Origin of the sequence: Mycolicibacter icosiumassiliensis, from assembly GCF_900078685.2 — a bacterium.
Taxonomy (GTDB): domain Bacteria; phylum Actinomycetota; class Actinomycetes; order Mycobacteriales; family Mycobacteriaceae; genus Mycobacterium; species Mycobacterium icosiumassiliensis.
Map to the genome: position 1 here is coordinate 1 of NZ_LT546166.1, position 42,485 is coordinate 42,485.

General features: G+C 67.9%; 36 protein-coding genes, 5 pseudogenes and 1 riboswitch. Of the genes and pseudogenes, 20 read left to right on the forward strand and 21 right to left on the reverse strand.

Annotated features, from left to right (window positions below):
* Window positions 1–350 precede the first annotated feature (350 nt).
* Window positions 351–1,757: an MFS transporter gene (locus BN4346_RS03740; protein ID WP_067966537.1), complete on the forward strand. Its 1,407-nt coding sequence runs from the start codon at window positions 351–353 to the stop codon at window positions 1,755–1,757.
* A 9-nt stretch (window positions 1,758–1,766) separates the two neighbouring features.
* Here the strand turns inward: BN4346_RS03740 and BN4346_RS03800 are convergent, their stop codons facing one another.
* A complete protein-coding gene (locus BN4346_RS03800) occupies window positions 1,767–2,525 on the reverse strand; it encodes an MBL fold metallo-hydrolase (protein WP_067966447.1) in 759 nt (252 codons plus the stop codon).
* Between the two features lie 43 nt (window positions 2,526–2,568).
* On the opposite strand from BN4346_RS03800, the gene fgd reads away from it, so the two are divergent.
* On the forward strand, window positions 2,569–3,603 hold the full coding sequence (gene fgd, locus BN4346_RS03820; RefSeq protein WP_067966451.1) for a glucose-6-phosphate dehydrogenase (coenzyme-F420): 1,035 nt from the start codon (window positions 2,569–2,571) through the stop codon (window positions 3,601–3,603).
* 73 nt (window positions 3,604–3,676) lie between these two features.
* Here fgd and BN4346_RS03825 read toward each other — a convergent pair.
* Window positions 3,677–4,939, reverse strand: a pseudogene (locus BN4346_RS03825) (tetratricopeptide repeat protein); the annotation flags it as partial.
* Window positions 4,940–4,993: 54 nt separating this feature from the next.
* On the opposite strand from BN4346_RS03825, the pseudogene BN4346_RS04305 reads away from it, so the two are divergent.
* The 4 genes and pseudogenes from BN4346_RS04305 to BN4346_RS05445 all read left to right on the forward strand — a co-directional run.
* Window positions 4,994–5,233, forward strand: a pseudogene (locus BN4346_RS04305) (SGNH/GDSL hydrolase family protein); the annotation flags it as partial.
* 78 nt (window positions 5,234–5,311) lie between these two features.
* Window positions 5,312–6,769, forward strand: coding sequence for a M28 family metallopeptidase (locus BN4346_RS04390; protein ID WP_067966540.1), 1,458 nt, complete (start codon window positions 5,312–5,314; stop codon window positions 6,767–6,769).
* On the forward strand, window positions 6,766–8,223 hold the full coding sequence (locus BN4346_RS05385; RefSeq protein ID WP_067966457.1) for a M28 family peptidase: 1,458 nt from the start codon (window positions 6,766–6,768) through the stop codon (window positions 8,221–8,223). The genes BN4346_RS04390 and BN4346_RS05385 overlap by 4 nt, the downstream gene beginning before the upstream one ends.
* A gap of 134 nt (window positions 8,224–8,357) precedes the next feature.
* Window positions 8,358–9,644: a TetR/AcrR family transcriptional regulator gene (locus BN4346_RS05445; RefSeq protein ID WP_167666187.1), complete on the forward strand. Its 1,287-nt coding sequence runs from the start codon at window positions 8,358–8,360 to the stop codon at window positions 9,642–9,644.
* A gap of 33 nt (window positions 9,645–9,677) precedes the next feature.
* On the opposite strand, the gene BN4346_RS05720 is transcribed toward BN4346_RS05445, so the two are convergent.
* A complete protein-coding gene (locus BN4346_RS05720; RefSeq protein WP_067966461.1) occupies window positions 9,678–11,162 on the reverse strand; it encodes a flavin-containing monooxygenase in 1,485 nt (494 codons plus the stop codon).
* A 106-nt stretch (window positions 11,163–11,268) separates the two neighbouring features.
* On the opposite strand from BN4346_RS05720, the gene BN4346_RS05735 reads away from it, so the two are divergent.
* Window positions 11,269–11,448, forward strand: coding sequence for a hypothetical protein (locus tag BN4346_RS05735; RefSeq protein WP_067966463.1), 180 nt, complete (start codon window positions 11,269–11,271; stop codon window positions 11,446–11,448).
* Between the two features lie 130 nt (window positions 11,449–11,578).
* Here BN4346_RS05735 and BN4346_RS05835 read toward each other — a convergent pair whose 3' ends face one another.
* The 3 genes from BN4346_RS05835 to thiC are packed head-to-tail and all read right to left on the reverse strand — an operon-like array spanning window position 11,579 to window position 14,684.
* Entirely contained in the window at window positions 11,579–12,205 is a 627-nt protein-coding gene (locus tag BN4346_RS05835; protein ID WP_067966466.1) for an alpha/beta hydrolase family protein, read from the reverse strand.
* On the reverse strand, window positions 12,202–13,041 hold the full coding sequence (gene thiD / locus BN4346_RS06035; RefSeq protein WP_067966469.1) for a bifunctional hydroxymethylpyrimidine kinase/phosphomethylpyrimidine kinase: 840 nt from the start codon (window positions 13,039–13,041) through the stop codon (window positions 12,202–12,204). The genes BN4346_RS05835 and thiD overlap by 4 nt, the downstream gene beginning before the upstream one ends.
* Complete coding sequence (thiC, locus tag BN4346_RS06230; RefSeq protein ID WP_067966473.1) at window positions 13,041–14,684, reverse strand: phosphomethylpyrimidine synthase ThiC; 1,644 nt, start codon at window positions 14,682–14,684, stop codon at window positions 13,041–13,043. The genes thiD and thiC overlap by 1 nt, the downstream gene beginning before the upstream one ends.
* A 246-nt stretch (window positions 14,685–14,930) precedes the next feature.
* Here thiC and BN4346_RS06245 point away from each other — a divergent pair, with 246 nt between their 5' ends.
* From BN4346_RS06245 to BN4346_RS06850, 3 genes are all read left to right on the forward strand, one after another.
* Entirely contained in the window at window positions 14,931–16,688 is a 1,758-nt protein-coding gene (locus BN4346_RS06245; protein ID WP_067966477.1) for an MFS transporter, read from the forward strand.
* A gap of 219 nt (window positions 16,689–16,907) precedes the next feature.
* Window positions 16,908–17,333, forward strand: a complete 426-nt coding sequence (locus BN4346_RS06355) for a DoxX family protein (protein ID WP_067966480.1) — start codon at window positions 16,908–16,910, stop codon at window positions 17,331–17,333.
* Window positions 17,334–17,536: 203 nt separating this feature from the next.
* Window positions 17,537–17,705: riboswitch (M-box (ykoK) riboswitch) on the forward strand.
* A 224-nt stretch (window positions 17,706–17,929) separates the two neighbouring features.
* Window positions 17,930–18,124, forward strand: coding sequence for an Rv1535 family protein (locus BN4346_RS06850; RefSeq protein WP_067966483.1), 195 nt, complete (start codon window positions 17,930–17,932; stop codon window positions 18,122–18,124).
* 23 nt (window positions 18,125–18,147) lie between these two features.
* Here BN4346_RS06850 and BN4346_RS06865 read toward each other — a convergent pair whose 3' ends face one another.
* From BN4346_RS06865 to BN4346_RS07465, 6 genes are all read right to left on the reverse strand, one after another.
* Window positions 18,148–18,423 (reverse strand): hypothetical protein, encoded by a 276-nt coding sequence (locus BN4346_RS06865; protein ID WP_067966486.1) that lies wholly within the window; start codon window positions 18,421–18,423, stop codon window positions 18,148–18,150.
* Window positions 18,420–22,748, reverse strand: coding sequence for a cation-translocating P-type ATPase (locus tag BN4346_RS07030; protein ID WP_235653496.1), 4,329 nt, complete (start codon window positions 22,746–22,748; stop codon window positions 18,420–18,422). The genes BN4346_RS06865 and BN4346_RS07030 overlap by 4 nt, the downstream gene beginning before the upstream one ends.
* 10 nt (window positions 22,749–22,758) lie before the next feature.
* Window positions 22,759–23,250: a hypothetical protein gene (locus tag BN4346_RS07065; protein WP_067966489.1), complete on the reverse strand. Its 492-nt coding sequence runs from the start codon at window positions 23,248–23,250 to the stop codon at window positions 22,759–22,761.
* Between the two features lie 106 nt (window positions 23,251–23,356).
* Window positions 23,357–24,169 carry an exodeoxyribonuclease III gene (locus BN4346_RS07140; RefSeq protein ID WP_067966492.1) on the reverse strand — a complete coding sequence of 271 codons (813 nt, stop codon included), beginning with the start codon at window positions 24,167–24,169 and terminating at the stop codon, window positions 23,357–23,359.
* Between the two features lie 9 nt (window positions 24,170–24,178).
* On the reverse strand, window positions 24,179–25,072 hold the full coding sequence (locus BN4346_RS07170; protein ID WP_067966495.1) for an N-acetylglutamate synthase, CG3035 family: 894 nt from the start codon (window positions 25,070–25,072) through the stop codon (window positions 24,179–24,181).
* A gap of 9 nt (window positions 25,073–25,081) precedes the next feature.
* Window positions 25,082–25,675, reverse strand: a complete 594-nt coding sequence (locus tag BN4346_RS07465; protein ID WP_067966499.1) for a peptide deformylase — start codon at window positions 25,673–25,675, stop codon at window positions 25,082–25,084.
* A 342-nt stretch (window positions 25,676–26,017) separates the two neighbouring features.
* Between BN4346_RS07465 and BN4346_RS07630 the strand changes: the two genes are divergently transcribed.
* The 5 genes from BN4346_RS07630 (at window position 26,018) to BN4346_RS09100 (ending at window position 29,361) form a co-directional block, all read left to right on the forward strand.
* Entirely contained in the window at window positions 26,018–26,326 is a 309-nt protein-coding gene (locus BN4346_RS07630) for a DUF3263 domain-containing protein (RefSeq protein WP_024440118.1), read from the forward strand.
* A 65-nt stretch (window positions 26,327–26,391) separates the two neighbouring features.
* Window positions 26,392–26,862: a LytR C-terminal domain-containing protein gene (locus tag BN4346_RS07730; RefSeq protein ID WP_067966502.1), complete on the forward strand. Its 471-nt coding sequence runs from the start codon at window positions 26,392–26,394 to the stop codon at window positions 26,860–26,862.
* Window positions 26,863–26,871: 9 nt separating this feature from the next.
* Window positions 26,872–27,579, forward strand: a complete 708-nt coding sequence (gene sodC, locus BN4346_RS08165; protein ID WP_067966507.1) for a superoxide dismutase[Cu-Zn] — start codon at window positions 26,872–26,874, stop codon at window positions 27,577–27,579.
* The gene (locus BN4346_RS09065; protein WP_078058388.1) at window positions 27,536–28,723 is read left to right on the forward strand and encodes a glutamate--cysteine ligase; all 1,188 of its coding nucleotides are present in this window, start codon (window positions 27,536–27,538) and stop codon (window positions 28,721–28,723) included. The genes sodC and BN4346_RS09065 overlap by 44 nt, the downstream gene beginning before the upstream one ends.
* A complete protein-coding gene (locus BN4346_RS09100) occupies window positions 28,723–29,361 on the forward strand; it encodes an LON peptidase substrate-binding domain-containing protein (protein ID WP_067966514.1) in 639 nt (212 codons plus the stop codon). Before BN4346_RS09065 ends, BN4346_RS09100 begins: the two co-directional genes overlap by 1 nt.
* A 1-nt stretch (window position 29,362) precedes the next feature.
* Here the strand turns inward: BN4346_RS09100 and BN4346_RS09105 are convergent, their stop codons facing one another.
* From BN4346_RS09105 to BN4346_RS09510, 3 genes are all read right to left on the reverse strand, one after another.
* Complete coding sequence (locus BN4346_RS09105) at window positions 29,363–30,589, reverse strand: MFS transporter (RefSeq protein ID WP_067966518.1); 1,227 nt, start codon at window positions 30,587–30,589, stop codon at window positions 29,363–29,365.
* Window positions 30,590–30,697: 108 nt separating this feature from the next.
* Window positions 30,698–31,129, reverse strand: a complete 432-nt coding sequence (locus tag BN4346_RS09245; protein ID WP_096867428.1) for an ester cyclase — start codon at window positions 31,127–31,129, stop codon at window positions 30,698–30,700.
* A 9-nt stretch (window positions 31,130–31,138) separates the two neighbouring features.
* Window positions 31,139–31,897 carry a helix-turn-helix domain-containing protein gene (locus BN4346_RS09510; protein ID WP_067966521.1) on the reverse strand — a complete coding sequence of 253 codons (759 nt, stop codon included), beginning with the start codon at window positions 31,895–31,897 and terminating at the stop codon, window positions 31,139–31,141.
* A 34-nt stretch (window positions 31,898–31,931) separates the two neighbouring features.
* On the opposite strand from BN4346_RS09510, the pseudogene BN4346_RS49625 reads away from it, so the two are divergent.
* Window positions 31,932–32,288: pseudogene (locus BN4346_RS49625) on the forward strand (bleomycin resistance protein); the annotation flags it as partial.
* Window positions 32,289–32,732, forward strand: a complete 444-nt coding sequence (locus tag BN4346_RS10035) for an SRPBCC family protein (protein WP_067966553.1) — start codon at window positions 32,289–32,291, stop codon at window positions 32,730–32,732. It begins immediately after the preceding pseudogene.
* 17 nt (window positions 32,733–32,749) lie between these two features.
* Here the strand turns inward: BN4346_RS10035 and BN4346_RS10205 are convergent, their stop codons facing one another.
* Window positions 32,750–34,942: an AAA family ATPase gene (locus BN4346_RS10205; RefSeq protein ID WP_067966524.1), complete on the reverse strand. Its 2,193-nt coding sequence runs from the start codon at window positions 34,940–34,942 to the stop codon at window positions 32,750–32,752.
* 74 nt (window positions 34,943–35,016) lie between these two features.
* On the opposite strand from BN4346_RS10205, the pseudogene BN4346_RS10265 reads away from it, so the two are divergent.
* Window positions 35,017–35,527: pseudogene (locus BN4346_RS10265) on the forward strand (chorismate mutase).
* Window positions 35,528–35,535: 8 nt separating this feature from the next.
* On the opposite strand, the gene pssA reads toward BN4346_RS10265, so the two are convergent.
* From pssA to BN4346_RS10555, 4 genes and pseudogenes are all read right to left on the reverse strand, one after another.
* Window positions 35,536–36,435, reverse strand: coding sequence for a CDP-diacylglycerol--serine O-phosphatidyltransferase (gene pssA, locus BN4346_RS10270; RefSeq protein ID WP_067966528.1), 900 nt, complete (start codon window positions 36,433–36,435; stop codon window positions 35,536–35,538).
* Window positions 36,432–37,139: a phosphatidylserine decarboxylase gene (locus BN4346_RS10515; RefSeq protein ID WP_067966531.1), complete on the reverse strand. Its 708-nt coding sequence runs from the start codon at window positions 37,137–37,139 to the stop codon at window positions 36,432–36,434. The genes pssA and BN4346_RS10515 overlap by 4 nt, the downstream gene beginning before the upstream one ends.
* A 25-nt stretch (window positions 37,140–37,164) precedes the next feature.
* A pseudogene (gene moeA, locus BN4346_RS10520) lies at window positions 37,165–38,387 on the reverse strand (molybdopterin molybdotransferase MoeA).
* A gap of 14 nt (window positions 38,388–38,401) precedes the next feature.
* A complete protein-coding gene (locus BN4346_RS10555) occupies window positions 38,402–39,325 on the reverse strand; it encodes an SDR family NAD(P)-dependent oxidoreductase (protein WP_067966534.1) in 924 nt (307 codons plus the stop codon).
* Between the two features lie 101 nt (window positions 39,326–39,426).
* Here BN4346_RS10555 and BN4346_RS10595 point away from each other — a divergent pair, with 101 nt between their 5' ends.
* A complete protein-coding gene (locus BN4346_RS10595) occupies window positions 39,427–39,939 on the forward strand; it encodes a PH domain-containing protein (protein ID WP_096867591.1) in 513 nt (170 codons plus the stop codon).
* 32 nt (window positions 39,940–39,971) lie between these two features.
* Window positions 39,972–41,417 (forward strand): PH domain-containing protein, encoded by a 1,446-nt coding sequence (locus tag BN4346_RS10720; RefSeq protein WP_067966562.1) that lies wholly within the window; start codon window positions 39,972–39,974, stop codon window positions 41,415–41,417.
* A gap of 101 nt (window positions 41,418–41,518) precedes the next feature.
* Here BN4346_RS10720 and BN4346_RS10840 read toward each other — a convergent pair.
* A partial coding sequence (locus tag BN4346_RS10840) for a DEAD/DEAH box helicase (RefSeq protein WP_407695037.1) occupies window positions 41,519–42,485 on the reverse strand: 967 nt, incomplete at its 5' end.

The window sequence follows — 42,485 nt, forward strand, 5'->3', positions numbered from 1 at the left end:
GCGGGTCTACAACCGACGCCGGCGCCACTCAGCGATCGGAATGATCCCCCCGATCGAATACGAGAACCGGATCACTCAGACGGCACAAGCCGCCTGACCCTGTGTCCACCATCAGGGGTCAACCCCACTATGAAAAATCGAGGTTAGCGGTAGGTCGAATCGGACCGAGCGGTCACGACGGCAAGACTCCGCGTGATGTTCGCCACTTACCTTGCTTCGCAGGCTTATCCGACAAGGATCTTCCAGTCCGTACACAGTGAATTGCCGGAAAGAAACTCTAATTTGAGAGCCGCCGATCTCGTTGCGACGGCCGGCGTGAATGCCGTTTATTTCCAGGAGGTTACGTTGTGATCACACGCCGCATAACGCATTGGGATCCCGAAGCGGTCGCCACATGGGAGGCGCGTAACAAGCTGATCGCACGCCGCAACTTGATCTGCACCATCGTCGCCGATCATGTCGGCTTCTCGATCTTCGCCTTGTGGTCGGTGATGGCAATGTTCATGCCGCAGGCGGTGTATGGATTCACCGCCGGAGACAAATTCCTGCTGGGCGCTACCGCCACCTTCGTCGGCGGGTGTATGAGAGTGCCCTACACATTGGGTATCGCCAAGTTCGGCGGTCGCAACTGGACGATCTTCTCCGTTTTGGTCTTGATCATCCCAACGCTGGCCACCATCTTGCTGCTGGAGCATCCCGGCCAGCCGCTGTGGATGTTCCTGCTGTGCGCGGCGCTGACCGGCTTGGGCGGCGCCAATTTCGCCGCATCGATGGCCAACGTCAATGCGTTCTACCCGCAGCGCCTGCGGGGGTGGGCGTTGGCGACCAACGCCGGTCTGGGCAACCTCGGAGCAGCCGCTGTTCAGGTGGTCGGGCTGGTGGTGCTGGCCGTCGCCGGCAACCGGCAGCCGTACTGGGTGTGCGCGATCTACCTGGTGCTGTTGGTCGTTGCCGCGACCGCCGCGGCTCTGTTCATGGACAACCTCGACCACCACATCGAAATGGGCCACGTCGGCTCGATCCTGCGGGTACCGGACAGCTGGCTGATCATGCTGCTCTACATCTGCACATTCGGCTCGTGGATTGGTTTCACGTTCGCATTCGGCCAGGTGCTGCACATCGTTTTCGAGCGCAGCGGCCAAAGCTCGGCGGCGGCTTCCCTGCACGCACTGCAGATCGCCTTCGTCGGCCCGATGCTGGGTTCGCTGGCACGCGTCCCGGGGGGAAAACTATCCGACCGGGTGGGCGGCGGACGAGTCACCGTCGTTGTGTTGGCCGGCATGATGATCGCGGCCGGCGCGCTCGTGGTGCTGAGCGTTCGAGGTGACCAGGTGCCCGGCGCCACGAATGCTATGACGGTGACCGGTTACGTTATTGGGTTTATCTCGCTGTTCATCCTGGCCGGGGTGGGTAACGCCTCGGTGTTCAAACTGATTCCTTCCGTTTTCGACGCGCGCAGTCGGTCGCTGGACCTTGATGAAGTCGGCCGGCGGCGCTGGTCTGACGCCCGCTCCGGCGCCCTCATCGGGCTCACCGGATCGGTCGGAGCCCTCGGCGGCGTTGGAATCAACCTCGCGCTGCGCCAGTCCTACCAGTCAACCGGGTCGGCAACCTACGCCTTCGCGATATTCCTGGCGGTCTATGCCGTCGCCGCGATACTGACGTGGCAGCGATACGTTCGTCTCCCGATGATGCCGAGGCATCTCAAGTCTGTCGTGCAACCCGTTGCGGTTCTTTATGATTCGGAGCAGGTTTGACCAAAGTGGTCATCTGGCGCGGCGGGCTTGGTCTGCCGCGGCGTCGGCGGCTTCTTTGATCGGTCCGTGCCAGACATCGCCGTGACCCGGTGCCAGGATCTCGGTCTCCAGTAGTGCCAGCGCGCTGAGGCTGCGTAGACAGTCCTCCTGGCTGTGGCTGAACAGCTCTGGCAGTAGCTGCGGTCCGGTGTGCGCCAGCACCGGGTGACCGGTGATCAACGCGTCTCCACTGGCTAAAACGCCGTCGACCAGATACGAGCAGTGTCCGCGGGTGTGACCGGGGGTGGGGATGGCGACCGGCTGGCCGGGCAGTCCGGCGGCGATCTCGCCGGTCAGCGGTTGCGCCGACGGAATGCCCTCACGGTTCAAGCCGCCGCTGCGCACCACGTGCGCGCTCCACAGCGCCCAGCTCGGCCGCCACAGGCGCGGGGCCAGTGCCAGCGGTGAAACCTGCTCCAGGTACTCGCGTTTGGCGTGGCCGACCTCGTCGGCGTGGCAGTACACCGGCGTGCCGTGCGTCTTTGCGAGCCAGATCGCCGCACCGAAGTGGTCGACATGAGCATGGGTGAGCAACACCGCCCGCACATCGGCCGGGCGATAGCCCAGGGCGCCCAGCGACGCCAACACGTCGGTGCGGTCGCCGGGGTAGCCGGCGTCGATCAACATGACTCCGCTGTCATCGGTGACCAGCAGCCAGTTGACGGCTTCGCCGCGGGCCAAGTACACCCGCTCGGTCACCGGAACGAGCTCCACGAGCTTCTCACCCATGCCCGTGAGTTTAGAAAGGTGACGGGAGAGTAGAAAAGATGGAATGGCGGAACTCAAACTCGGTTACAAGGCATCGGCAGAGCAGTTCGGACCACGGGAGCTGGTGGAGCTCGGTGTAGCGGCCGAGGCGCACGGCATGGACAGTGCCACCGTCAGCGACCACTTCCAGCCCTGGCGCCACGAAGGTGGGCACGCCCCGTTCTCGCTGGCCTGGATGACCGCGGTCGGCGAGCGTACCAGCAAGATCGTGCTGGGCACCTCGGTGCTGACCCCGACGTTCCGGTACAACCCCGCCGTCATCGCGCAGGCCTTTGCGACCATGAGCTGCCTGTATCCGCAGCGGATCTTCCTGGGCGTCGGCACCGGTGAGGCCTTGAACGAGATCGCCACCGGTTTCACCGGCGAGTGGCCCGAGTTCAAGGAGCGGTTCGGGCGGTTGCGTGAGTCGGTGCGGCTGATGCGCGAACTGTGGCGCGGTGACCGGGTGGACTTTGACGGCGACTACTACAAGCTCAAGGGCGCCTCGATCTACGACGTCCCGGAGTCGGGAGTTCCGGTCTATATCGCGGCCGGTGGGCCGGCGGTGGCGAAGTACGCGGGGCGCGTGGGCGACGGCTTCATCTGTACCTCCGGCAAGGGCGAGGAGCTCTACACCGAAAAGCTGATGCCGGCGGTGTTAGAGGGCGCGGCCGCCGCGGAGCGAGACGCCGCCGCGATCGACAAGATGATCGAGATCAAGATCTCCTACGACCCCGACCCCGACCTGGCGCTGAACAACACCCGGTTCTGGGCGCCGCTGTCATTGACGGCTGAGCAGAAGCACTCCATCGACGACCCGATCGAGATGGAGAAGGCGGCCGACGCGCTGCCGATCGAGCAGATCGCCAAACGCTGGATCGTCGCCTCGGACCCGGACGAGGCCGTGGAACAGGTCGGCCAGTATGTGAAGTGGGGCCTGAACCACCTGGTGTTCCACGCTCCGGGGCACGACCAGCGCCGTTTCCTGGAGCTGTTCAAGACCGACTTGGAGCCGCGGCTGCGTCGGCTGGGCGCAGCCTCGGGGGCCGGTCAGGCGTAACCGCAGCCGGGGTCGGGCGCATCCTTGACCGTGGTCTGTGACAGGGTCACCCGGCTGCCCACGGTCATCGGATCTAGAACGTGCTCATCGGCCGCACCGCGTTGGCCGTGTCGACCAGCCGGTAGCGATGCTCCTGGGTGGGCGCCAACCGGGCCAGGGCGCGCAGCGCCATCTCTACGCCAAGGCGCAGCCCGTGCTCGGTGAACGGGAATCCGAGGATGTGGTTCGTACTGGCTTCGTGCTCGGTCAACCAGTCCATCGCCGCGCCCAGCACCAGCGCCCGGATCTGCAGCACTCGCGGTTCGGTGTCCGGCAGCGACTCCACCCGGCGTGCGGCATCACGAATCTGGGCCTCGGTGATCTCGCTGGACGAACGTCCCGACAGCAGCGTCACCGCACTGGTCAACCGCGCGGTGGTGAAATGCCTTGAGGTGGCGGGAACTTCGTCCAGGGTGCGAACCGCCGCGGTTCGGTCGCCTTCCACGGAGAGGGCGCGGGCCAGACCGAAGGCGGCCGAGATCACGCTGTCGTCGGTCCGCCACACCGACTCGTAGAAGCCGCGCTCGTCGTCGGTTCCGGCCAGCTCGGCGGTGGCAGCCAGGGCCATCTTGGGCGCCAGCTCGCCGGGGAACATGTCGAGCACCTCGGTGAAATCTTTGCGGGCGGCCTCGTAGTCGCCGGTGAGCAGTTCGGCCACCCCACGGAACCAGACCAGCCGCCATCGCCAACCGACCTGCTCGGCCAGGTCATCGAGCTTGCTGGTGGCCTTGGTGACATTGCCGAGGTCCAGCAGTGCACGCACCTCCATCAGCGGCAGCCCGATGGACTCCGACAGGTCGATGCCCTCCGACTCCAGCGAACTGTTCCGCACCGCGCGCAGCGAATCCAGGGTCTGCACCGGTTCGCTGAGTTCCATCGACGACAGCAGTGGGGCGGCGACGTCACCCGGGTCGATCAGCGGTACCTGCAAGGCGGTCACGATCTCACGCGCCGTCAGGTTCTGGGAGTGCACGTGCCCGTCCAGGTAGACGTCGGTGTGTGCGACGAGCAGGTGCTCACCGAAGGTAGACCGCGACCGGGTGAACACCGTCGACAGTCCGGGCCGTGGTGTCCCGGTGTCACGGGCGACCACTTCGCGCAGCACACCCATCAGCTGCGCGGACATCTCCTCGGCGGAGGTGAACCGCCGGCGCGGGTCGGGATCGATGGCCCGGCGCAGCAGCCGGCGGTAGGAGTCGTACTTCTTCAGGACTGGGTCGTCGTCGGGCAGTCCCTCGACGTAGCGGCCGTCACGGGTGCGCAGCTTCAGTGTCAGCGCGGCCAGGGTGCGGCCCACGGCGGACTGGGCTGGGTGTATCTGGCGGTCGACCACAACGTGGACGTGGTGACCTTGGCCCGTCACGTCGCCGACGAGCTGGAGCGCCATACCGCCGCGGCGGCCGCCGCCACCGGCTGTGAGCTGGTCCGCGCCGGACATGTCAGCCGGGAGCACCACCCGTGGTCAGCGCGGCCCTGGACGGTGGGAGCGGGCCTGCCGCTGCCCTGGCGGCCATGGCCGTTTCACCCCAATGCCGCCGGTATGGCCGCGGTTGCCGAGTTGGTCGCCGTGCAGTGGAGCGGGCGGGCCTGACTTCGGGCGGGCCGCCTACCCACTAACGTGGGGGCGGTGGACTACAAGTCGAAGTTGATCCCTGCCCTCGGTGTCGTGATGGTCGGTGCGCTGTTCAGCGCCGGCTGCAGCCGCACCCCGGAAAACACCGAGCAGGGAGCAGATCCCGCCGCGGCCGCTGAATTCGCCAGCAGCCTGCGCGGCAAGGTCACCATCGACGCCATGATGGCCCACTTGCAGAAGCTGCAGGACATCGCCGACGCCAACAACGGCACTCGTGCCATCGGCACCCCGGGCTACGACGCCAGCGTCGAGTACGTGGCCAGCACCTTGCGCGAGCATGGCTTCGACGTGGCGACCCCGGAGTTCACTGCCCGGGTGTTCAAGTCCGAGCCGGGCTCGGTGCATCTGGGTGACAAGACCGTCGAGGCCCGTGCGCTGATGTACAGCCTCGGCACCCCGCCCGACGGTGTCACCGGCCCGCTGGTCGCGGCGCCGGCCGACGACAGTCCAGGCTGCAGCGCCGAGGACTACCAGGGGCTCACGGTCAAAGACGCCGTCGTACTGGTAGACCGCGGTACCTGCCCGTTCAAGGAGAAGATGGCCGTCGCCGTCGAGCTGGGTGCGGTGGCGCTGGTGGTGGCCGACAGTGTCGATGAACCGAAGATGGGCGGCACCCTTGGTGAGCAGACCGAGGTCAAGGTGCCCGTGGTGAGCGTGACCAAGGCTGACGGCGCGATGCTGCGCGACGGGCACGGGGCGATGACGGTCAAGCTCGACGCGCACACCGACGACATCCCGTCACGCAACGTGATCGCGCAGACCAAGAGCGGATCGACCGAGAACATTGTCATGCTCGGAGCCCACCTGGACAGCGTTCCGGAGGGTCCGGGCATCAACGACAACGGCTCCGGTGTTGCCGCGGTGCTGGAAACCGCTTTGCAGTTGGGAGATTCGCCGCAGGTGCGCAACGCGGTGCGGTTCGGTTTCTGGGGCGCCGAGGAGCTCGGCCTGATCGGCTCGCGCAAGTACGTCGAGTCGCTCGACGAGGAGCAACTCAAGAACATCGCGCTGTATATGAACTTCGACATGCTGGGTTCGCCGAATCCGGGCTATTTCACCTACGACGGTGACCAGTCGCTGCCGGCGGACAAGCGAGGCCAGCCCGTGGTGCCGGAAGGTTCGGCCGGCATCGAGCGGACCATGGTCGCCTACCTCAAGTCGGCCGGCAAGGAGCCACGGGACACCTCGTTCGACGGCCGGTCCGACTACGACGGGTTCACCCAGGCCGGTATCCCGTCCGGCGGATTGTTCTCCGGCGCGGAGGTGAAGAAAACGCCCGAGGAGGCCAAGCTGTGGGGCGGCACCGCCGATGAGCCCTTCGACCCGAACTATCACCAAAAGGGTGACACCATAGCGAACATCGACCGCGATGAACTGGCCATCAACGGCGGAGGGGTGCCGTACGCCGTCGGGTTGTATGCCCAGGATCTCAGTGGCCGCAACGGGGTCCCGGTGCGCGACGACCGCACCCGTCACCTCCTCACCCAGCCATGATCCGTCCGGCGGGAGCCCTGCTGGTCGCTGTTGGCGTACTGACGGGCTGCTCGCCGGAGCCCACGGGCCCGCCGCTGTCGAATCGGCTGGCGAGCCAGGTCACCGTCGCGGCGATGCTTACGCATCTGCAGCGACTGCAGGAGATCGCCGACGAACACCAACGGAATCGGGCTGACGGCACGCCGGGGTTCGACGCCAGCGCCGACTACGTGGCCAACGCCCTGCGCGACAAGGGCTTCGAGGTGACGACACCCGAGCTCATCAGGTTGGACACCGTCTCAGCCGGCAAGCCGACACTGACCGTCGCCGGGGTTGGCTACCCGGTCGATCAGGCCTCGCTGCTGGTGCGCACACCGGCCGGCGGCGTCAGCGGTCCGGTGGTGCGCCCGACGCGGTCTTCGGGTTGCGCAGCCGCCGACTACCCGCCGAAAGTGCCCCGTGGCGGGATCGCCGTGGTCAGTGACGCCGGCTGCTCGGTGGTGGTCAAACAGAACGTGGCCGCCGCGCGTGGAGCCGCCGCACTGGTCGTGGTGAGCCTGCCGAGCCGTAACGGCGCGCCCGCCGGATTGTTCCCTGCCGAGTACTACGACCAACTCACGATGCCGGTAGCGGTGGCCGGGCGTGACGGTGACAGCGCGCTGCGCCGCGCGACCGGGACGGTGCGGCTGGTGCTGGATGCCCACACCATGAAGATCACCTCTCGGAATATCTTGGCGCAGACGAAAACCGGTTCGGAGCGTGACGTGGTGATGGTCGGAGCGCACCTCGACAGTGCGCTCGGCAGCCCGGGGATCAACAACAACGGCTCCGGGGTGGCCGCGGTGTTGGAAACCGCGCTGCAGCTGGGCCCGGAGCCGGCGGTGACCAACGCGGTCCGGTTTGCGTTCTGGGGCGCCCAGGAGCAACAGCTCGGTGGTTCCACCGACTACGTCTTCGGGCTCGACCGCGACCAGCTCAACGACATCGCCCTGTACCTGAACTTCGACACGCTGGCCTCCCCGAATCCCGGCTTCTTCACCTATGACGGCGACCAGTCGGCGCTGCCGAGCCGTGACATCACCCCCGCCGACGTGCCGGTGGGATCGGGCGGTATCGAACGCATCCTGGCCGGCTACCTCAACCTGGTGGGCGTGCGGCCCGCCGATATGCCGCTGAGCAGCGACACCGACTACAGCCCGTTCGTGGTGGCCGGGGTGCCCATCGGGGGCATCACCACCGGCGCTTCCCAACTCAAGACCACCGCACAGGCCCGGCTGTGGGGCGGAAAGCCCGGAGCCGCGTTCGACCCGAACTATCGCGGCCCCGGTGACACGGTTGAACAGATCAATCAACGGGCATTGGCGCTGACCGGCGCCGCGGTGGCGTTTGCGGTGGCCAACTATGCGCAGTCCATCGGCGGACCCAACGGTGTCCCGGCCCGTGACACGCGTCACCGGGCACCGCTGGGCCCGTAAGCCCCGCACTGGGCGGGGCGCGTCGGGGTACGTACGGGCGGGCTCGATATTGTGTCCGCTGTAGCCCGTTTACCCGGCTGTGTTAATAATGCTGTGCACGTGACAGAGCTGGCCTGAGTTGATCGGGAGGGGTGGTGACCACGCTTGGTGCCACGAACGACCCTGGCGGACGCACTGGTGCCCGCATAAAGCGGCGCCCCAAAGACCGCAAGGCGCAAATCACGCGTGCTGCCGCGGAAACGTTCAGTGCACAGGGCTACCACGCGACCAGCATGGAGGCGATCGCCTCCAAGGTCGGGATCTCCGCGCCGGCGCTGTATCGGCACTATCCCAGCAAGTACGAGATGTTCTCGGTCGTCGTCGGCTCGCTCGGTCAGCAGTTGGTGGACTGCACCGAGTTCGTCGACGAGTTGTCCGATGCTGAGATGCTCGACGAGGCGCCGGCAGTGCTGGATCAGGCCGTCGACGGGCTCATCACGTCATCGATCCTCAACCGCGAGGCCAGCGGGTTGTTCCGCTGGCAGGCTCGCTACCTGCAGCCTGAGGACCACGCCAAGCTCATGATGCAGATGAACACGGTCGGTACGCGCCTGAAGCGGCCGATCAGCGTCATGCGTCCGGAGCTGAACTCCCTGGAGCAGTGGACTCTGACGGTGGCGCTGGTCAGTGTCGCCGGCAGCATCATCGGACACCGACTGCAGCTCCCGGACGACGAGATCAAGCCGCTGCTCATCGCGGCCTCGCGATCAGTGGTCGCTGCGCAGCTGCCCGGAACCGACGAGATCGGCGTCAATCGGCCCTCGGTGTGGCGCATCTTCACGCCCGACGCCGGACCGTACGAGGCGCTACTGCACTCGGCGGTCCTGTTGTTCGGCAAGCAGGGCTATGCCGAGACCGGCGTCACCGAGATCGCCGACGCCGTCGGCGTCCCAGCATCCGGCGTCTACCGCTATTTCTCAAGCAAGAGCGACATCTTGACGACGGGGCTGCAGCGTGCCGTGGATCGGATAGCCGGGGAGATGGCGGCTATCGCCGGCGTCTTCGCCGCGCCGGACGAGGCGCTGCGCCGGTTGATCGAGGCCTATGTGGCCACGGTGTTCGCCAACCCCGAGTTGGCGTCGGTCTATGACACCGAGCGGGTGAACCTGGCGCCGGCCGAGCGTGAGCTGCTGCGCGATTCCGAGCGCGCGTTCATCGAAACCTGGGCCCGACCGCTGATGGCGATCAGGCCGGATCTGGATACGATGCACGCGAAATTCTTGGTGCATGCCTTGGCGGCACTGGTGGACGACTTGGCCCGGGTTGCCCGCGGCGGTGAGATCCCGGGCCAGGGGTTCCTCGCCGGGGGTCCGGGTTACGCGCAGGCCTGCCTGCGCAGGCTGATGGAGTCCATCGTGTTCGCCGGGGTCGACCAGAACTGAGGAGCCGGCGAAATCGCTGAACCGCCTGATGGATCAGGCGATTTCGTAGTCCTCCAGCGGGAAATGTGAGCCGTCGCGCACCGCGTTGCGCACCGTGGTGGGCCGCAGCAGGGTCGCTTCGCCGCTGGGGTTGTAGTAGTAGGACCGCGACGTCGTGCAGTCCCCGGCGTAGAACACCGTGTGGTCCAGCCTTTTGGTCATGGCGTCCAGGAACCGGGTGTTGGCGGCCTCGGTGACCTCGAACGTCGTCGCGTTGCGGCGCGCCACCTCGCCGAACAGCCGGCCCATGTGCCGCATCTGGTATTCCATGGTGTTGAAGAACGACAGGCCGGAGAACGCGTACGGGCTGGCCAGGCTCAGGAAGTTCGGGAAATACGGCATCGACAGGCCCTGGTAGGCCTGGAACCGGGTCTCTCGCCACCACTTACCCAGGTTGCGCCCGTCCCTCCCGACGATCTCGATCGCCGGGAAGTTTGCCTCCCACAGGTCATATCCAGTGGCCAGCACCAGCGTGTCGATCACGGTCTTGCGGCCGTCGACGGTGACGATGCCGTCCGGCTCGATCCGCTCGATGCCGGTGGTCTCCAGGTGCACATGCGGCTTGGTGAAGCTGCGGTAGTAGTCATTCGACCAGCTGGGCCGCTTGCAGCCGATGTCGTAGGTCGGGGTCAGCTTGGCCCGCAGTTCCTTGTCGCGGATCTGGACGAACCGGTGAATTTTGCACGCGTCCATCCCGGCGATCGACAGCCGCCGGAAAGCGGGGTAGTTCAACACCGCGGTCACCGTCATGAATTCCAGCAGGTAGTCGCTGATGAAGCGCATCATCCGCTGGGCGAACGGAACCCGGGCGAACAGTTTCTGCAGCCCCGCCGGGATCCGGAAGTCGATCTTGGGCGCCACCCAGATCGCGGTGCGCTGAAACACGGTCAGGTCGGCGACCGTCTTGGCCAGCTGCGGAATCAGCTGCACCGCGGTGGCGCCGGTGCCGATCTGCCCGACTCGACGGCCGGTGAAGTCGTAGTCGTGGTCCCAGGCGGCCGTGTGCACCACCTTTCCGGCGAAGCTGTCGATCCCGGCGATGTCCGGGTTGCGCGGCTGGGACAGGAAACCGGTGGCGGTGATCAGGAATTGGGCGCTCAGCGTCTGCCCGTCGGCCAGGGCCACCAGCCAGCGCCGGGCGTCCTCATCCCAGTGGGCTCCGGCGACCGTGGTGTTGAACCGCATGTGGCGGCGCACGTCGTACTTGTCGGCGACGTGCTCGGCGTACTGCCGGATTTCCTCGCCGGGTGCGAACATCCGCGACCAGTACGGATTCGGCTCGAACCAGTACGCGTAGGTGGTCGACGGGATGTCGACGGCCAGGCCGGGATAGTGATTGACGTGCCACGTTCCGCCGAGGTCGCCTTCACGCTCGAGCAGGACGATGTTGTCGTAGCCGAGCTTCTTCAGCTCGATGGCCGCGCCCATGCCGCCGAAGCCCGCACCCACGATGACGACGTCGAACTGCTCCGTACTCATAAAAATTAAGGTACCTGACCCACGGGTAACCAGCGAAGCTCCCGGGCGGCCCGAACGATGAGAGACAATGAAGATTGCCCGCTGTTCACGATTTCGGGAGGCAGTCATGACCAGCCGCAATGTTGAAGCCAGTGACGCGGACGTGGCCGAACAGGCGGTCCCGGCGATGGAGTCCGACGACGAAATGCCGGGCCCGGAGATCTCCGTCGGCGACCACGCCGACATCGCCGATGTGGTCGAGCAGCATCGGGGTGTGCCCACCGATGAGGACGACTACGACCGCTGAGGGCTCGCCGGTCGCCCTCGGCGCGCGGGGCGTGCCTGCCTTCGATATGGCCACCGGATGCGCGGGGTTCGGCTATGCCCCGGGGGTGGCGGCCGATCTGCGCCGCGGCCGGACCATCAACACCGCGGGTTCAACCCAGCAGTCGCAGCGCCGCATCGACCGACAGCACCGGGACGTCCAACGTCTTGGACGCCAGATCGTGGCGGGCACCGGTGATCTCGACGACCTCATGCGGCGCGGGAATCAGCGCGGCGGCAGCGCGAATCTCGGCGCCGGTGCCGAAGCTGTCTGAGCTGCCGTGGGTGAACACCGTCGGTACCCCGATCTGGGGCAGATGCTCGGTGCGGGTGCGCTCGGGTTTGCCCGGCGGGTGCAGCGGATAGGAAAACAGTGTCAGCAAGTCGACCGCAACCCCGCCGGCTGCCACCACCATTGAGGTCTGCCGGCCGCCGTACGAATGCCCGCCAACGATCAGCGGGCCGTCGGCCAACGCGCGGACGTACCCGATCGCCTCGGTGATGCCCTCTCGATCGCCGGTGCCCGACCCGGACGGCGGGCCCTTGGGGCGGCGCCGCCGGAACGGCAGGTTGTAGCGGATCGCCAGGAAACCGCGTTGACACCATTGGTCGCAGAGGCGTTGCAGCATAGGCGAATCACGATCCCCTCCGGCGCCGTGCGTCAGCAACACCACTCCGGTGGGGGCTTTGGTGGGGCGGTGGACTAGCCCGTCCAAACCGGCTATTTCTTCCAGGCTCACGAGGCGCCGGGTCCCAACCGGAACAACGGCGAGACCGGGCCGTGCCCGTGACCCAGCGGGTAGGCGGCCCGCAGGCACTCGGTCACCCAGCGCTTGGCGAAGGCCACGGCGTCCGGAACGCTGAAGCCGTGGGCCAGCGCCGCCGCCGAGGCCGCCGCGAGCGTGTCGCCGGCGCCGTGGTCGTCGCCGGTGGCCACCCGCGGGCCGGGGAACTCCAAAAAGTCCTTGCCGTCATAGAGCAGGTCCGGACTGTGTTCCGCCGAGGGCAGGTGCCCGCCTTTGACCAGTGCCCACTGCGGGCCCAGGGCATGCAGCGCCCGTGCGGCCGCCCGCTGTGAAGCGGCGTCCACCACATCGATGCCGACCAGCAGGCGCACCTCGTGCAGGTTCGGGGTCACCAGGGTAGCCAGCGGAAACAGGCTGTCGCGCAATGCATCCAGCGCCGACGACGCCAGCAGCGCATCGCCGTGCATCGACGCCGACACCGGATCGACCACCAAGGGAACCGTCAGCCCGAGGTCCCGCCAGGTCGCGGCCACCGCGGTGATGATCTGCGCCGACGCCAGCATCCCAGTCTTGGCGGCCTGAATCCCGATATCGGGCACCACCGCCGTGATTTGGGCGGCGACGGTATCGGCGGGAACCTCATGAAAGCTTTTGACTCCCAAGGTGTTCTGCACCGTCACGGCGGTAACCGCGACGCAGGCGTGCACCCCCAGCAGCGCGCACGTGCGCATGTCGGCCGCAATGCCCGCGCCGCCGCCGGAGTCCGATCCGGCAACGGTGAGTATCCGCAGCGGTGTCGCCCCCGGTGGGGTCAGTGGCAGGAAATCCACTAGGTGGACAGGGGCAGGTACACCCGGTTGCCGTGGTCGGCAAACTCGGCTGACTTCTCGTCCATTCCCTTCTGGATCGCGGCGTCGATGTCGTCCTGGGTCTGCAGGTTGTGCTCGTTGGCGTAGTCGCGTACGTCATGGCTGATCCGCATGGAGCAGAACTTCGGGCCGCACATCGAGCAGAAGTGTGCGGACTTCGCGGGCTCGGCGGGCAGCGTCTCGTCGTGGTACTCGCGTGCGGTGTCCGGGTCCAGGGACAACGCGAACTGGTCATACCAGCGGAACTCGAAGCGTGCCTTGGACAGTGCGTTGTCCCGATCCTGGGCACCCGGGTGTCCCTTGGCCAGGTCGGCGGCGTGCGCGGCGATCTTGTAGGCGATTACCCCGTCCTTGACGTCCTTGCGGTCGGGCAGCCCCAGGTGCTCCTTGGGGGTCACGTAGCACAGCATCGCGGTACCGGCCTGGGCGATGATCGCCGCGCCGATCGCCGAGGTGATGTGGTCGTAGGCCGGCGCGATGTCGGTGGCCAGCGGTCCCAGCGTGTAGAAGGGCGCCTCGTCGCACCATTCCTCTTCCAGCCGCACGTTCTCGACGATCTTGTGCATCGGGACGTGGCCCGGGCCCTCGATCATCACCTGCGCGCCACGAGATTTGGCGATCTTGGTCAGCTCGCCCAGGGTGCGCAGCTCGGCGAACTGGGCTTCGTCGTTGGCGTCGGCAATCGAACCGGGCCGTAGCCCGTCGCCGAGGGAGAACGTGACGTCGTAGCTGGCCAGGATATCGGCCAATTCTTCAAAGTTGGTGTACAGGAAGGACTCCTGATGCCGCGACAGGCACCAGGCCGCCATGATCGAACCGCCACGCGACACGATGCCGGTGACCCGCTTGGCGGTCAACGGCACATACCGCAACAGCACCCCGGCGTGCACGGTCATGTAATCCACGCCCTGCTCGCACTGCTCGATCACGGTGTCGCGGTACAACTCCCAGGTCAGTTTGGTCGGGTCGCCGTTGACCTTCTCCAGGGCCTGATAGATCGGCACGGTCCCGATCGGCACCGGGGAGTTGCGCAGAATCCACTCCCGGGTCTCGTGGATGTCCTTGCCGGTGGACAGGTCCATGACGTTGTCGGCGCCCCAGCGGGTCGCCCACACCAGCTTGTCCACCTCTTCGGCGATCGAACTGGTCACCGCGGAGTTGCCGATATTGGCGTTGATCTTCACCTTGAACGCCTTACCGATGATCATCGGCTCCAGCTCGGGGTGATTGTGGTTGGCCGGGATCACCGCCCGTCCGCGGGCGACCTCGTCGCGGACCAGCTCGGCGGAAACTCCCTCGCGCGCGGCGATGAAGGCCATCTCGGCGGTGATCTCACCGGCCTGGGCGCGCTGCAGCTGGGTACCGCGATCGGTCACCACGCCCGGCCGCGGAGCCAAGCCGCGGTGCAAGTCGATGTCGGCATGGGCGTCGGTGTAGGGACCGGAGGTGTCGTAGACGTCGAAGTGCTCACCGGTGGTCAGGTTGATCCGCCGGAACGGCACCTTCATCCTCACGCCGCCGGGAGCTTCGATCTCGCGGTAGGCCTTCTCGCTGTAGGGGATGGGCCCGGTGGTGACCTGCGGCTCCACTGCAACGTCAGTCATAGTTCTTCCTCTCCCTTGCCGGCATGACCCGGTCAGGTTCGTACGGTCGACGGCCCCGGCCGTCCTCTCAGCGCACTGGTTGCGCTCCCGCGGTTTTTCGATTTCTGCACTGGCGATTCGTGCACTGCCACGCTATCGCAGCACAGCAGTCGGCGTAAGGCGCCGAGGGCGCCGGGGCGACAATTAGGTAACTGATCATTTGCTTAGCTAACATATGCGCTTGGGCTAGAGGTAGCTGGGAGAGACATGACGGCGCAGATAGAGCAGGTGAACACCGGCGTCCAGGACTCGGGCGCGGTCGCCACCACTCGCCGCCGATTGCGCTACGACCGCGACCACCCGCGCTACAAGTGGGTCGTACTGTCCAACACCACGCTGGGTGTCCTGCTTGCGACCATCAACGGTTCGATCGTGCTGATCTCGATGCCGGCGATCTTCCGGGGCATCGGCCTCAATCCGCTGGAGCCGGCGAACGTCAGCTACCTGCTGTGGCTGCTGATGGGCTATCTCCTGGTGTCGGCTGTGCTGGTGGTGTTCTTCGGCCGGCTCGGGGACATGTTCGGCAGGGTGCGCATCTACAACCTGGGCTTCGTGGTGTTCACCGTCGCGGCGATCGCGCTGTCGATCGACCCGTTCGACATGGGCCGCGGCGCCCAGTGGCTAATTGCGTGGCGGGTGGTGCAGGGCGTCGGCGGGGCAATGCTGATGGCGTCGTCGTCGGCGATCCTCACCGACGCGTTCCCGGCCAATCAGCGCGGCATGGCCCTGGGTGTCAACCAGGTGGCCGCGGTCGCCGGGTCGTTCGTAGGTCTGCTGATCGGCGGCGTGCTCTCGGAATGGGATTGGCGTGCGGTGTTCTGGGTCGGCGTGCCGATCGGAGTGTTGGGCACCGTCTGGTCGCTGCGTTCACTGCACGAACTCGGTGAACGGGCGACGGCGAAGCTGGATTGGGCGGGGACCGCGACGCTCGGGCTGGGGCTGACGGTGGTGCTGACCGCCATCACCTACAGCATTCAGCCGCACGGGTCTTCGCCGACCAGCTGGACCAGTCCCGCCGTGCTGGGTTCGCTCGGGCTCGGAGTGGCGCTGTTGGGGCTGTTCTGCTTCATCGAGCTACGGGTCGCTGCACCATTGCTCGACGTGCGGCTCTTCGCGATTCCGGCATTCGGGATGGCCAACGCGGCCGGGCTGCTGTCGGCGATCGGGCGCGGCGGCATGCAGTTCATGCTGATCATCTGGCTGCAGGGCATCTGGTTGCCGCTGCACGGTTACAGCTATGAATCGACGCCGTTGTGGGCGGGCATCTACCTGCTGCCCATGACGGCCGGATTCTTGTTGGCGGGCCCGCTGGCCGGTTCGTTGTCGGATCGCCACGGCGCCCGCCCGTTCACCGTCGGCGGCATGTTGCTGATGGCGACGACGTTCGTGGCGCTGGTTCTGCTTCCGGTCAACTTCGACTATCGGGCGTTCGCCGTGCTGGTGTTCCTCAACGGCCTGGGTGGCGGGATCTTCGCTGCGCCCAACAGTGCCGTGATCATGTCCAGCGTTCCGGCCGATCAGCGGGGGGCGGCCTCCGGCGTGCGGGCCACGTTCTTCAACGCCGGCACCTCGTTGTCGATCGGCATCTTCTTCTCGCTGATGGTGATCGGGCTGGCGAACACGTTGCCGACGGCCCTGGGCGCCGGGTTGCAGCTGCAGGGGGTGCCGGCCGGTGTCGCCGATCAGGTGGCCAACACCCCGCCGGTGGGCAGCCTGTTCGCGGCATTTCTGGGCTACAACCCGATTGCCGAACTGTTGGAGCCCTCGGGTGCGCTGGCCGCGCCGGGTGTTGATGTCGAGGCGTTGACCGGGCACAACTTCTTCCCGCAGCTGATCTCCGGACCGTTCCATGCCGGTCTCGCGGTGGTCTTTGCCGCCGCCGCGGTCATGATGCTGCTCGGGGCGCTCGCGTCCTGGCGGACGCCGGGGCACTACGCCGTCGAGCCGCTGAACCTGAAGGACTGAACCCACCCCGCCCGCCAAGGGCTTTTCGCGGATTTCGCGGACGCTGGTTTCGCCAGCAACTAGCTGGCGTCATCGCCATCGAGCCGGTCCCGCGCGCCATGACTGGCGTACTTCCGTGGTCACATGCAGCAACAAAATTTAGTTGACAAATCAACCATGTCCTATTTAGGGTTCTTTGTAGTTGACGAAGCAACTATATAGTTTGGAGAGGGGTCCGTCGTGGACATCGTGATATTGGTCGGTCGAATCCTGTTCGGCGCGGTGTTTGTCGGAGGTGCGCTGGGACACTTCACCCAGACCGCAGTGATGGCGGCCTACACCGAAAGCAAAGGCATCAGGCCCGGCAGGCTCGCAGTGCTGGCGTCGGGCGCGTGGATGCTCACCGGAGCGGCCCTGGTGATCCTGGGCGCCTGGGCGGATCTTGGTGCGCTGATGCTGGCGGTCTTCCTGCTGCCGACCGCGCTCATCATGCATCCGTTCTGGAACGAACAGGATCCGGAGGCCAGGGCCGGCGAGCAGATCCAGTTCAACAAGGACGTGTCGCTGGCCGGTGCCGCCCTGGCGCTGTTTGGCTTCTTTGCCACCGCCGGGGCCAGTACCGGGCTACAGCTGACCGGCCCGTTGTTCGCGTCGCTGACAAGCTGACACGAACCGTCGCGAAGCCCAACGGTCCGGTTCTGCGTGGGTCGCAGAACCGGACCGTTGTGATCTCGTTCTGGTGCCAGAGTGACTGGTGTGACAATCCGTGCACGGGGGGTTTGGCGCCATTGCTGCACGTCAGAGACCCTCGACACGCCCGAATGGAGTGGAGTTGACCGGGCCCCGTCGGTGGTGCACTATGGACCGTGCAAGCACCTCGTTAGGTGAGGCGTCTGCACGGACATAGGCCACTGACCCCGAACGTCGAAAGACGCCCCGGGTCAGGACAGCTCCTCCCGGCTTAAGGGTTGAGCCCAAGTGGCTTCCCGGATTGGGACACGCCGTGCAGTGCCAAAGCTCTGACGAGAGGGGTGCGGTCTTCCGACAGTCGTCGGAACTGCCCTCCTGAGCATGCGGTGAAACCGGCGCGTCTCTGCGCGCCCGCGACCGAGAGGAGGTGAGGGACGAATGAGTTCCGGTGATAGTCCGAGCCGATATCTGACATCTGTTCCGTCCCCATCCGAACGGTCGCATACCGCCTCCAGCTGAGACTCCGGCCTCCAGCTGAGCGCGTAGCACCGTTACGCGACTAGGAGGCCATCATGGTTGCAATCGCCTACACCGACATCACGGCTCCGGCCCCGCGTGCCATCAACACGGCGGCGAAGCTGGACCGCCGTCCTGCCGCGCCTGCCTCAGACCCAGTGGTCGACATGACTACTCGCCTGCTCAGTGGCCCGCTGCACCAGATGTACGCACTCCTGTGGCGCGTCGGAGTGCTGACCGTCAACAGCTGAGCCCAACCGAGGCTGGACCTCGGCTAGACGTCTTCTAACGCCTCGCCGAGCTGTTCGAGCACCTCGCTGCGGTGGTTGCTGGCCAGAATGTGGCCGGCAGCCACCGCCACGGCCACCGGCCAGTCGATGATCTCGAAAGCCGCCAGCAACGCCAGCCCGCCGTAATAGGCCAACTGCTCAGGCCGCGGCACCGTCACCTTGCCGAACAGCGGCAATTCAACGGCGAATCCCTCTGCCTCGCGAATGTGGGCTACTGCCTCTCGCTGGGATGCGCTGCGCCGCGGCTTTTCCGCCATCATGAACCTCCTGGTGGCGACGGGTCGCCGGATGATTGAGCCGCGACCGTTCCGCGGCGAGAGCCAGTGTCCCCATTGTGCACAAGCCGCAGCCGAGGCGCCGGGTGACCGTCGGGTGAGGCCGGCGGACGGTCCGGTTGGCGCGGCCCGGGAACGATGAACTCCTTGGGCTTGGCCGTGTCGTCTTGCGTCCCCGACAGCAGTCGGGGTACCACAGCCGCGCCGACGGTGGCCACCGTCGCCGTACCCAGTGCCTGGGCCCAGCCCAGCGGCCCGATCGGGGTGCAGCCCAGCAGCTGGCTGATGCCGGGGATGGTGATCAACGTCCCCATCACGCCCAGCGAGCCGACAGCGGTCGCCACCACCAGCGGATCACGCGAGTCCAGCAGGGTCTGTCCCAGCTGCGTGGCGACCAGCGATACCAACGCCACCGTCGAGGCCCGCTGCTGACGCCCGGTGACCGAAGCCAGCCCCCAGGCGCCCACGGCGGCCGAGGCCGTCGTCACGCCGCGCACGGCCACCGTGCGCCACAGTGCGCGCTCGTCGGGACCATGCCCGCCGGCGGCGGCCTGCTCGTTGAGCGAACTGACCGCCAGCGCGGTGGCCGGCAGCGCGTCGGTCAACATGTTGACCAGTAGCAGCTGACGTGCGTTCAGCGGCGAGCGGCCGGTCAGCGCGCTACCGATGATCGCGAACGCCACCTCGCCGGCATTGCCGCCCAGCAGTACCGCCACCGCGGCCTGTACCCGCTGCCACAGCTCGCGGCCTTCGTCCAGCGCATCCAGCAGGGTGTCGATCCGCTCGTCGAGCAGCACCACGTCGGCGGCGGTGCTGGCCGCTTCGCTGCCGTGCGCGACCACCGCGATCCCGACGGTGGCGGCCCGGATCGCCGCGGCGTCGTTGGCTCCGTCGCCGACCATCGCCGACACCTTGCCGGTGCGTTCCAGAGTCTGGACGATCTGCACCTTGTTCTCCGGAGACATCCGGGCGAACACCACGCGCTCGGCTACCGCAAGCTCCTGGCCCTTGCGGGACAACGCATCCCACTGCGCGCCGCTGATCACCTGATCGCTGTCGACCTCCAGTCCCAGCTCCCGGGCGATCGCGGTGGCGGTCAGCGGGTGGTCGCCGGTGATGAGCCGCACCGGGATCTGGCGGCGCTTGAGGTCGGCGAGCAGTTCGGCGGCCTCGTCGCGCGGGGTGTCGGACAACCCGAGCAGGCCGACGAATGTCAGTCCCTCGCGGCAGTACTCGGCGATCTCGTCGGGTTCGGGGTCCTCGCCCAGCGCTGCGCATTGTGCGGGGGTCAGTTCCCGGTGGGCCACCGCGATCACCCGTAGGCCGTCGGCGGCCAGGGCGGCCACCGACTTCTTGATGGCCGGGCCGGCCCCGGTGCACGCCAGTACCACTTCCGGGGCGCCCTTGAGGGTCAGTTCGGTTCCCCGGATCGAGGCCGAGAACGGACGCCCCGAGCGGAAGGGCAGATGCGCCGCGGGCCCAGGCGGTGCCGCCGCGCCGCGGGCGTCGGCACCCTCCACGATGGCGGTGTCGGTGGCATGCACCTGGCGGACCCCGTTGGACACCGGCGCCGCGCTCGCCGCGAAGCGCAGCACGTCGTGCTCGGCGAAACCGGCCGCCGGGTGCACCTGCGACACCCGCAGCCGGTTCTTGCTCAGGGTGCCGGTCTTGTCGAAGCAGACCACGTCGACGCGGCCGAGGGCCTCCACCGAACGCGGCACCCGCACCAGCACACCGGCCTTGCTCAACCGCCGCGCCGAAGACTGCTGCGCCAGGGTTGCCACCAGCGGCAGCCCCTCGGGGATGGCCGCGACGCTGACCGCGATCCCGCTGGCCACCGCCTGACGCAACCCGATCCGGCGGGCCATGCCCAGGCCGGTCACCAGCGCACCGCCGGCCAGGCTGATCCGCCAGGCCTTGCTGGTGAGCAGGCTCAGCTGGTGCTGCAACCCGATCGCGGACTGATCGCCGGCCACCAGTTCGGCCGCCCGACGCCCGTGGGTATCGCCGCCGGTCGCGGTCACCAGCGCCACCGCGGTTCCGGTCACCACGGTGGTCCCGGCGTAGACCATGCATTCCCGGTCCGCCAGATCGGCGCCCGGAGTGGCCTCAACCTGCTTGACCACCGTCAGCGACTCGCCGGTCAGCGACGACTCGTCGACCTCCAGATCGACCGCCTCGATCAACCGTCCGTCAGCGGGCACCACCTCATGGCCATGCACTTCGATCACATCGCCCGGAAGCAGTTCCTCGGCCGGGATCTCGCAGTGACTGCCATCGGGCAGGACCTTGCGCGCCGGGGGAATCTGTTCGTTCAACAGCACACTGAGCCGGCGCTCGGCGATGAGCCGCTGTGCGGCGGCCAGCATCGCGTTGCCGCCCAACACCGAACCGACCAGCATGGCGTCGACGGGTGAACCCAGTACCGCGCTGGCCGCGGCTCCCAGCGCCAGTACCGGCGTGATCGGGTCGGACAGTTCGCTGCGCACAGCCTGGGCGAACTGTCGAAGCATTCTCGGCGGCGCGGTTGCCTGCGCCCCGCGGCGAGCCAGATCCACCGCCGCCAGCGCGGCTGCCGCGGCCGGCGCATGGTGGGTCTTAGTCGGCTCCTCCAGCTCCGGCGGGGGTAACACCGTCCGTACCTGGTCGATCGACATCGCGTGCCATTCGTGTACGGCCGCCGGCCGCGGCACTGCGGCATCCACCGCACGGCGGGCCAGCCAGTACCCCGACAGTGCGCCGGCCGCCGCACCAGTGGTCACCGGCCCCGGCCCGCTGCCGCGTACCCCGGGCAGCATCAGCAGCGAGCCCAATGCGGTAGCGCCGGTGGCGATTTCGACGCCACGATGGCTGGCGGAGCGGGCGGCGGGCAAGGCGTGCAGCACCCGCCACGCCGCGGCCAGGTCGGTCAGCAATACATCGGCGCACCAGGGTGGGACGCCCTGGGCCGGCAGCACGCCCAACGCCACGTCGGCCGCCGCCAGAGCCTCGACGGCAACCGCGGACAGCACCGCGACGTCGTGGCCTTCAGCCTGGTAGGCGGTTACCGCGGCGGCTAGCGCCTGGTCTACCGATGCGCCATCGAGGGGCCGGATCTCGTCGAAGACCGGCCGCAGCTCCCCGAGCGCTTCGGCCTCCACCGAGACCACCTCGACGTCGGCGCGGCGCGCCTCGGTCACCACCGCGGAGGCCAGCGGCAGCAGCGCGGGCTGGAACGAGGCCTGCACACCGGAACGCGGACCAATGCGATGCCATCCCGGTTTGAGGTCGGCGTCGGTCAGTCGGGCCAGGGCCTGCGCCCAGACGGCGCGCAGTTCGTCGTCGTCGGCGCCGCGCACCTGCATCACCCGCAAGGTGTCCCCGCACAGCACGCGGGGATCGATGACCACGGTGTCGACCCGATCGAGTTCACGCAGGCTGCCCGGCCGCAGCACCACCGTGCCGTGCTGATTGGCCAGACCGCGGCCCAGGGTGGCGGCAAACGACTCGCGTGCGGTGCGGGTGGCCTTCGGCGCGGTCACCGCGGCGGCGGTCCCGGCCAGATCCGGACTGCGGGTCGCGGCGCCGACCACCCCGGCGCCCAGGACTTGCGCCCAGGCGCTGCGGGTCAGGTGGCGCTCCACCGGACCCGGGGGCCGCGGCGCCGCCACGAGCCGGAGCTCGCCCAGCACGCCGAGCATCCGCCGGTGACCGTCCCGGAGCGGCCGGCGCAGTCGAGGCTGGTAGTCGACGACGACCACGCCGGCTTCCAGGCCGAGTGGCAGGCCCGGCAGCTGCAGCAACCGGCCCACCGTCGCCGCGCCCAAGCCGGCGATGTTGGCGCCGACCGTCAAGGCGCGCAGCGTCTCGGTCATCCCATCACCGGGCAGGCTCACCGGCGCATGACCACGGGATCGATCCGCGCGGTACTGGCTCTCGGTGTCCGACACCACCTGGCACAGCTCGCGCACCGATACGACGTCACTGCCGGCGGTCGGGTCGAGCCCGACCACCAGCCGCGACAACGGGTGGTTCAAGCGGACCGAGACCACCCCGGGAAGTGCGCGGGCGGCACCCAACACGGCGGTCGCCAGTTCGTCGCCGGCGGGGTCGTCGAGCCCACGGATCTCGACCCAGGCCCGGCCCTCGCCGCGGAAGCACCGGCGGGACAGCACCGGCCCCCCGTCGCCGTTGGGCAGGACAGCTGCGGCTACCCCGGCAGCGGTCTGGACTGAGGCATCGATCAGCGCTGAGGTCAGTTGGACACCGAAATTCGCTGCGCGCAGCGGCCATGAGCGGCGGACGGCTCCCAACGGTGAGTCTAAATTCACTCGTACCCGATTAGTGGCGGGTGCGGGTGCTGCTGGCGCTGCTGCGTGATTGCCGTGCCGCTGTCTTCTTCGGCTGCGGGCTACGCCGCGATGACGTGGCGGAAGTGGCTGAGCTTGCCGGTTTCACCGGCTTCGTCGCCTTCGCCGACGGCGCTGCCTTGAGCGGCCGCGCGGGCGCAGCTGGGGCCTTGACCGGCGCCTTGCTGTCATCGGATCGGTTGGTCAGTTGCTTGAGCACCAGGGCGGTGCCGCCCACCGCGACCAGTACCGGCCACTCGACCAGCCCGGTCACGCCGAGGGCGCCCAGGGTCAGCGCGGCCGCGGGGGCCGAGTGGCTGCCGGTGCGCAGTCCGCGCTGCACGCCGCCCGCCGCACCCTTGACGCCGCCGATTACCCCGTTGACTGCGGCCCCGCCGATCGCTCCGGCCGCCTCAGTGGTCATGGTGACCGCGCGGTTCGCCGCTCCGGCCACCTTTCTTACCGTCCCTGCGACGGCGTTCATGGGAATTCCCTGCCCTTCAAATGAGCAAATTGGATAATCCGCCTATCTTATGCGCGATTTCGCGATCGGTCCGGGATCCACACCGAATTCATAGAACTGCGGGTAGTCAGTCCCGCTGGATCTCAACCAGCACCGGGGCGTGGTCACTCGGCGACTTGCCTTTGCGTTCCTCGCGGACGATCTCGGCGTGGGCGACGCGAGTCGCCAGCGCGGGGGAGCCCAGGATGAAATCGATGCGCATGCCCTGCTTCTTCGGGAACCGCAGCTGGGTGTAGTCCCAGTAGGTGTAGACGCCGGGGCCGGGCGTGAAGGGCCGCACCACATCGAGGAACTGCGCGTCGGCCATTGCCTGGAAGGCCAACCGCTCCGGTTGCGAGACGTGCGTCGCGCCCTCGAAGAACTCCATGCTCCATACGTCGTCGTCCTGCGGAGCGATGTTCCAGTCACCCACCAGCGCGATCGGCGCCGACGGATCCTCGCGCAACCAGCCTTCGGCGGTATCGCGCAGGGCCGCAAGCCAATCCAGCTTATAGGTGTAGTGCGGGTCGTTCAGGGCGCGTCCGTTGGGCACGTAGAGGCTCCAGACCCGCACCCCGCCGCAGGTGGCACCAAGCGCGCGCGCTTCCACGGCGGGATCGGCGTCGGCCTTGGCCCACGCCGGTTGGCCGGGAAACCCGACCTCGACGTCGTCCAGGCCGACCCGTGACGCGATCGCCACCCCGTTCCACTGGTTGAACCCGACATGAGCGACCTCGTAGCCCAATTCATGAAACGGCAGCGCCGGAAACTGGGCGTCGGTGCACTTGGTCTCCTGCATGGCCAGCACGTCGACGTCGGCGCGGGCCAGCCAGTCGGTCACCCGGTCCACCCGAGTGCGGATGGAGTTGACGTTCCAGGTGGCCAGTCGAAGTGCAGTCACGCAGCCACCCTAGACAAGCCGAGCGTCGACGTAGCGGGTCCGGTGCTGGCCCGCGAACCCGATCGCTTCGAAGAACTCGAACGCCCGGGTATCGGCGCTGGGCACCTGCGCATAACCGCGAGTGGCGCCGCGATCGGCCCCCCAGGCCTGCAACGCGGCGCAGATCACCCGCCCGTAGCCCTGCCGACGCCAGTCCGTCGCCACTCGCACCGCCGTCAGCCCCAGCCAGCGGGTTCCGTCCTGGCCCTCGGTGACCGCAGCACGCCCGACCGCCACCCCGGGGATCGAGGCGAAGATCACCTCACCGCCGACCACCGCGGTCAGTACGTCCACCGGCATGTCCGCCGGCCAGTCAAGATTGGGCCTGTCGGTCAACGTCACATGCTTGAGCGTTGACTCGGCAGTCAGCTCGCGTACCAGGGTGCGGGTCTGGTGCCGGGTCGGGATGTCCTCCGGCAGCCGCAAGAGTCGCTCCGGGACTGCCAGCGTCGGTGACAGACCGTGCTGCGTGTACCAGTCGACGATCGCCGGGATGGTGTTCGCATGGGCAAACATGTCGAGGGGCACAGCGGAATTGGCGGCGAGGTCGGCGCCGGGACCCGCCCGCAGCAACCAGCCGTCCAGCCACTCATGCGCACTGCCGGGCCAGGCCAGCGCCGCGGCATGTTCCACCGAGCGGATCGCGGAGTTCTTCACCGGCCGGTCGGTCAGCCGGCGCACGTACAGCACATCGGCATGCCGGCATTCGTGGGTCACCCCGTCGGCCGAGCGGACCCGCACCAGCGGACCGATCGCCACCAGCTGCCCGATCACATCGCCCATCGGCGGCTCGGACCCCGGGGCACGCAGGTAGCGCAGACTCACCCGAACGCCGATCTCAGGGAGTTCGGGTGGTGGCGACATACGGGCTCGTCAGTGGCCGAACGGATCGGGCACGTCACCCGGCATCCAGGACAGGCCGGGCACACCCCAGCCGTTGGACTTCACCGTCCGTTTCGCGGCGCGGGCGTTCCGGCCCACCAACATGTCCAGGTAGAGCAACCCGTCGAGGTGGCCGGTCTCGTGCTGCAGCATCCGGGCGAACAACCCGGTGCCCTCCAGTGTGACCGGGTTGCCGTCGGCGTCCAATCCGGTGACCCGCGCCCACTGCGCCCGGCCGGTCGGAAACGATTCGCCAGGGACCGACAGACAACCTTCGTCGTCGTCATCGGGGTCGGGCATGGTTTCGGGCCGTTCGGAGGTCTCCAGCACCGGGTTGACCACCACGCCGCGGCGCCGCGTGGTGGAGCGGCGGTCGTCGGCGCAGTCGTAGACGAAGACCCGCAACCCCACGCCGATTTGATTGGCGGCCAAGCCGACGCCGTTGGCGGCGTCCATGGTCTCGTACATCGTCGTGATGAGCTCACCGAGGTCAGCCGGCAACGAGCCGTCATCGGCGACGGGCACCGGGCTGGTCGGAGTGTGCAGGACGGGATCGCCCACAATGCGGATGGGTAGGACGGCCATGACCGCAAATCTTAGGTGGGCGGTTTAGCGAGGTTCGACGGAGGAGAGGCGAAGCTGGAGCCGCCGGGTTGGTGGGCGGTTTAGCGAGGTTCGACGGAGGAGAGGCGAAGCTGGAACCGCCGGGTTGGTGGGCGGTTTAGCGAGGTTCGACGGAGGAGAGGCGAAGCTGGAACCGCCGGGTTGGTGGCCGGTGGGTCTCAAGTACAGCGGCCACGGCGACGCGCGGGGCAGGCTCCCGGTTCAACACAGCCTGCCGTGATTGAATATTCGCTCAGAACACTCCGCCGAAAACAACCGAACGTTTGCAGCGAGAGAACTTTCCGGAAGGGTCCAGGAAACGATATGGACGGCGCCATGGCGCAGGCGAATCGCTCAGGGGACGATTCGGAACCCACCGACGGTCTGAGCCGTCGCGAACACGACATCCTGTCCTTCGAACGGGACTGGTGGAAGTACGCCGGCGCCAAGGAAGAGGCCATCAAGGAGCGCTTTGCGCTGTCGGCGACCCGGTACTACCAGGTCCTCAACGCCCTTGTCGACCGGCCAGAGGCCTTGGCTGCCGACCCGATGCTGGTCAAACGGCTGCGCAGGCTGCGGTCCAGTCGTCAGAAAGCGCGTGCCGCGCGCCGTCTCGGTTTCGACATCACCTGATGGCCTGACACCTTGATTCCTGGGCGTTTATAGGTCATGGCCCGCTCCTCGATACAGTGGGCGCAATGAACGACCACGTTCCTGACTCCTCTCGACTCCCGCTCCGGGCCATGGTGATGGTGCTGCTGTTCTTGGGCACCATCTTCCTGCTGGTCGGGTTTCAAGCCCTGGGATCGTCGAACACCGACGACGATGCCGACCACTCGACGACGGCGAAGCCCGTCGCCACGGCCTCGGCACCGGCCAAACCCGAACGCCCCGCACACAAGTCCGACGTGCGGGTCTTCAACATCTCCGAACAGGCGGGGCTGGCCGGGCACACCGCCGACCGGCTGCGCGAAGCAGGCTGGAACGTGACCGAGATCGGGAACCTCGAACTGCCCGAGGTCACCCAGACCACCGTCTACTTCGGCGCCGCCGAGGGCGAGCAGGACGCGGCCCATTCGGTCGCCCAGGTGCTGGGGGCCGCCGTCGAGCCGCGCATCCCTGATGTGGCCGAGCAACCACCGGGCGTCATCGTGGTGGTCGCGGGTTAAGCTCCTCGCATGGTCACAGGTCACCGCAGAGCTCTTACCGCCGTCTTCTTCGCCACCCCGGCCATGCTGTTGGCGGCGTGCAGTCCCAACCAGCTGCCTTCCGACACACCCGGCACCACGCCGGCCATCTGGACCGGCTCGGCGGCGCCGTCGGCCACCGAGTCCGAGTCGGGCGGCTCGGGTGGTTCGGACAATCTGGTCGCGCACCTGACGACCGCCGATGGCGGCCAGGTCGCCACCGCGACGTTCGAGTTCAGCAAGGCCGGCGGCAAGGAGTTCGCCACCGTCACCGTGCGGACCACCAGCGGCGGGGTGCTGTCGCCAGGTTTCCACGGCCTGCACATCCACTCCATCGGTAAGTGCGAAGGCGAGTCGGTGGCCCCCACCGGCGGCGCGCCCGGCGCCTTCCTGTCGGCCGGCGGACACTTCCAGGCTCCCGGCCACAGCGAGCACCCGCAGAGCGGTGACCTGACCTCCCTGCAGGTGCGCTCCGACGGCAGTGGGCTGTTGGTGACCACCACCGACTCGTTCACCAAGGCTGAACTGCTGGCCGGCGACGGGACCTCGATCATCATCCACGCCGACGACGACAACTTCGCCAACATCCCGGCGGACCGCTACACCCAGGTCAACGGCACACCCGGCCCGGACCAGACCACGCTGACTACCGGAGATGCCGGAAAGCGGATTGCGTGTGGTGTCATCGGCGCCGGATAGCCCGCCGAACGGGGCTTCTTCGAGATCTGAAGCCCGCATCGAGTTCGCTCGCAGCGCCCGCCCCACCATCGGCGTGGAATGGGAGCTGGCTCTCGTCGACGCCCAAACGCGTGATCTGAGCAACGAAGCCAGCGCGGTGCTGTCCGAGCTTGGCGAAAACCCGCGCGTGCACAAGGAATTGCTGCGCAACACCGTCGAGCTCGTCACGGGTATCTGCGACAACACCGGCGAGGCCATTGAGGATTTGCGCCAGACGCTGGCGGCAACCCGGCCGATCGTGCACGCCCGGGGCATGGAGCTATTCGGCGCCGGCGCCCACCCCTTCGCACGGTGGTCGGCGCAGAAGCTGACTGACGCGCCGCGCTACGCCGAGCTGATCAAACGCACCCAGTGGTGGGGTCGGCAGATGTTGATCTGGGGCGTGCACGTCCACGTCGGTATCTCCTCGTCGTACAAAGTGATGCCGATCATCTCGTCACTGTTGCAGCACTATCCGCACCTGCTGGCGTTGTCGGCGTCCTCGCCCTGGTGGGACGGTCACGACACGGGTTACGCCAGCAACCGCGCGATGATGTTCCAGCAGTTGCCCACGGCGGGTCTGCCGTTCCAATTCCAGACCTGGGAAGAGTTCGAGGGTTTCGTCTACGACCAGAAGAAGACCGGAATCATCGACCACACCAACGAGATCCGTTGGGACATCCGACCCTCACCACATCTGGGCACCATCGAGGTGCGGGTCTGCGACGGAGTGTCCAACCTGCGCGAACTGGGCGCCCTGGTGGCGTTGACGCACTGCCTGATCGTTGATCTGGACCGGCGGCTGGAAGCCGATGAATCCCTACCGACCATGCCGCCCTGGCACGTGCAGGAGAACAAGTGGCGCGCGGCCCGCTACGGGCTGGACGCCGAGATCATCCTCGATGCCGATAGCAATGAGCGGCTGGTCACCGAGGACCTCGACGAGCTGCTGAACCGACTGGAACCGGTCGCTGCGCGACTGCACTGCGCCGATGAGTTGGCGGCGGTCGCCGACATTTACCGAACGGGCGCGTCGTACCAGCGTCAGCGCCGGGTCGCCGAGGAACACGACGGCGACCTGCGTGCCGTGGTCGATGCACTGGTGGGCGAGCTCGATATCTCGTGATGGAACTGCCGATGTTCCCGCTGGAGTGGGTGTTGCTACCCGGCGAGGAACTGTCGCTGCGGATCTTCGAGTTGCGCTACACCGTCTTGGTAGGCGACCTCATCCGCAGCGGCGATCCCCGCTTCGGGGTGGTGCTGATCGCTCGTGGCCGGGAGGTGGGCGGCGGTGAGCAGCGCAACGACGTCGGCGCGATGGCCAGCATCAGCCAGTGCACCGAACTCGGGGCGGGCCGCTACGCGTTGCGTTGCCTGACCGGGGAACGGATTCGGGTGCGTGAATGGCTGGCCGATGATCCCTACCCGCGCGCGATCACCGAAGTATGGCCCGACGAGCCATCAGAACCGGTGACCGACAAGCAGTTCGGTGCGCTCGAAGACCGTATCGTCGCGCTGCACAAGCGGATGGCCCAAGCCCAGCGACGGTGGATGATGCCGGGACGCAACAGCCTGCTGGGTGGTCGCCGGCTTCGCTCGCTGGACCCGGTGCAGAGGCTGTACTCGCTGGCCTGCCGGGTCCCGATGGGGGAGGCCGACCGCTACGCGGTGTTGGCGGCGCCGTCGCTGTCCGACCGCTTGGCGGCGGTCTACGAGGCGATCGAGACCGTCTCGGCCCGAGTCGAATTCGACATCCCGCGTTGAGTCAACGGGTTCTGATGTACACCGCGCCGAATACCGCCGCCGCTGCGGCCAGCAGCGCCGAACTGGCCAGCCAGGGCAGGATGCGTCCCGCGGAGAACAGGGCGGCGTACAAGCCGGGCGCCACGGCGGTCGCGGCGGCCCATGCCGTCTGCAGCAGCGAGGCGTGTCGCCCAGACGATTCATCGGGCGCGAACGTCAGCATGATGTTGGCGCTGAGCGCATTTCCGGCCGCGTCGGACACGCTGAACAGCATCAGCCCGACGGCTAAAACGGCGAAAAGAACTGCCGGCACCGCGTTTTGGATGCCGGCGAGAAGATCGATCACCAGGAAACTGATCGAGCACAGCGCAGTCGACCAAGCCAGAATCCGAAGGTGTGGAACCCGTGAACCGATTCGGGCAACCCAGCGCGCCGCTATCGCGACCATGACGCAGATGAACAGGTAGGCCACCGTCGTCGACCAGGCGGGTAGGCCCACCGACAGCATGAACAGCGGCAGTGCCGTATCCATCCCGATGGTGGTCAGCGCGATGACGAACACGCCGGTGATGAAGGCCATGAAGGCGCCCTCGCGCACCACGTCGCGATAGCGTGGCGGCTCGCAGTCCGGCGCCTCGTCGTCGGCGACGGCGCGGTCGATCCAGCGCAGGCGCCAGAACAGCAGGCCGGTGGTGAGTTCACCTGCCGCGATGGTCGCCACCAAGGTGGTCCAGAACCATCCGCCGCTCCGGTCGATGGCCAGGCCCGCGGTCGCGGCCAATGCGCCGAGACCAAACCCGAGGACTCGAACCGAGGTGAGCAGCGCGAACAACTGGGTGCGGTCGTCCTGGTCGTGGGTCAGCCGCCGGACAGCTTCGGGATCGGCGGTGAAGAACAGGTTCGCGCTCAGTGCTGCGGCGAAGGAGAAGATCGCGACCTGGGCCAGGGTGTGGGTGCACAGGAAGCCCAGGAAGGCGCCGGAGGCCCCGACACCGGCCAGCGCCATGGTCCGAAACGGACCGAACCGGTCAACCGTGCGCCCCGACACCAGCACCCCCAGGATGAGTGCGCCGGCATTGCCGACGGTGGCGGCGACGCCGGTCCCGGTCAGTGGCAGCCCGCGCCCGAGGGTGAAGAACAGGAAGATCAGCGGCACCCACAGTCCGGCACTGGCCATGGCGACGGTGGTCGCGAGGATGAACGACCGGCGGGCGGCCAGCAGCCGTTCAGGCGTCGTGTCGGTGAGCATGATCTCTTTCGTCTTTCGGACAGACGAAGCTATCGCGGGATCGCGGGGCGATGCATCCTATTTTCGGCGCTACCGGCCGAACCGTCGCTCAATGAACATGCTCGCCAGTCATCGACCGCCAAGGCGTACGCCGAGCTGCAGCAGTAACCCCAGGTCGTCGCGTACGGCGCGGTGTTGGGTGATCTGGCCGTCGGCAATGGTGAAAATGTGAACCTGTCGGTGGTTGATCGCGGTCCCGGTGGGAGCGATCCCGTTGAACGCGCCGGTGTGCTGGCCGGTCATGGTTGCCACGGTGATCACCGTGCCGTTCTCGGCGAGGTTCTCCTGTATCTCGAACCGTAGCTGCGAAAACGCGTCGCGCAACCATTGGCTGGTGGCGAGAAATCCCGCCGGGCCGTGTTGCTGGCGTGCGACATCTTCTGGGTCGTCGTCGGCCTCCCGGTTGATGAAATCGGGTGCGATGATTCGTTGAGCCAAGTCTTCGTCGCCGGTTTCGATGATCTGAAAGGACTGTTGGGCAAGGGTTTTCGGGTCGGTCATGAGCGAAGGTTACGGCGAGTGCAGGTCCGTGGTATTGGAGGAAACGGACAAGGGCAGCGCTGTCGGCGCAACTCCGGCCAGCGCCATGCACTCGTTGATCAGGTGGGATTGGTCGGTATATCCGGCCGTCACCGCCAGCTCGGCCCAGCGGGCCCGGCCATCAGCCGCGTGCAGCAGGTCCAATAGTCGCTGAAAACGCAGCACCCGGCTCAAGCGTTTCGGGCCGTACCCGACCGCGGCGTCGAAACGGCGGCGCAACTGCCGCTCGCTGAAACCGACTTCGGCGGCCAGCGTCGTCACGGGCAGATCTGGTCGGTTGCGCAGGACCTGCACCGCTTGGGCGACCGGCAGGTCCAGCACCGGGTCAATGATGGCGAAGTAGGCGGTCAACAGGCCTTCCAGTAGTCGTATGCGCTGCCGGGGAGAGGTCGTGTTGACAAGACTCTCGATCGTTCGCCGACCGTCGACACCGAACTCGGAGCCGAAAGGAATGCGCGCATCCCGCAACTCGCAGGCGGGACGCCCCAGCACGCTGGCGACTGCGCCCGTCCGCAACCGCAGCCCGGCCAGCGCTCCCTCGGTGCCGGACGGCAAATCGTAGTGACCGGTGGCGGGCCCGGCCACCAGAATGTCACCGCCCCCGGTCACGAACAGGTCCACGCAGCCGTCGGGCAGCACCCGCGTTGGCCGATCAGCCGGCGCGGACAGCGCCCAGCCGCATTCGACGAACGGCAGGAGCCGCTGTTCGGGGCGAAATTCTTGGTACATCAACCGTCACCAGGCATCAACGTACGCTTTCGATATGTCTGATGTCGCGTTCACCGCGGTCGCGCCGATCATTCCGGTGCGAAACCTCGATGCTGCACTGGAACGCTACCGCCGGCTCGGATTCACCGCCCGCGCCTACCAGGGCGCGGCTCGCTACGGATTCGTCGACCGTGGGCCGGTCTCGATGCACGTGTCCGAGTGGGCCGAGCACGATCCGCTGCGGACGGCGGCAAGCGTGTATCTCTATGTCGACGACGCCGACGCGCTCTATGCGCAATGGAAGGCGTCCGGCGTGCCGGGGCGTTTTGTCGAGCCGGTCGACACCGACTACCAGCTTAGGGAATTCGCCTACGTCGACCCCGAAGGAACCTTGCACCGCGTCGGCTCGCCGCTGCCGGCCAAAGTCGTCAGCGCCAGCAGGATCATCGCGGCGCCGGCGAAGCTGATCTTCGAGTTCATCGCCGACCCGGCCCGGCAACCCCGCTGGGACGGCAACGCCAACCTGGCCGAAGCCCAACCCGGACAGCGGGTTCGCGGCGTTGGGGACGTTTTCACCATGACACTCACCATGGGTGCGGTCCGGGAGAACCACGTGGTGGAGTTCGAGGAAGGCCGCCGTATCGCCTGGCGCCCGGCAGAACCCGGGTGTGCGCCGCCGGGACACCTGTGGCGGTGGGAGCTCGAGCCGCTGGGGCCGGCGCGCACCCGGGTCACCCACACCTACGACTGGTCGGAGCTATCCGACCCCAAACGTCTGGCTCGTGCCCGGGCCACTACCGCGGACCAACTCGCGGCCTCACTGTCCCGGCTCGCCGCTCTGGTCGAAGTCTCCTGATCTCCGGGTTTCCGGGCTCAGCGATTGTCGGCGAAGGCGCGCAACGCGTCAACCTGATCGGGCTCCAGCGAGGGACGGACGTTTTCCCGAGCCGCGGCGATATCGGCCACGGTGACGTCGGCAGCGTCGATACTGCGTCGCATCGCCGTCAGAGCCGCCTCGCGTAGCAGTGCCACGCAGTCCGCGGCGCTGTAGCCATCCAGGTCCGCGGCCAGCTCGTCGAGATCGACATCGGCATGCAGCGGAACGGATTTCCCGGCCACCCGCAGGATCTGCCGGCGGGCATCGGCATCCGGAGGCTCGACGAACACCAGCTTCTCCAGCCGGCCCGGTCGGGTCAGGGCCGGGTCGACCAGCTCGGGGCGGTTGGTGGCACCGACCACCACCACGTCGCGCAGTGGGTCGACGCCGTCGAGTTCAGTGAGCAGCGCGGCCACCACCCGGTCCGTGACCCCGGAATCGAAGCTTTGGCCGCGCCGCGGTGCCAGGGCGTCGATTTCGTCGAGGAATACCAGCGACGGTGCCGAATCGCGGGCGCGCTGGAACAGATCCCGCACCGCCCGCTCACTGCTGCCCACCCACTTATCCATCAACTCCGCGCCCTTGACCGCGTGCACGCTGACTCGACCGGAACCGGCCAGGGCACGCACCACGAACGTCTTGCCGCAGCCGGGCGGGCCGTAGAGCAGCACGCCGTGCGGCGGGTCCACGCCCAGGCGGGTGAAGGTGTCCGGGTGCTGCAGCGGCCACAGCACCGCTTCGGTCAGTGCCTGCTTGGTGGCGGCCATGTCGCCGACGTCGTCGAGGCTGACCGAACCGACGGACACCTCGGCGGCCGCCGAACGCGACAGTGGCCGGATCACGCTGAGCGCGCCGACCAGGTCCTCCTGGGTGAGCTTGGGCTCCTCATCGTTCTCGCTGGCCCGCGACGCCGCCCGCAGGGCCGCCTCTCGAACCAGAGCGGCAAGGTCCGCGGCGACGAAACCCGGTGTGCGTTCGGCGATCTCACTCAACGTCAGGTCGGCGGTGGGAACCGAGATGAGCAGGGTGGCCAGTAATGCTGCTCGGGTCGCGCCGTCGGGCAGGCTCAGCCGGATCTCGCGATCGCACAGTTCCGGCGCCCGCAGTCGGGGATCGACATGGTCCGGAAGCGCCGATGTCGCGATGAATGCCACCCCTTCGGTGGCCACCAGGTTGCGCAGTTCGGCCAGGATCAGTGTTGCCACCGGCTCCGACGGTTCGGGTAACAGCGTGTCGACGTCGGCGATCAGCAGCACCCCGCCGTCGTCGCAGCTCTGCTTTGCCGCGGAACGTACCGCGGCCAGCCGTTCGTCGGCGGCCAGCGCCCCGATTTCGGGTCCGTCCAGCTCGATCAGCCGTCGACCCTCGCACACCGCCCGGACCAGGGTCGTCTTGCCTACCCCGGCCGGACCCGACACCAGTACACCGAGATTCGTTCCCGCACGCAGGGTTTTCAACAGCTGCGGTTCGTCGAGTGCGAGCTTGAGCCATTCGGCGAGCTTGGCCGCCTGCGCCTCGCACCCCTTGAGCTCATCGATGGCGATCCGGGCGGGGGCGACCGGCTTGGCGACGGTCACCACCGCGGCGGTCGGGGCGCTGCCAAAGGTGACCAGCGAATTAGGCTGCACGCTGACCGGCCCGGCCGGGTCCACACCGGTGACCGTCAACAACTCTGAGGTCCAGCTGATCCCGACCGCGGACGCCAGGGCGGTGGTGGCCGCCGACGTGGACGTGCCGGGCCCGAGGTCGCGCGGCAGCAGGGAGACCGCGTCGCCGACCGTCATCACCTTGCCCAGCAACGCCTGACGCAGCGTGGTCGGCGACAAACTTTGCGAGGCAAGAGTTGACCCGCTCAAGGTCACCGACCGGGCGCCGTAGACGGTCACCGCGGCCACCACTACCTGCGTGCCGTCACGCAAGCCGGCGTTGGACAGCGTGACGTCGTCGAGCAGCGCCACACCGGCCGGGGCATCGGGTCCGGTCAGCCCCGCCACCGCCGACGTCGTGCGCGAACCGGTCAGCGAGACCGCATCCCACTCCCGGATACCTAGGGCAGCAACGGCTTCGGGGTGCAGCCGTACCACGCCGCGGCGGGCGTCGACCGCGGAGGTGTTGAGCCGGGCGATCAACGTCAGGTGTCGGGAAGTGTCGACCCGGCGTTCTTCTTCGCGCTCTTCGGTGGAACCCACCCGGCCATTATCGGCATACGGGCGAGTGGCCTCCCCGGTAACAGGCGGATCACCCGGGAAGGTTTGATAGAACCATGCGTTCCGGCGTCCTGATTTCGGCGATCTGTGCGGTCGCCCTGCTGACCTTTCCGGCTCCGGCCAGGGCCGACGAGAAATCCCCGCTGTCCGACCTGGTGGACGCCGCCGCCCAGCGGCTCCAGGTCGCCGACGACGTAGCGGCGATCAAATGGCAGACCGGCGGTGCCATCGAGGATCCGGCCCGGGTCGGACAGCAGCTGGAAAAGCATCTTCGCCGATCAGATCGCCGCGACCGAAGCCGCCGAGCACTACCGGTTCGCCCAGTGGAAGCTGGACCCGGCGGCCGCCCCGCCCACCGCGCCCGAACTGGCGGCCTCGCGGGTGCGCATCGACGGCTTCAACCAGGCCATGCTGGCCCAGATCGGCCAGCGATGGGAGCTGCTGCACTCACCGGATTGCGCCGGACAACTCGGCGAGGCAACCCGAACCGTCAGCGACGCACGGCAGCTCGACGAGTTCTACCGGCGGGCGCTGCTGTCGGCGACGCAGGACTACTGCGCCCGGTAACCGCGCCGCTACCGACCCGGCTTGCGCAGCCGCAACCGAGCCATCGATTGCCCACTGGGACGACGGATGCGCCGTACGCCCGGGCGACGGCCCGGCTGCGCGCGGCGGATCGCCCGCCGCGCGGCCCGGCGCTCCCTGGGGGCGTCTTCCCACGCCTCCGGGTGTGCGGCAACCCAACGCTGACTGCGGACCGAGAACGGAATGGTGCACAGGTACGCCCCGATCAGCACCAGCACCAGCACGTAGGGGAACAAGAAGGCCGCCGCGGCCACCAGCGCCAGCACCGCCAGCAGCACCGCGGCCAGGTGCGGCGGTACCGATACGGCGTGCATCTTGCGCATCGGGATCCGGCTGACCAACAGCATCGAGGTGCCCACCACCCAGATGCAGGTGAACCATTGCGATGTCCACCATCCGTCGCCGAACTCCAGCTTGGCGGCCAACAGGCCCATCAGCGTGATCGCACCGGCCGGGGCGGGCATGCCGACGAAGAACTCCCGGGTGTAGGCCGGCAGGGTGGCGTCGTCGAGCAGGGTGTTGAACCGGGCCAGCCGCAACACCACGCAGACCGCGTACAGCAGCACCACGATCCAGCCCGCCGGTTGCGTCGACAGCAGCGTCACGTAGATCACCACCGCGGGAGCCACCCCGAAGTCGACGGCGTCGGCCAGGGAATCGATCTCGGCGCCCATCCTGGACTCGGCGTCCAGGATGCGCGCCACCCGGCCGTCCAGGCCGTCGAGGATGGCGGCGGCGGCGATCAGCGCCATCGCGAGGTGCGGCTGCCCATCGAGGGCGTACTTGATCGAGGTCAGGCCGGCGCAAATCGCCAGCACCGTCATGGAGCTGGGCAGGATGTGCAGACCCACCGGCCCCCGGTTGCGGGCCTGCTGGGCGGGCGTGGTCATGACAGATCGGCCAGGACGGTCTCGCCGGCGACCATGCGCTGGCCGACGCCGACCAACGGCTGCGTCCCGACCGGCAGGTAGACGTCCAGGCGCGAACCGAATCGGATCAACCCGTAGGTATCACCGATCGCCAGATGATCACCGGGCCGGGTGTCGCAGAGGATGCGCCGCGCCACCAGCCCGGCGACCTGTACGGCGATCACCTCGGCGCCGTCGGCGGTGCGGATCCGTACGCTGTTGCGTTCGTTGTCCTCGCTGGCCTCGGTGCGGTCCGCGGAGCCGAACCGGCCAGCTCGGTGCAGCACCTCGATCACCTCACCGCCGACCGGAGCCCGTTGCACGTGAGCGTCGAAGACCGACATGAAGATGCTGACCCGCGGTAGCGGGGTGCCGGGCAGGTCCAGCTCCGGGGGCGGGGGCGCGGAGTCGACCAGGCAGACCATGCCATCGGCGGGGGCCACCACTACGCCGGGACGAGTCGGGGGCACCCGGTGCGGATGCCGGAAGAACCCGGCGCAGGCGCCCGCGGCCAGCAGCCCGGCGCCGCGCAGCCACCGCTGCTTGCGGCCCAGCAGCGCCACGCCCAGCGCACTGCCGACGAATGGCAGCCCGGCGCTGTGCATCGGCGGCACCGTCGAGCGCACCAGCTCGATCAGGTGCCGAAGACCGCCGGGATCATCTGCTGCGCGGGGGCGTCTGGCCATTGGGCCATCTTAGAAGCTGGCGGTTTCATGCGGTCAGGTCCCAGACTTCCACCTGGGTGCCCACCGGCAACTCGGTCACTTCGTCGGCGATGTCCAGCAGGCAGTTCGCCGACGCCAGGTAGCGCAGATGGTGCGAGGCCGGCGGCCCGTAGTTGGTGACGGTCCCGGTTTCGTAGTCGAGCAGCCCGCGCCGGAACTGCCGCTTGCCGGCCGGTGAGACCAGCTTCTCGCTCAGAGTCGCGGTGCGGCGCGGTCGATTTGGCTTGGGCAGGTCCATCGCACGACGCAGGGCAGGTCGGACGAACACTTCGAAGGACACCTGGGCGCTCACCGGGTTACCCGGCAGCGTGATGATGGTCGCTCCGGACCCAGGCGAGCCAACCCGGCCGATGCCCTGCGGCATCCCGGGCTGCATCGCCACCTTGACGAAGTGCACGCCCTGGTCGCCGTCGCGGCCGAAGACATCCTTGACCACCTCGTAGGCGCCCGCGCTGACCCCGCCGCTGGTGATCACCAGGTCCACCGCCCCGTCACGTACGCCGTAGCGGTCGAGGACTTCGGTGAACGCGGCGGTGTCGTCGGGGACCGTCACGGCGGCCACCACCTCGGCGCCGGCGTCACGTACCGCGGCCGCCAGCATCACCCCGTTGGATTCATAGATCTGGCCGGGCGCCAGCGGCGTGCCAGGTTTGATCAATTCGGAGCCGGTGGAGATCACCAGAACTCGTTGCCGCGGCCGCACCGTCAGCTCGGCCAGACCCAGCGCCGAGGCCAGGCCGGCGGCCGGCGCGCTGACGATTTGTCCCGCCCAGAGCACGGTGGCGCCCGCGGCGACGTCGCCGCCGGCCCGGCGGATGTGGCGGCCCCCGGCGGTCGCGGCGCTTATCTGGACCGCGTCCCGTCGGTGTCCTCGACGGGAATCACGGCGTCCGCACCGGTGGGGATCGGCGCGCCGGTCATGATGCGGTGTGCGGTTCCCGGTGTCAGCGTGGGGATATCGGTGCGTCCGGCCGGAATGTCTTCGGTGACGGGCAATCTCACCGGCGTCTCGGGTGTCGCGTTGACGATGTCGTCGGCAAGCACCGCGTAGCCGTCCATCGCGGAGTTGTCGAATACCGGCAGCGAAATCGATGCGATCACGTCCGCGGCCAGTACCAGTCCCTCGGCATCGGCCAGTGCGACCGTGACCGGTGGACGGGCCTGGATCAGGTCACCGACGGCCCGCTGGTGCTCTTCGACGGATCGCATCTCGACAGTCTGACTCAGACCGGGAAGGTGATTCCTGTCAGCTCCTGCGAGACCGCCCATAACCGCTGCTGCAACTCGACGTCGTGCGCGTGCTTGCTGGCGTCCACCAGCTTCGGATATCCGCGTTGCTCACCGATACCGCTGGGACCGTAGTACTGCCCGCCGGTCACCTCGGGGTCGGTGGCGGCACGCAACGTGGGCAACGCGCCCATCGCGGCGCTCTGCACGACCAGGGGCATCAGCAGGCGATCGGCGGGACGCAGCAAGGGTGGCAGGTGCCGGGTCAGTTCGGTGTTGGCGGTGCCGGGGTGTGCGGCGACGGCGACGGTCGAGCGGCGTTTGGCGGCCAGCCGGCGCTGCAGTTCGTAGGTGAACATCAGGTTCGCCAGTTTGGACTGGCCGTAGGCGGCGATCCGGTTGTAGCCGTGCTCCCACTGCAGGTCGTCGAAGTGGATCGCGGCCATGATCCGGTGCGCCATGCTGCTGACGGTCACCACGCGGGACCGCTTCACCCGCATCATCCGCGGCAGCAACAGGCCGGTCAGCGCGAAATGCCCGAGATGGTTGACGGCGAACTGCAGCTCGAAGCCGTCGACGGTGTGCTGTTTGGGCGTGTACATCACGCCGGCATTGTTGATCAGCAGATCGATGCGGGGGTGGGCGGTGCCCACGGCCTCGGCGGCTTCGCGGACCGATGCCAGCGAGCTCAGATCGAGTTCCTGGACCTCGACGCGTGCCTGCGGGCTGACGCTGTTGATCCGTTTCGCCGCCGCGTTGCCCTTCTCGCGGTCACGTACCGCCAGCACCACCAGTGCACCGTGCCCGGCGAGTATCTCCGCGGTGTGATAGCCGATTCCCGTGTTGGCGCCGGTGATTACCGCGACGCGACCGGTTTGGTCCGGCACGTCGTCCGCGGACCATTTGTCGCGGCTGCTCATGTGACAAACGATACTCAGGTGACGCATCGTGCGCCGGTTGGTTTTTCGCCGTTGCGCGGTCGACGGTGCGGCGCGGCCTGCGTCCTGACATCCTCTCCTACATGGCGCAGCACGCAGACGGGTCCCCGGCGATCAGCCTGATCGATCCCACCAATCCGCCCAGCTCGCGCGCGCCCTTGGTCTGGGCGCTCGTCGGTGCGGTGCCCTGGCTGTTTCTGGCCCTGCTGCAACTGGGTTGGGTGATAGCCGATGAGCGGTTTGCCTGGCTGCACGTCGCCGCTCTGGCGGTTACCGCACTGGGGCTGCTGGTGTCGGCGGTGGTCGCCCCGCTGTGGCGCTACCGGGTGCACCGCTGGGATGTCAGCGACCAGGCGGTCTACACCCGCACCGGCTGGTTGGTGCAGGAGCGCCGGATCGCGCCGATCTCGCGGGTGCAGACCGTCGACACCTACCGGGGCCCGCTGGATCGGCTGCTGGGGCTGGCCAATGTGCGGGTGACCACCGCGTCGTCGGCGGGCGCGGTGCACATCGTGGCGCTGGATGCCGCCGTCGCCGACCGCATCGTCGCGCAACTGACCGACATTGCGGCGCTGGGTGCCGAGGACGCCACGTGAGCGAGCCCGGCTGGCAGCGCCTGAGCCCCCGGATGCTGCTGGTGCATCCCCTGCACGAAGTGCTGCGTGAACTGCCCCTGCTGGTCGCGGTGGTGGTGTTCGGCTCAGCGACCGACAACCGGCCCTGGGTGGCCGCGGTGGTGTCGGTGATCGCCGTGGTGGGTGTGACGCGCTGGTTCACCACCACCTACCGCATTGAACCCGACCCCGAGGCCGGCCGGGTGCAGCTGCGCTCCGGGCTCTTGCGCCGCAAGGTGCTCTCGGTGCCCCGCAACCGGATTCGTTCGGTGGAGACCGACGCGCGGCTGTTGCACCGGCTGTTGGGCCTGACGGTGTTGCGGGTCAGCACTGGCCAGCACGCCGCCGCGGATGCCGCCTTCGAACTGAACGCGGTCGAGAGCAGCGAGGTCCCTGCACTGCGTGAGACGTTGCTGGCCCACACCGGGCAAACCGCCCACGCTGCGACCGGATCGGCGCCTGCCCCGGCGACGGTGCTGGCGCGGTGGCGGCCGTCGTGGCTGCGCTACAGCCCGCTGAGCCTGTCCGGGCTGGTGATGGTCGGGGCCGCGGTGGGCGCGCTGTACCAGAGCGGAGTCTGGGCGGCGCTGGAGGATTCGCCGGTGAGCCGGTCCTGGCTGGAGGCCGCCGAACAGTTCGGTGTCCAGCAGAGCCTGACGTTGGTCGCCGCCCTGCTGGTGGTGGTCTCGATGCTGTTGGCGGTGCTGCGCTCGCTGGTGACCTACGGAAACCTGGTGCTGTCCCGCAGTTCCGGGGCGGGCGGCGACGTGCTGGCATTGAGCTACGGGCTGCTGCGGGTGCGCGAGCACAACTACGACATGCGCCGGTTGCGCGGCGGAACGCTGCGCCGGCCGCTGCTGGTGCGGTTGTTCGGCGGGGCGCGGCTGGACGCGGCGATGACCGGGGTCAACGGGGAAGGCGAGTCGTCGATCCTGCTGCCGCCCTGCCCGCGGGCCACCGCCGAGGACGTCTTGACCGGGTTGGTCGCTGACCCAGCGGTGGTCACCGGCCCGCTGCGCAAGCACGGCCCCGCGGCGACCCGCCGGCGCTGGACGCGGGCGCTGCTGGTGCCGGTGGCTCTCGGGGCCGGGCTGGCGATCGCGACGACGGTCGTTGAGCTACCGCAGTGGTGCTGGCCGGCCTGGGCAGCAATGACATTGGGGGCTGCGCTGCTGGCCGTCGACCGGGTGCGTGCCTTGGGGCATCGCGTCGACGCGCACTGGCTGTCGGCGCGCACCGGCAGCTGGGAACAGCGCCGCTACTGCATCGCCACCGCCGGCATCGTCGGTTGGACGGTGCGCCAGAGCTGGTTTCAGCGCCGCGCCGGGGTGGCCACCCTGATCGCGGCCACCGCCGCCGGCGTCAAGGCCTACCGGGTGATCGACGTGCCGGCCGAGTGGGCGTGGTCGGTGGCCGCGCAGGCATCGCCCTGGGTGGCGAGCAGCAAGTGGGCGCGCTGAGTCCCTGCCCCGCGTTTCGGCGACTGTGCGGAATGGTTGGCAAAAGGGCGAATTGGCAACGAAACCGCACACTCGGCGGGCGGGGAAGAGCCAGCCGAGCGTTACGACTCGCGATTGAACTGCCGAATGGCCACGATCCGCGCCCGCAGCTGATCCGAGGTCGCCGCCGCCACCGGGGGGCCGCCGCAACGCCGGCGCAACTCGTTGTGAATCCAGCCGTGCGGTTTGCCGAGCCGATGATGGGCCGCCGACACCAGCGCGTTGAGTTCGTGGCGCAGCTCGCGCAGCTGCCCGTGCGTGGTCACCGGCACCGCAACCCCGCCGTCGTTGACTGCCTTGGACCGCCGGTCCAACTGCTCTTCCTGCCTGCGTCGCAATAGGTCTCGCATCTGATCGGCGTCCAGTAGCCCGGGAATGCCCAGGTAGTCGGCCTCCTCCTCACTGCCGGCCGGGGTCGCGGTGCCGAACGAGGCGCCGTCGAAGATCACCTGGTCCAGCTCGGCGTCGGCCCCCAACGACTCGAACTTGTTCTCCATCTCCGACGGCTCGTCACGCCGGCGCTCGGCCTCGGCGAACTCGTCGCGCTCGGATTCCCGATGCGGCTTGCCGAGGACGTGGTTGCGCTGCTGCTCCAGCTCACTGGCCAGGCCCAGCAATGACGGCACCGACGGCAAGAAGATGCTGGCGGTCTCGCCGGGCCGCCGTGACCGCACGAACCGGCCGATTGCCTGCGCGAAGAACAACGGGGTGGAGGCACTGGTGGCGTAGACCCCGACCGCCAGCCGGGGCACGTCGACACCCTCGGAGACCATTCGCACCGCCACCAGCCAGGGGGTGGTGGCCGCGGAGAACTGGGCGATCTTGTCCGATGCGCTCGGGTCATCGGAGAGCACCACGGTGGGTTCCTCGCCGGTGTGCCGCTTCAACAGCACGGCATAGGCGCGGGCCGCCTTCTGATCGGTGGCGATGATCATGCCGCCGGCATCGGCCATGCCGCCGTCGCGCAACTGGCGCAGGCGGGTGTGCGCGGCGGGGATCACCGCCGGCATCCACTCGCCGGCCGGGTCC

Excerpts from the sequence above, each read along its gene's own strand:
- BN4346_RS03800 (WP_067966447.1), bottom strand. The coding sequence starts at position 2,525 with ATGGGTGAGAAGCTCGTGGAGCTCGTTCCGGTGACCGAGCGGGTGTAC.
- fgd (WP_067966451.1), top strand. The coding sequence starts at position 2,569 with ATGGCGGAACTCAAACTCGGTTACAAGGCATCGGCAGAGCAGTTCGGA.
- BN4346_RS04390 (WP_067966540.1), top strand. The coding sequence starts at position 5,312 with ATGGTCGGTGCGCTGTTCAGCGCCGGCTGCAGCCGCACCCCGGAAAAC.
- BN4346_RS05385 (WP_067966457.1), top strand. The coding sequence starts at position 6,766 with ATGATCCGTCCGGCGGGAGCCCTGCTGGTCGCTGTTGGCGTACTGACG.
- BN4346_RS05720 (WP_067966461.1), bottom strand. The coding sequence starts at position 11,162 with ATGAGTACGGAGCAGTTCGACGTCGTCATCGTGGGTGCGGGCTTCGGC.
- BN4346_RS05735 (WP_067966463.1), top strand. The coding sequence starts at position 11,269 with ATGACCAGCCGCAATGTTGAAGCCAGTGACGCGGACGTGGCCGAACAG.
- thiC (WP_067966473.1), bottom strand. The coding sequence starts at position 14,684 with ATGACTGACGTTGCAGTGGAGCCGCAGGTCACCACCGGGCCCATCCCC.
- BN4346_RS06245 (WP_067966477.1), top strand. The coding sequence starts at position 14,931 with ATGACGGCGCAGATAGAGCAGGTGAACACCGGCGTCCAGGACTCGGGC.
- BN4346_RS06850 (WP_067966483.1), top strand. The coding sequence starts at position 17,930 with ATGGTTGCAATCGCCTACACCGACATCACGGCTCCGGCCCCGCGTGCC.
- BN4346_RS06865 (WP_067966486.1), bottom strand. The coding sequence starts at position 18,423 with ATGATGGCGGAAAAGCCGCGGCGCAGCGCATCCCAGCGAGAGGCAGTA.
- BN4346_RS07065 (WP_067966489.1), bottom strand. The coding sequence starts at position 23,250 with ATGAACGCCGTCGCAGGGACGGTAAGAAAGGTGGCCGGAGCGGCGAAC.
- BN4346_RS07170 (WP_067966495.1), bottom strand. The coding sequence starts at position 25,072 with ATGTCGCCACCACCCGAACTCCCTGAGATCGGCGTTCGGGTGAGTCTG.
- BN4346_RS07465 (WP_067966499.1), bottom strand. The coding sequence starts at position 25,675 with ATGGCCGTCCTACCCATCCGCATTGTGGGCGATCCCGTCCTGCACACT.
- BN4346_RS07630 (WP_024440118.1), top strand. The coding sequence starts at position 26,018 with ATGGACGGCGCCATGGCGCAGGCGAATCGCTCAGGGGACGATTCGGAA.
- BN4346_RS07730 (WP_067966502.1), top strand. The coding sequence starts at position 26,392 with ATGAACGACCACGTTCCTGACTCCTCTCGACTCCCGCTCCGGGCCATG.
- sodC (WP_067966507.1), top strand. The coding sequence starts at position 26,872 with ATGGTCACAGGTCACCGCAGAGCTCTTACCGCCGTCTTCTTCGCCACC.
- BN4346_RS09065 (WP_078058388.1), top strand. The coding sequence starts at position 27,536 with ATGCCGGAAAGCGGATTGCGTGTGGTGTCATCGGCGCCGGATAGCCCG.
- BN4346_RS09100 (WP_067966514.1), top strand. The coding sequence starts at position 28,723 with ATGGAACTGCCGATGTTCCCGCTGGAGTGGGTGTTGCTACCCGGCGAG.
- BN4346_RS09105 (WP_067966518.1), bottom strand. The coding sequence starts at position 30,589 with ATGCTCACCGACACGACGCCTGAACGGCTGCTGGCCGCCCGCCGGTCG.
- BN4346_RS09245 (WP_096867428.1), bottom strand. The coding sequence starts at position 31,129 with ATGACCGACCCGAAAACCCTTGCCCAACAGTCCTTTCAGATCATCGAA.
- BN4346_RS09510 (WP_067966521.1), bottom strand. The coding sequence starts at position 31,897 with ATGTACCAAGAATTTCGCCCCGAACAGCGGCTCCTGCCGTTCGTCGAA.
- pssA (WP_067966528.1), bottom strand. The coding sequence starts at position 36,435 with ATGACCACGCCCGCCCAGCAGGCCCGCAACCGGGGGCCGGTGGGTCTG.
- BN4346_RS10515 (WP_067966531.1), bottom strand. The coding sequence starts at position 37,139 with ATGGCCAGACGCCCCCGCGCAGCAGATGATCCCGGCGGTCTTCGGCAC.
- BN4346_RS10555 (WP_067966534.1), bottom strand. The coding sequence starts at position 39,325 with ATGAGCAGCCGCGACAAATGGTCCGCGGACGACGTGCCGGACCAAACC.
- BN4346_RS10595 (WP_096867591.1), top strand. The coding sequence starts at position 39,427 with ATGGCGCAGCACGCAGACGGGTCCCCGGCGATCAGCCTGATCGATCCC.
- BN4346_RS10720 (WP_067966562.1), top strand. The coding sequence starts at position 39,972 with ATGCTGCTGGTGCATCCCCTGCACGAAGTGCTGCGTGAACTGCCCCTG.